A 56,060-nucleotide genomic window follows, 5' to 3' on the forward strand; every position below is an offset into this window, starting at 1 on the left:
GCAGCCTGCTGCAGGTGCTGGAAAGCGCGCGCCTGGCACGCAGCCTGGCAATCCTCAGCGGCAGCGGTGTGGCCCTGCTCGAAGCCCTGCAAGTGGCCACCGAAACCGTCGGCAACCGGCGTATCCGCCTGGCCATGGAGCAGGTGCGCCAGCAGGTGCAGGGCGGCACCAGCCTGCATCGCGCGCTGGATGCCAGCCAGCAGTTCCCGCCGCTGCTGGTGAACATGGTCGGCAGCGGCGAAGCCAGCGGCACTTTGGCCGACATGCTCGAGCGCGTGGCCGACGACCAGGAGCGCGGCTTCGCCCGCCAGGTCGATACTGCCATGGCGCTGTTCGAACCCCTGATGATCCTGGTGATGGGCGCCGTGGTGCTGTTCATCGTGCTGGCGGTGCTGTTGCCGATCATGCAACTCAACCAGGGCCTGCAACTGTGACGACAAGGAGTACTGCCATGCAGCATCGACGTAACCGCCAGCGCGGTTTCACCCTCATGGAAATCATGGTGGTGATCTTCATCATCGGCCTGCTGATCGCCGTGGTCGCGCCCAGCGTGCTGGGCAACCAGGACAAGGCCATGAAGCAGAAAGTGATGGCCGACCTGGCCACCCTGGAGCAGGCGCTGGACATGTACCGCCTGGACAACCTGCGCTTCCCCAGTAGCGAGCAGGGCCTGGCCGCGCTGGTGAAAAAGCCGGCCCAGGAACCGCTGCCACGGGCCTGGCGCAGCGACGGCTACGTGCGCCGCCTGCCGGAAGACCCGTGGGGCACCCCGTACCAGTACCGCATGCCCGGCGAACATGGCCGGGTCGACGTGTACTCGCTGGGCGCCGACGGCCTGCCGGGCGGCGAAGGCCAGGATGCCGACCTGGGTAACTGGGAGCTGTAACGGGTGCGCCGTCAGCGGGGCTTCAGCCTGATCGAATTGCTGGTGGTGCTGGCCATCGCCGGGCTGATGACCGGATTGGCGGTGGCCGGGTTCGGCAACAGCCAGGCCAGTGTCGACCAGGCGCTGCAACGGCTGGCGAGCGAGACCCGGGCGCAGGCTGCGCTGGCCCGGCATGCCGGGCAGTTGCGCGGGCTGCGCTGGAATGGCCAGCACCCGGAGTTCGTCCGGCGCGAGGGTAATGGCTGGGTGGTCGAAGCTGTCGCCCTTGGTGACTGGCCCAAGGGCCTGCGCCCGGCCTGGCCGGCCAGCCCACAGCCGCGCCTGTTGTTCACCCCGCATGGCTGGGCGCAACCGGGCAACGTGCGCTGGCGCTGGGCCGATGGCAGCCAGCAATGGGCCTGGAGCCGCGATGGCCGCTTGCAGGTGGTGGTCGCCCCATGAAGCGGCATCAGCGTGGTTTCACCCTGCTTGAGGTGACCGTGGCCCTGGCGATTGCCGCGGTGCTGGCGGTGATCACCAGCCAGGTTTTGCGCCAGCGCCTGGCGGTGCAGGACAACCTGCAGCAACACCGCCTTGGCCTGCTATGCGCGCGAGAACTGCAAACCCGCTTTGCCGTCGAGCAGTACTGGCCGGCGGAAAACCAGGTTGGCGGTGAACTGAGCCAGGGTGGCCAGCGCTGCCACTGGCAACTGCAGCTGCGCCGCACCGGCGTACGCGACCTGCGCCGCGGCGAGCTGCTGTTGTTCGCCGACCGCGACCAGCGCCTGCCGCTTGGCCAGTACACCGTGTTCCTGGAGCAGCCATGAGTTACAGAAACCGTGAAGCTTGCGCGGCCCCTGTGGGAGCGGGCATGCCCGCGAAGCAGGCGACTCGGTGTATGGCACCGGCTGCGCCGGTGTTCGCGGGTGAACCCGCTCCCACAGGGAGGGGGTATACCCGTCAGCCCTGTATCCAGCCTGTGAAGCAGCGCCAGGCCGGCCTGCCCCTGGAGCGGCCATGAGTTACAGAGATTGTGAAGCTTGCGCGGTTCCTGTGGGAGCGGGTTTACCCGCGAAGCAGGCGACTCGGTGTATGGCACCGGCTTCGCCGGTGTTCGCGGGCGCGCCCGCTCCCACAGGGAGGGCGTATACCCGTCAGCTTTGTATCCAGCCTGTGAAGCAGCGCCAGGCCGGCCTGCCCCTGGAGGGGCCATGAGTTACAAAGATCGTGAAGCTTGCGCGGTCCCTGTGGGAGCGGGTTTACCCGCGAAGCAGGCGACTCGGTGCATGGCACCGGCTTTGCCGGTGTTCGCGGGCGCGCCCGCTCCCACAGGGAGGGCGTATACCCGTCAGCTTTGTATCCAGCCTGTGAAGCAGCGCCAGGCCGGCCTGCCCCTGGAGGGGCCATGAGTTACAAAGATCGTGAAGCTTGCGCGGTCCCTGTGGGAGCGGGTTTACCCGCGAAGCAGGCGACTCGGTGCATGGCACCGGCTTTGCCGGTGTTCGCGGGCGCGCCCGCTCCCACAGGGAGGGCGCATACTCGTCAGCCTTGGACCCTGCCGAGCAAGCACCGCCAGGCCGGCCTTACCCTGATCGAGCTTATGGTCGCCCTGGCACTTACTGCTGTGCTCGGCATCATGCTCGCCGCCCTGGTCAACGGCTGGCTCAAGGTTCGCGAGCGCCTGCAGGTCACCACGCAGGAAACCTCGGTGCTGGACTTCTGCCTGGCCTTGGAGCGTCGCTTCGACAGCCCGGTAATGCGCCGTGTCTACGACCAGCGCCTGCCCTTGGCCAGCCGCTGGCTGGACTGGCAACCGGCAAGCAAACAGTTGCTCTGGGTCGCCATCACCGGCATGCCGGAAGCCGAGGGCGGCTCGCGCCTGCAGCGCCAGCGCCTGCGCTTCGAGGCCCGCGAGCAGCGCCTGCTGCTGGAAAGCTCGGCCGATCTCTATGCCGCCGCCGCCCCACGCTGGGTCCAGCGCGAGCGGCTCGACCGGGTCAGCGCCATGAATGTTCTTTATTACCAGGGCGGCCGCTGGCTGGCCTGGCCTTCCGACCAACCTGCGCACCCCGGCCGTGGCGTGCGTCTGGAATTGCAGCGTGACGGAGCACCCTATGTCTGCACCTTCGCCCTCCCGTGGGGGCGCTCATGAAGTTTGAATGGCGGCGGCGCAGCCCGGCCCAGTCGTGGCTGTTGCTGCGACCGGGCGTTGTCTGGCACTGGGCGCTGGCCGAGGGCGGCCTTGTGCAACGCCATGGGCAGGGCGAGCCCCCGGCGAACCTGCAGGCCCGTGTGGCGTTGATCCTGCCTGCCGAGGCCTGCAGCTACTTCCGCGTGCCGGCACCGCCGGGGCTCAAGCGTGAAGAGTGGCCGCTGTTGCTCGAAGACCGCTTGCTGCAGGCCATCGACGAGGTGACATGCGCCTGCCTGGCCCGCGAGCGCGGCCATCTTCGGTTACTGGTAGTGGCCCGTCAGCAACTGGAGGACTGGCGCGGGCAGTGCGCCGAATGGGGCTTGCAGGTGGCACGTTGCTGGGCAGAACTACAGCTGCTGCCGCCGCCCGATGCGGGACATGCCTGGCAATGGCAGCGCACACCCGGCATGTATTTGTACAAAGGGCTGGCCGAAGACAGACAGGAGCACTGGCTGGCCTGGCCGGATGCACTGGGCGAGGTGCCACGGCAACCGTGGGCGGAGCTGCAAAAGGTTCCGCTGAGCGGTGACTGGCCCAGTACGCTGGCACCGCTCGATACATTGCCGGGCCTGTTCGAGCGTACCCGCAAGGTGCGCTCGCTGCCGGTGGTTTCCCGGCCGCAGCAACGGCTGCTAGCTGCCTGCCTGGTACTGGCTGCCGTCTGGGGCGGGCTGTGGTTGAGCAAGCAGTGGGCCCAGGCGCAATTCTGGCGCAGCCAGGTTATCGCCGTGACCGGTGAGCAGGCCAGCCCCCGGCACGCCGCGCAGGCCCTCAAGCGCCTGCGCGAAAGTGAATTGCAACAGCAGCTGCGCACGCGCCAGCTCGAAGGCCTGCAGACGGCGTTGCAGGCCTGGCTGCGTGACCACCCCGGCTGGCGCCTGCAAGCGGTGCGTTTCGATGGCCAGCGTTGGCACCTGCGTCTGGAGGGTGAAGGCAGTGCGCCGCCATGGAGCGAGATGGCAACAGCTGCCGGGGCCTCGGTCCAGATGCAGGACGGCCAAGTGGTGTTCGACCTGGGAGCAGCCTCATGAACCGGGACTGGGTACAGCGCCATCGCTTGAAGTTCGCCTGGACACTGATTGCCCTGTTGCTGGCCTTCCTGGCACTGCGCGCAGGCCTTGCGCAATGGCGCGAGCTCAGCCAGTGGCGCGGGCTGGCCGAACAGGCCGCCAGCCTGCAAGGCGGCCCGGGCTTGAACCTGGAGCGGCTCCGACAGTCGGCCCAGGCGCGGCAGATCGAACTGGCCGAGGTCGATGCGCAGGGCAAGACCTGGCAACTGCGTGGGCAGGTGGCCGACGAGCGAGTGCTGCAAGGCTGGTTGCAGGCCCTGCGTGCAGAGGGCGTACAGCCATTGCAGTGGGGGCTGGAGCAGCATGAAAAGAGATTGCGCTTCGACCTGGTGGTGCGGCCATGAGCCGAAGAAGTGTGGCGTGGGTGCTGCTGGTTTTCGCCGTGACATTGCTGGTGGAACTGCCGGCCAGCTGGGTGGTGCGCGGGATAGGCCTGCCAGCGCGTGAGGTCAGCGGCAGCCTGTGGCAAGGCCAGGCGCAGCAACTGGGGCCGGTCGGGCCATTGCGTTGGGCGGTGCAGCCCTGGCGCATGCAGGCGAACGCGCAGCTCGGCTTCCAGGGCCAGGCCTGGCAGTTGCGCGCCGATGGCTGGCCATGGCGCTGGCGGCTGGAGGCGACGGCCATGGGGGCCCAGGCGACGGTGGCGACGGATTACCGTTTGGCCGGCCAGTGGCAGGGCGCGTTGCGGGTGAAGGGAGCAGGACGGCAATGCCGTGCCAGCGAAGGCCGCATGACGGTAACCGACCTTGCCCTGAGCGAGCCCTGGTCACTGGGCCTGGGGCAGGGCTGGCTGGAAATGGACTGCCGCAGCGGCTGGCATCTGCGCGGGCAGTTGGCGCAGCAGGGGCAGCATCAGTTGGCCGTGGATGCCGACCTGCCCGCGCGCCGGGCGCAGGTGGTGGTCGAGTTGCAGCCGGAGGCGGCGCTGACGCCTTTGCTGCGTGGGGTGCAGTGGCTTGGACCGCAGGCGCTGGCAGGGCAGCGGGATTTGCGCTGGTAGACAGGTGTTATCGCCGGCAAGCTGGCTTGCCGCTCCTACAACCAATCAACTGTCTGGCCCAAATGCTAAAAGAGGGCACGAAGCCCGTGCCCTCCAGCGCGGCGCCTGCTTCAGTTTTTCTTGCCCTGCACACTCGAAGCCCACTGCTCACTGCGATTGTGCCCACTGGTCCTCAACAACCCCAGGTCGAGTGCATTTTCCCCATCCGCCGCCCCCTTGCCCTTGGCTAGCTCGGCCACCGCCGTGCCCAGGTCCACCGGTGAGTTGGACGCATCGATCGACACATCCCGGCGATAGTCGTTACCGCTCAGTGTTTCCCGGGTAACCGAGTTGGCGTCGAGCACCACATCGCCTTTGGCCGACTGCAAGCGTGCCCCCACCAGGTGAGCGTTGCCACCAACCTGCAGGTCGATACCGTCGCTGCCTTTGAGCGTGGTCTGCTGGCCTACGCTGTCGCGCTGCGCGTGCGACACGTCGAGGCTGAAGGTGGGCGAGAGCCCCGGGTCTGCCTTGCTCAGGGCGGAGCCAGCTTTTTCATTCACCTTGCTCCCCAGCGGCCCTGCCACCGAAGTGGCCGCGTTGACGTAGCCTCGCGGGTTTTTCTCCTGGCTCAGCCGGGCATCGCCTTTCACGCTCAGGGTATTGACGTTGTCCTTGCGGCTGGCGATGCGCAGGTCGCCGTCGATCACTCCATCGATACGCCCCGTCTCCAGGGTGACGCCTTCGAGGCGGGTATCGCCACGGCTTTGCAGGTCGATGCGCTCGGCGCGCAGGTCGCTGGCGTTCCAGGTGAGGTTGTCGCGCTTGTCGAGCTCCACCTTGAGGCGTCCATGCAGGCCGCGGGTGTCGACCGCGCCCTTGGCCATGTCGAAGCCGGCCCCGGCGGTGATGTCGAGGTTGTCACGTCGCTCCTGGCTGGAGGACGCTTCCACCAGCATGCCGCCATTCGATGCGTCGAGGGTTATCTGTTCGGCCGAGGCCTGCAGGCCCTCAAGGTGCAGGGCGATATCCTCGCGGGCGCTGCTGCCCAGGGTCACTGTGCCGTTGCTGGCGAACAGGGCATTCACCGCCTGGCGTGCCTCCTCGTCCTGCTTGCCGTGGCTGAAGTGGCCGCCGATGGCACCGCCCTTGGTGTTGCCAGCCTTGACCGCCAGCTCCACGCCGCCGCCCATCTTGGCACCGGTAGCGTTCTGGGTGTCGCTGGCCGCCTTGACCTGCAGCCGACCGCCGCTTTGCAGTTGAATGTCGCCGGTCTTTGCCTCACGGCTGCCAATGCGGGTGCCTTCGAGCAACAGGTCGCCGTCACTGCTCAGCTGTACCTGGCCCTTGGCGTCGATCTGCGCCACCTGGGCCTTGCGCTGTGTGCTCTGGTTCTGGCCGTGGTCGAGGTAGCCCCGGCCATCGACGCCGGTGCTGCCCGGGCGGTTGCCGACCTTGGCCCAGGCATTGCCGTCGAGCTGGCGTGACTGCTGTTCGGTCTGGTCGTTTACCTGTGGCAATGTCAGCGAACCGGCACTGCTGATGACCACGCTGCCTTCACCGCCATCGATGCGCGTCCCTTCATAATGGCCAGAGCTGCCCAGTTGCACCTGGATGCCCTGTTGCCCATACAGGCTGCCGGGTACGGCGCTGCTGGTGCTGTCCTTCTTGTCCAGCGAGCCGCCTTTGCCGGCGGCGCGTGCATTCAGGTCTTCACCGGTGCTGGTGTCCAGGCGCACATCGCCGCCGTAGGCCAGGCGTTGCACGGTATTTTCCTGGGTGTTCTCGGCCGCCTGCATCTGGTGTTGTCGGGCCTCGATCTGCAGCTTGCCGGCGTTGGCGCGCCAGGCGGTGCCCTGGTCAGTGATGTTGTCGGCCTTGACTTCGACCTTGGCCCCGGACAACTCGCTCACCTGGGCAAAGCCGCGGCGCTGGTTTTCCAGGCGCTTGAGGTGTTCCACGGTCATGTCGGCGCCAACGCTGGGCGGCGCCATGGCGTCTTCGGGGGAGGCTTGCTGGAAGCGCGCGGCTTCTTCGCCCAGCACCAGGCGTTCGATGGGGCGGGTAAGGTCGCGGTACTCGACACTGGCGCCGAGGCTGCCCGACCAGTCGTCACGGCTTTGTTCACGTTCCTCGGTATCCTGCACCGCGCGGTTGTCGATGCGTTTTGCCGTCACCTGCAGGGGGTTGCCGGCCTTGACGCGTGCGGCCTCTGTGACCAGTTCATCGCCATTCAGCTTCAGGTCGCCGCTGGCCTGCAATGTGCTGCGTTGCACCTTGCTGTCGCGTTCGGTCTGCACCTGGCGGTTGTGATGGCCTTCGAACAAGCTGCCCAGCCGGTCGATGCCGCCGGTCACCGTCAGGCCGCCGCCACTGTTGGTGGTGCTGGTGGTTTTGTCGCGGTCGTTGCGGGTTGCCCCCAGGGTCACCTTTTGGGCCTGCACATCGAGGTCGCCTGCGGCAGCCTTCACCGTGGAACCGTTGACTTGCAGGTGAGCCCCGCTGCCAAGGCTCACCGAAGCGCCCTCCAGCTCACTGGCGACCTGGCTGGTGGTGTGCTGCTTGCTGCTGGTGGTGGCGACGTCATAGGCAATGCCGGCCGAATACTGGCGGGACTCGGGCTTGCCATCCTCGGCCTCCTGGGTCTGCTTGGCGCTGGCGGTGAAACCACGTTGCTGGTTGCGGGTTTCGCGCTCGTCAACCGCTTGCGCGCTGGTAATCAGCAGGTCGCCCTTGGCCTCTACCTGCAGGTGCCCGCCCGCTGCGACCTTGGCGCCCTGAATGCGCATTTCCTCGGCGCTGGCCAGGCGCAGATTGGTGGCCGAGCTGACGTCGCTGGTAAGTACCTGTTGCGTACGCTCGGTGTTCTCGCGGTCGCTGCCAATCAGGCCGAACAGCTTGCTGTCGCTGGTCCGGTCGGTGGAGGTGGTGCGGCCATGGTCGGCTTCGATGGCCAGTGCACCTTTTGTGCTGTAGAGCACCGCGTCCTCCTTGCCGTGCACGGTACTGCCCTTGATGGCCACCTGGTCAGCTACCACGGCCAGCTTGCCATCCGCCGTGACACTGCTGCCGGCAACGGCCTGGCCTTCGCTGTCGTTACCCTTGCGGTCGCCAAAGAAGGTGCCGGATACCAGGTCGCCGCGATAGTCGCGCCGGGTACCGCGCTCCTGCAGGGCGGTGGTACCGATGGTTGCCTCCTTGGCTTCGATCGCCATGTCGCCGCGGCTGTGCAGGCTGCTGCCCTTCACATCGACGGTATTCTTGGCCTTCAGCGTCATGCGCTGGGCCTGGAGCGCACTGCCTTGCGCGGTTTCCTTGTACTGGTCGGTATCGCTGTCACCGCGCCACAAGTCCTTGCGGTGGCGAACCTGCTCTTCGGTGTGCTGGCTGTCGATGCCGGCAGCGATGGCCAGGTTGGCGCCGCTGTCGAGGGTCAGCTCATTGCCAGCATCCACCTTGGCAGCCACCAGGCGCATGTCGTCAGCGGATTGCAGCAGCACGCCGTCCTTGCCTTGCAAGCTGCTGCCCTGTTGCTGCTGCTGGGTGGTGGTGGTTTCGCGGTTGTAGGTTTCGCGGGTGACGAACAGGAACTTCTTGTTCCAGCTGTCGCTGTCGCGCTCGATGTTCTCGCGGGTCGTGGCGTCCAGCGTGAGCTTCTTGCCGGCCTTGGCCTCGATTCGTCGAGCTTGCCCATCGACGGTTTCGAGTGTCAGGTCATCGGCAGCAGTCAGCCGCAGATCGCCCTGTTCGCTGTGCAGTTCGACGGGGTTGTCGGCCTTGCCGCTGACTTGCAGGGCGCCGGCCGACTGGATGTCGACCCCGTCGATACCCAGCAGCTGCGATGCCCCCACACGCACACCGGCACCTTCTGCGGTGCTCACCACGCGAATGCGCCCGGCGCGCATGGCGCCGAACAGGCTGGCATCGATGCTGGACGGGGTGCCGGGCAGGTGTTCGACAATTTCGCCGCTGGTGCTGTCGATGCGGTTGCGACCGACGGTGATATCGATGGAGTTGCGCGCCATCAGCAGACCTTTGCCGTCCACGCGCGGGGCGATCAGATCGAGGGCGCCGTTGGGGTTGCGCTGGCCGCCCTCAAGCACTTGCAGGGTACCGCTGGCGTTCAGCGTGTCGAGGTACTTGAGTTGCTGGCCTTCGAACTCAGGAGTACCCACCACGAAGCCGGCGCGTGTGGTGTTGATGAAACTGCCGCCGTTGAGGGTGATGCCGTTGGGGTTGGCCAGGATGTAGTCGGCCGGGCGGCCGAAGATTTCCTGCGGCCCTTCGATCAGCGAGGCGTTGCGGCTGACCACTTCGTTGAGGATGGTCGAGGCGGCCTGGCCCTGGAATTGCGGGTTGGCCGCCAGGGCACCGGCCAGCTCCGACTGCCCGGCCTGGGTGGCATTGTTCAGCACCACCCCGGAGCGGTCGACGTTGTAGTCGAGGAACTGGTTGTGCGACAGCCCTTTGCCGTTTGGCGCGACAATATCGATGACCGGGACGCCGTGGCCGTCGTTGATGACCGGTGTGCCGCCGGGGCCGCTGGTTGCTGTCAGGCCGCCCTGGGCCAGTGCGGCGCCGGGCCCGAGCAGGGCGAGGAAGATGGCCCAGCGCAAGGTATCTGGGCGGGAAGACGACTGCGAGAGTGTTTGCATGTTCTCGTTCTCTTTGTTGTGGGTGAATCAGATGTTCAGGGCCAGTTCCACTACCCAGAAGCCGGGTTCCAGCAGCGGACGGGGCAGGTCGCTGGCGTACAGCGCGCGTTGGTAGCCCAGGCGCAGGAGGCTGCCGGGCAGGCTCAGTTCGGCACCGGCGGTGGCCCCGGCAAGGCGTTGTGAAGGCTTGCCTTCGGCAGTGCGGGTCCAGCCGAGGTCCAGGCCGATGTAGGGGCGTACTTGCAGGGGAGCGGTCCAGCCCTCCGGCAGCGGCTGACTGACGGTGTTGCGCCAGGCGGCGCTGCTGGCACCGGAGTAGGTACGCAGGCGAAACCCGCGCACGGCCGAATCGTCGCTGACCAGCAACTGCTCGACGGCGGGTAGTGGGTCACTGCTGAATTGCAGAGCCAGCTCGCTCTGCCAGCGCCATGGGTGGCTGGCCGGGCCCTGGCGCAGATGCAGCAGGTTGGAGCGGTACTTGCGAAAATCCGGGCGCAGGCGTTCCGCTCCCAGCGGTGAGCGGTCAGCGCCGAAGGCGTCGATACCCTGGGCGACACCGAGGTAGCCATTCCACAGGCCTCCCTGGAGCCAAAGCAGGTTGATACCCGCCTCCACGGAGACCAGGGTGGGGCTCTGCTGGACGATCACCGCGCCAGCGCTGCGGTTGACCATTTGCTTGCGGTCCAGCCGGGCGCTGGCGCTGAGCATGCCTTGCTGGTTGCGCCACAGTACCCGCTCGACGCTCACGCCCTGGTAGCTGCTGCTGCCGTCGGTTACCTGGCGGCTGTGTGGGAGCGGCGCCTCGTAACGCAGTTCGCTGGCGCTGAGCGCAAAGGTCCAGGCACCGTAGGGGATGCTGTAGTACAGCGAGATGCCTTGGCTTTGCCCGGGCGCATCGAGCACCGTGCCGTTCAGCGACAGGCGCAGGTCATCATTGAGGCCCAGTGGGCTGTCCAGGCCGAAGCCGAGGTTCAGGCGATGACGCCCGGTCAGGTCGCTGCCGCGGTTGTCGAAGCGGCTGTCCAGGTGCCCGCGCGAGGCCACCTTGCGCGGCTGCACGACAACCCGGGTGCCGCCCTGCAGTTCGCCGGGCAGCAATTCTGCGGACAGGTCATAAGCGCGCAGGCGATTGAGCTGGTCGAGGCCTTGCTCCAGGGCTGGCAGGTACAGTGGCTGCCCGAGCAGGCCGGGAAAGGCGCCGGGGAGGGACAGGGGCAATTCGGGGCCGGCCATTTCGATGGACTCGACGAACCCCTCGACGATGACCAGGTTCAGCGGTGCGCCGTCTTGTGGCGGTTGCTGCAGGTAAGGCCGGCTGGTGGGGTATCCGGCTTGTACATAGCGCTGGGTGATGGCTTTCAGCAGCCCGTTGATTTCCGCAATGCCCATGCACGGGGTAATGAACCTGCGAAGGGTTGGCGTTAGCGCCGAGTCGGAAAGCTTGCGGTTGCCGGCCACGCGTACGCCGGTGATGGCCCAGCAGCGCTGGTCGTGCGGGAGGGGGGCGGTGGTGTCGTGGCTTTCAGCCGGGGCGGGCTGGCGCTGCCAGCGTTCCAGCCGCTGTTGCTGTTCCAGCTGTTGCAGCCCGCGCTGCTGATCGCGCAGTTGCTGGCTGGCGGGGTCGTCGGCCAGCGCCTGGGGCGCGGCCAGCAAACCGGACAGGCAGCAGGTGAGCGCCCAGCAGGTGGCGCGGTGAATGTGGAACGGCATTGAAGCACCCCGCAAATGATGTACGGATTTCGTACTCGTCTGCGTGGATGCTAAAAACTAAGGGGTTCGCCTGGATGCAGTACCCGGCCTAAGCGCTTGTAAGGCGCGTTCTTGCCTGGAGGTGGGAAGCTTCCTACAGCATCAGTTGAAAGGCCCGCTATCAGGGCCGAATTTCGATCAACGTGCCATCCCGCACCAGGTCCCACACTTCCTGCATGTCGCGGTTACGCATGGCAATACAGCCGTCCGTCCAGTCCAGGGTGTGGAAGTACCACTCCGGATACTCGTCGTTGATCGGCGTGCCATGGATCATGATCATGCTGCCGGCGCTCACCCCTTCGCGGGTGGCACGGGCGGCATCGGTGATGTTCGGGTAATTGATGTGCATGGCCAGGTTGAAGCGGTCGCTCTGCTTGCGCCAGTCCAGCCAGTACAGGCCCTCGGGGGTTTTCTTGTCGCCTTCGCGCTCCTTGGCGCCTTTTGGCTGCTTGCCCAGCGAGATACGGTAGGTTTTCAGCGGTTCGCCACGGCTGATCAGCTGCAGGCGGCGCTCGGACTTGATCACCAGTACCTTGTCGATCAGCGGTTGCATGGCCTGCTGCGAAGGCGATGGGGTTTGCGCTGCCGGCTGGGGCTTGCGGATGATGGTCTCGGTGAAGGCCGCCTGGGACACCGAGGTAACGCAAAGGCAGAAAAGGGCAAGCAACCAGCGCATGTAACGGTATCCCTGAAGGCTTCTAGGTAATGGGCGAGACGTTCATCGGCGGCAGGTATTCATGGCCTATGGGGTAGTGCTGCCCGATGCGATCGCGATAGTAGCATTCTAGTGTGCGAGTGACGGTGCGGAAAGCCAGCTCGCCCCACGGTATCTCATGTTCCTCGAACAGCCGCACCTCCAGGCTTTCGACACCGACCGCGAAATCAAGGTCCGCCAGTTCGGCGCGGAAGAACACGTGCACCTGGTTGATGTGTGGCAAGTCGAACAGCTGGTACAGGTTCATGCTGCCGACCCGGGCGCAGGCCTCCTCGACGGTTTCGCGACGGGCGGCCTGGTCCAGGGTTTCGCCGTTTTCCATGAAACCGGCAGGCAAGGTCCAGAAACCGCGGCGTGGCTCGATGGCGCGCCGGCACAGCAGCACCTGGCTGCCCCAGGTCGGCAACACGCCGGCGACGATGTTGGGGTTCTGGTAGTGGATGGCCTGGCAAGACTCGCAGACATACCGCAGGCGGCTGTCGCCCTCGGGGATCCGCTGAGTGACCGGCTGGCCGCACGCGCTGCAGAATTTCATGTGTTGTTCCTTTTGCTCTGGGCTATCTTGGCGCGCCGGCCGTGCTGCCGCAAGCGCACGGGGCTTGGGTGCTTCGCGCCTTTGGTGCATCATGCAAGGCAGGCCTTGGATACGAGCGTGCGCAATGCTGGACGAGCTACTTCGCCGAATGAGCAACCACCAACCCGCATCACTGGAAACCGACCGGCGGTTCCCCGAAGCGGCGGTCCTCTTGCCCATTACCCGCAGCGAAGCGCCCGAACTGGTCCTGACCCTGCGCGCCAAGGGCCTGTCCACCCACGGCGGCGAAGTGGCTTTTCCTGGTGGCCGCCGCGACCCGGAAGACCCGGACCTGGTGTTCACCGCGCTGCGTGAAGCCGAAGAAGAAATCGGCCTGCCGCCAGGCCTGGTGGAAGTGATCGGCCCACTCAGCCCGCTGATTTCGCTGCACGGCCTGAAAGTGACGCCATTCGTCGGGCTTATCCCCGATTTTGTCGAATACCGTGCCAATGATGCCGAGATCGCGGCAGTATTCACCGTGCCGCTGGAATTCTTCCGCCAGGACCCGCGCGACCATACCCACCGTATCGATTACCAGGGGCGCAGCTGGTATGTGCCCAGCTATCGCTATGGCGAATACAAGATCTGGGGGTTGTCGGCGATCATGATCGTCGAACTGGTCAACCTGCTGTTCGATGCCGGCATCAGCCTGCACCAACCCCCTGAGCGTTACATCGAAAACTGAGCGGGGCCAACCCCGTCGTCTGCGTTGCAGCCTGAGGAGCAAGCATGAAATACCGCCTGGGCGACCTGCGGGTCGAGAGCCACCCTACCAGTTGGGCCGCACCCAACGCCACGCTGATCGGCAATGTTCGCCTGCAGGCCGATGCCAGCGTGTGGTTTGGCGCGGTGCTGCGCGGGGACAACGAGCTGATCGACATTGGTGAGGGCAGCAATGTGCAGGATGGCACGGTGATGCACACCGACATGGGCTCGCCGCTGACCTTGGGCAAGGGCGTGACCGTTGGCCACAACGCCATGCTGCATGGTTGCACGGTGGGCGACTACAGCCTGGTAGGTATCAATGCAGTGATCCTCAATGGAGCGCGCATCGGCAAGCATTGCATCATCGGCGCCAATGCGCTGATTGCAGAGGGCAAGGAGATCCCTGACGGTTCGCTGGTGATGGGCTCGCCGGGCAAGGTGGTGCGCGAGCTGACCGAACAGCAGAAGCGCATGCTCGAAGCCAGTGCCGCGCATTACGTGCACAATGCCCAGCGTTATGCACGGGAGTTGGTGGTTGACGATGAGTGATGTGGTGGAGCGGCCGGTGGCCTCGCCGTGCGTGAGTATCTGTGCGCTGGACGAGCAGGATATCTGCACCGGTTGCCAGCGTACCGTGGCGGAAATCAGCCGCTGGGGGCGGATGGACAACGACGAGCGCCGGGCGGTGCTCAAACTTTGCCATGAAAGGGCAGTAGAGGCCGGCCTCATCCTGTAGGGCTGACTCGCCCCCCCTGTGGGAGCGGGTTCACCCGCGAACACCGGCGCAGCCGGTGCCATCCACCGTGTTGGATTCTTCGCGGGTGAACCCGCTCCCACAGGCTGCGCGTAGCCCTCGAACCTGATGCTGTACCTTTGAGAGCGGGTTTACCCGCGAACCAGCCAGCGGTAATCTGTGCGGCTTGCCCACAGACTACCCGCCATGTTCTATCTGATTGCCTACATCAGCAGCGTAGTGCTGATCAACTACGCCTTCTCCAGCGCGCCACACCTGGACATCATCTGGTCCGCCTGGGGCGGCCTGGTGTTCATCCTGCGCGACATGGTGCAGACCCGCTTCGGCCATGGCGCCCTGGTCGCCATGCTGGCAGCACTGGTGCTGTCCTATGTCACCTCGGAGCCGGCCATCGCCCTGGCCAGCGCCACCGCGTTCTTCATTTCCGAACTGATCGACTGGCTGGTGTTCAGCATCACCCGCCGGCCGCTGCGCGACCGCTTGTGGCTGAGTTCGGCGCTGAGCATCCCGGTGGATACCTTCATCTTCTTCGGCATGATCGGCGCCCTGACCCCAGCCGTGATCGGCACCGCCATGGCCTCGAAATTCGCCGGTGTCACCGCCGTGTGGCTGGCCATGGCATTTCGCGCCCGGCGGGCCGCCGTGGCGGGTTGATGGTGTAGAATAGCGGTCCTTTTTCAGCGGGCGGCGCCAAGCCTGGTGCGGCCCCGGACGCCTTCGAGGACCTGAAATGACCCGTATCGGAACCCCCTTGTCGCCCACCGCGACCCGTGTACTGCTCTGCGGCTGTGGCGAGCTGGGCAAGGAAGTGGTGATCGAGCTGCAGCGCCTGGGCGTCGAAGTGATCGCCGTCGATCGCTACGCCAATGCCCCGGCAATGCAGGTGGCGCACCGCAGCCACGTGGTCAACATGCTCGATGGCGTGGCCCTGCGCGCGGTGATCGAGGCCGAGAAGCCGCACTACATCGTCCCTGAAATCGAAGCCATCGCCACCGCCACCTTGGTCGAGCTGGAAAACGAAGGCTTCAACGTGGTGCCGACCGCCCGCGCCACCCAGCTCACCATGAACCGTGAAGGCATCCGCCGCCTGGCCGCCGAAGAACTGGACCTGCCAACCTCGCCGTACCACTTCGCCGACACCTACGAAGACTACGCCAAGGCCGTGGCCGATGTTGGCTACCCATGCGTGGTCAAACCGGTGATGAGCTCGTCGGGCAAGGGCCAGAGCCTGCTGCGCAGCGATGCCGACCTGCAGAAGTCGTGGGACTACGCCCAGGAAGGCGGCCGCGCCGGCAAAGGCCGGGTCATCGTCGAAGGCTTCATCGACTTCGAATACGAAATTACCCTGCTGACCGTGCGCCATGTCGGCGGCACCACCTTCCTCGAGCCTGTCGGCCACCGCCAGGAGAAGGGCGACTACCAGGAATCGTGGCAGCCGCAGGCCATGAGCCCGAAGGCGCTGGCCGAGTCGCAGCGGGTGGCCAAGGCAGTCACCGATGCCCTGGGCGGTCGTGGCCTGTTTGGCGTGGAACTGTTCGTGAAGGGCGACCAGGTGTGGTTCAGCGAAGTCTCGCCACGCCCGCATGACACCGGCCTGGTGACCCTGATTTCCCAGGACCTGTCGCAGTTTGCCCTGCATGCCCGGGCCATTCTTGGCCTGCCGATTCCGGTAGTGCGCCAGTTCGGCCCTTCGGCTTCGGCGGTGATCTTGCCCGAGGGGCAGTCGCAGCAGACCAGCTTTGCCAACCTGGGTGCGGCGCTGAGCGAGCCGGATACTGCCATTCGCCTGTTCGGCAAGCCGGAAATCAACGGTACCCGCCGCATGGGCGTGTGCCTGGCGCGTGACGAGTCGGTCGAAGCGGCGCGCGCCAAGGCGACCCGTGCTTCGCAGGCGGTCAAGGTCGAGTTCTGATCCGGGATCGTAAGGGGCCGCGTTGCGGCCCTTTCGCCGGCAAGCCAGCTCCCACAGGAACTCCACAAGGCTTGAGGGCTGTGGAGGCTTTGTGGGAGCTGGCTTGCCGGCGATGGGCTGCAAAGCAGCCCCTGCTTTCTCAAAGTTCGGTATTGCGGGTCTCTTTCAAGCACAGCACGGCAATCAAGCTGATCACCGCCGCCACCGACACATAACCCCCCACCCAGCTCAACCCACCCATGCTCACCAGCTTCTGGGCAAAGAACGGTGCCGCCGAGGCGCCGACGATGCCGCCCAGGTTATACGCCGCCGAAGCGCCGGTATAACGCACGTGGGTCGGGAACAGTTCAGGCAGCAGTGCCCCCATCGGCGCAAAGGTCACGCCCATCAGGAACAGTTCGATGGCCAGGAACAGCGCCACACCTGCGGTCGACCCCGAAGTCAGCAGCGGCTCCATGGTAAAGCCCGAGGCCACTGCCAGCAGGCCGCCGACGATCAGCACCGGTTTGCGCCCGTAGCGGTCGCTGAGCCAGGCCGACAGTGGTGTGGCCAGGGCCATGAACACCACCGCGAAGCACAGCAGGCCAAGGAACGTCTCGCGGCTGTAGCCCAGCGTGGTCACGCCATAGCTCAACGAGAACACGGTGGAGATGTAGAACAGCGCGTAGCACACCACCATCGCCGCTGCGCCCAGCAGGGTCGGCAGCCAGTATCTGGAAAACAGGTCGACCACCGGCATTTTCACCCGCTCGTGGCGGGCGACGGCCTTGGCGAACACCGGGCTTTCTTCAAGCTTCAGGCGCACATACAGGCCCACCAGTACCAGCGCGGCGCTGAGCAGGAACGGAATGCGCCAGCCCCACTCGCGGAACTGCTCGTCGCTGAGCACCAGGGCCAGGGTCAGGAACAGGCCGTTGGCAGCCAAAAAGCCGATCGACGGGCCCAGCTGCGGGAACATGCCGAACCAGGCGCGCTTGCCTTCGGGCGCGTTCTCGGTGGCCAGCAAGGCCGCGCCACCCCATTCGCCACCCAGGCCCAGGCCTTGGCCAAAGCGCAGCAGGCAGAGAATGATCGGCGCCCATACACCAATGCTGTCGTAGCCCGGCAGCACGCCGATGGCCGTGGTGGACACGCCCATCAGTAGCAGCGAGGCGACCAGGGTCGACTTGCGGCCGATACGGTCGCCAAAGTGGCCGAACAGTGCCGAGCCCAGCGGGCGCGCCAGGAAGGCGATACCGAAGGTGAGGAAGGCCGCCAGCATCTGCGCGGTGCCTGACCCGGACGGGAAGAACACCGGGCCGATCACCAGGGCGGCGGCAGTGGCGTAGACGTAGAAATCGTAGAACTCGATGGCGGTGCCGATGAAGCTGGCGGTGGCTACCCGCGCGGGCGAGTTGACCGGTGCGGCAGGCGCTTCGGCATAGGTGCTGCTGGTTGTCATTGAATAGGTCCCTGACAGTCTGGTCCGGCTCCATTGGGATAAGCCCCGCGGCGTGCAATGCAAAAGGGCAGGCACGGTGGCGCGGGCGCCGGAGCGTTTTGTTGTTGTGTGCGCCCGACTGACGATAGCCCAAGGGGGATAGGGGCGGGGCGGGCACTGTTCGGGGTGTTGAAGCAGGACCGCAGGGCGTGTCAGTGGAGCGGACTGGCCGTGGAGCGCCGGGTGCGGGTAGCAGGCGGGACGGCGGGGCTGGGTAAGCGTGACCCGAGTATAGCTATCGGGTCACGGTCCACACCAGTACCTTGCTGGCACAATTGTCCTCTGTTTCGAGGATTTCCAGGCGATAGCGGCCGATCTTCAGGCAAACGGCGCTTTCCGGGATGCTTTCCAGCGCTTCGGTGACCAGCCCGTTGAGGGTCTTCGGCCCGCCGTCGCAGGGCAGGTGCCAGCCCAGGCTGCGGTTGATCTCGCGCAGCGAAGCGGTGCCGTCGATGACGAAGGTGCCATCGGGCTGCGGGTGCACGTGAGGGTTGTCCAGGCTGTGTTCATCCTCGAACTCGCCAACGATCTCCTCGAGGATGTCTTCCAGGGTGACGATGCCCAGCACTTCGCCGTACTCGTCCACCACCACGCCCATGCGGCGCTGCTGTTTGTGGAAGTTCAGCAGCTGCATTTGCAGGGGCGTGCTCTCGGGCACGAAATAGGGCTCGTAGCAGGCGCCGAGCAGCATCTCCAAGGTCAGCTCGGCCTTGGGCAGCAGGTGGCTGATCAGCTTGGTATTGAGGATTGCTTCAACCTGGTTGATGTCGCTGTGGTACACCGGCAGGCGGGTGTGGCGGCTGACGATCAGTTGCTCGATGATGCGCTCGATCGGCTCGTCGAGGCTGATGCCGTCCACTTCGTTGCGCGGTACCAGGATGTCGTTGACGGTCATCTTGTCCAGTGACTGCAGGCCGTCGAGCAGGCCGTGGCGCGGTGCTTCGTGTTCCTCATCCTCGTCGAACTCATCGGCTTCCTGCGGGTGCAGGGCCACGGCCGTGGGTTGCACGCGGAACGGACGCAGGATCAGCTTGGCAATGCCATCCAGCAGGTAGGCCAGCGGTTGCAGCAGGGCGAGGGGGACCTTCAGCAGGCTGGTGCCGAGGCTGACGAACGCCTGCGGGTTGCGCCGGGCCAGGCGCCGCGGCAGGTAATCGGCAAACACCAGCAGGACGAGGGTGGCGGCCAACCCGGCCAGCCAGAAGCCGTGCTCGCCGCTATGGCGCTGGCCAACCAGGCAGGCCAGGCCCAGCACCAGCAGCTTGCCCAGGCTGGCGCACAGCACCAGGGCCTGGGCCGGCAGCACGGGCTGGCCGTCCTCGCCGGTGCGCAGTGCGCCATTGAGTTGCAGGCGGGCGGCATCCACCGCGGTGAACAGCGCCGACCACAACAGCGCCAGTGCCAGGGTGCCGAATAGCGGTGCGTACGGCAGGGTATCCATGGGCGGCCGTCAGATATGCAGGATGAATTCGCGAACCAGCTTGCTGCCGAAATAGGCCAGCATCAGCAGGCAGAAACCGGCCAGCGTCCAGCGGATGGCCTTGTGGCCACGCCAGCCCAGGCGGGTGCGGCCCCACAGCAGCACGCTGAACACCACCCAGGCGACACAGGCCAGCAGGGTCTTGTGTGCCAGGTGCTGGGCGAACAGGTTGTCGAGGAACAGCCAGCCGGAGATCAGCGACAGCGACAGCAGGCACCAGCCGGCCCAGAGGAAGCCGAACAGCAGGCTTTCCATGGTTTGCAGCGGCGGGAAGTTGCGGATCAGCCCGGACGGGTGCTTGTTCTTCAGCTGGCGGTCCTGCAGCAGCAACAGCAGTGCCTGGAACACCGCGATGGTGAACAGCCCGTAGGCCAGGATCGACAGCAGGATATGCGCGAGGATGCCCGGCTCTTCGTTGACCAGCGGCACCGTGCCGGGGGGCGCGAACTGGGCCAGCAGCGCGGTCACCGCGCCCAGCGGGAACAGCAGCACCAGCAGGTTTTCCACGGGTATGCGCAAGCAGGCCAGCAGAGTCAGGGCGATGACCGCCACGGCGATCAGGCTGGCGGCACTGAAGAAGTCCAGGCTCAGGCCCAGCGGGGTGATCAGCTGGAAGAACAGCGCACCGGCCTGGGCGAGTACCGCGAAGGCACCCAGCAGGGCAAGCAGGCGCTTGTCGGCCTTGCGGTTCTGGGCAAGGTAAGAGCCCTGGTAGATTGCCGCAGCTATATATAGGCCGGCGGCGATCAGGTTGGGGATGAGGCTGGGTGAGGAGAACATAAGTCCTGGTTGGCGAGCCTTAAAGAGACGGAGTTTGGCATAGATCGCGCTGGTCTAGGAAGACTGGCAGACCGCGGTGCGGCATTCGCGGGTGAACCCGCTCCCACAGGTACGGCGCCGGTTTCGAATGTGGTGCAGACCCTGTGGGAGCGGGTTCACCCGCGAAGAGGCCGGCACAGCCACCGAATATCTACCAGGCCGCCAGCAAGGTGTGCGCCGCCGCCGCACTTCGCTATAATCGCCGCCTTGCTGTGCCCGGCGGGTATGCATTCCCCCCTGGGCGCCTGACAAACCTCGGCTTTTACTGGGCCTGAAAGGATCACCATGTTCGAAAACCTGACCGACCGCCTGTCACAGACGCTGCGCCATGTCACCGGCAAGGCCAAGCTGACCGAAGACAACATCAAGGACACGCTGCGCGAAGTGCGCATGGCCCTGCTCGAGGCCGACGTTGCCCTGCCGGTGGTCAAGGATTTCGTCAACAGCGTCAAGGACCGTGCAGTCGGCACCGAAGTATCGCGCAGCCTGACCCCGGGCCAGGCGTTCGTGAAGATCGTCCAGGCCGAACTGGAAAGCCTGATGGGCGCGGCCAACGAAGACCTCGCGCTGAACGCCGCCCCGCCCGCCGTGGTGCTGATGGCCGGCCTGCAGGGCGCCGGTAAGACCACCACCGCCGGCAAGCTGGCGCGCTTCCTCAAGGAGCGCAAGAAAAAGAGCGTGATGGTGGTGTCCGCCGACGTCTACCGCCCGGCAGCGATCAAGCAGCTGGAAACCCTGGCCAACGACATCGGCGTCACCTTCTTCCCGTCCGACATCAGCCAGAAGCCGGTGGCCATCGCCGAAGCGGCCATCCGCGAAGCCAAGCTGAAGTTCATCGACGTGGTCATCGTCGACACCGCCGGCCGTCTGCACATCGACGCCGACATGATGGACGAGATCAAGGCGCTGCATGCCGCGGTCAAGCCGATCGAGACCCTGTTCGTGGTCGACGCCATGACCGGTCAGGACGCCGCCAACACCGCCAAGGCCTTTGGCGAGGCGCTGCCGCTGACCGGCGTGGTGCTGACCAAGGTCGACGGTGACGCCCGTGGCGGTGCCGCGCTGTCGGTGCGTGCCATCACCGGCAAGCCGATCAAGTTCATCGGTATGGGCGAGAAGACCGAAGCCCTCGAACCGTTCCACCCCGACCGCGTCGCCTCGCGCATCCTCGGCATGGGTGACGTGCTCAGCCTGATCGAGCAGGCCGAGCAGAACATCGACAAGGCCAAGGCCGACAAGCTGGCCAAGAAGCTGAAGAAGGGCAAGGGCTTCGACCTCGAAGACTTCCGCGACCAGCTGCAGCAGATGAAGAACATGGGCGGCCTCGGTGGCCTGATGGACAAGCTGCCGAGCATCGGCGGGGTCAACCTGTCGCAGATGGGCAACGCCCAGGGCGCCGCCGAGAAGCAGTTCAAGCAGATGGAAGCGATCATCAACTCCATGACCCCGGCCGAGCGCCGTGATCCGGAGCTGATCAGCGGCTCGCGCAAGCGCCGTATCGCCATCGGTTCCGGCACCCAGGTGCAGGACGTCGGCCGCCTGATCAAGCAGCACAAGCAAATGCAGAAGATGATGAAGAAATTCTCCGCCAAGGGCGGCATGGCCAAGATGATGCGCGGCCTTGGCGGGATGCTGCCGGGCGGCGGCATGCCGAAGCTGTAACCCCTATTCCGGGGGCCTGCCGTTTGTCCGGCAGGCGCCCAGAACCCCCGCTGTGGCGGGGCAATGGCCGCGGATTTCGCGGCTCAACCGGCAGATCTGGACGGCAGGGCAGGGCCTTGCCGAAAAAGTCATTTGCAAATGTCCGTGTATTCCCCGAGAATATGCGGCCTTTTGGGCACCCGTGTGCCTATTTGGCATTCAGATTTGCAGTACCAGCTGCTGTATCAACTGCAGCACCGACTATAGGAACGATGTTCACATGGTAACCATTCGTCTGGCCCGTGGCGGCTCGAAAAAGCGCCCATTCTACCACCTGACCGTGACCAACTCGCGTAACGCCCGTGACGGCCGTTTCGTTGAGCGCGTAGGTTTCTTCAACCCGATCGCTGCTGGCGCCGAAGTCAAGCTGTCGGTCAACCAAGAGCGCGTCAACTACTGGCTGAGCCAGGGTGCACAGCCGTCTGAGCGCGTTGCTCAGCTGCTGAAGGACGCTGCCAAGGCTGCTGCCTGAGTAGTATGAACGCGACGCCAGAAAAGGCTGACGACCTCATCGTCGTTGGCAAGATTTTTTCGGTTCACGGCGTTCGCGGCGAGGTGAAGGTGTATTCCTTTACCGATCCGATTGAAAACCTGTTGGATTATCCGCGCTGGACGCTTCGGCACGAAGGCAAGGTAAAGCAGGTCGAGCTGGTCAACGGTCGTGGCTCCCAGAAGGGCCTGGTCGTGAAACTGAAAGGCCTCGATGATCGTGATGAAGCCCGTCTTCTGAGCGGTTACGAAATCTGCATTCCGCGGAGCCTTTTGCCCAACCTGGCTGCTGACGAGTACTACTGGTACCAGTTGGTGGGCCTGAAGGTCATCAACCAGGACGAACAACTGTTCGGCAAGGTCGATCACCTGTTGGAGACCGGTGCGAACGATGTAATGGTGGTCAAGCCCTGCGCAGGCAGCCTGGATGATCGCGAGCGTCTGTTGCCCTATACGGCGCAATGCGTGCTCGACATCGACCTGGAAGCAGGCGTGATGCGGGTTGAATGGGACGCGGACTTCTAAACGATGGGTAACCTTCGCGTAGACGTCATCACGTTGTTCCCCGAGATGTTCTCGGCCATCACGGAGTACGGCATTACCAGCCGCGCGGTGAAACAGGGGTTGCTTCAGGTGACTTGCTGGAACCCGCGGGACTACACCACAGATCGTCACCACACGGTGGATGATCGGCCGTTTGGCGGTGGTCCGGGCATGGTGATGAAAATCAAGCCTCTGGAAGACGCCCTGGTTAGCGCCAGGCAAGCGACCGGAGCAGCGGCGAAGGTGATCTACCTTTCGCCACAAGGCCGCAAGCTGACTCAGCAGGCGGTCAAGGGCCTGGCCGAACAGGAATCGTTGATCCTGATCGCCGGTCGTTATGAAGGCATCGACGAGCGCTTTATCGAGGCTCATGTCGATGAGGAGTGGTCGATTGGCGACTATGTGCTTTCCGGTGGCGAGCTGCCGGCCATGGTACTGATCGATGCGGTTACACGGCTGCTGCCCGGAGCTTTAGGGCATGTGGATTCGGCGGAAGAAGATTCCTTCACCGACGGTCTGCTCGATTGCCCGCACTACACCCGGCCTGAGGTGTATGCGGATCAGCGTGTTCCCGACGTGTTGCTAAGTGGCAACCATGCACACATCCGGCGTTGGAGAATGAAGCAGTCCCTTGGTAGGACCTTCGAACGACGCGCCGATCTTCTGGAAAGTCGCTCGCTTTCTGGAGAAGAGAAGAAGCTGCTCGAGGAATATCTCCGCGAGCGGGACGATAGTTAAACGTATCGATGGTGGATCACGTATCCATCTTAGGAGCACAGCATGACCAACAAGATCATCCAGCAGCTCGAAGCCGAGCAGATGAGCAAGGAAATCCCGACCTTCGCACCAGGCGACACCGTTGTCGTTCAGGTTAAAGTGAAGGAAGGTGAGCGTTCCCGTCTGCAGGCGTTCGAAGGCGTCGTTATCGCCAAGCGTAACCGCGGTCTGAACAGCGCCTTCACCGTGCGCAAGATCTCCAGCGGCGTTGGCGTAGAGCGTACCTTCCAGACCTACAGCCCGCAAATCGACAGCCTGGCCGTGAAACGTCGTGGTGACGTGCGTAAAGCCAAGCTGTACTACCTGCGCGACCTGTCCGGCAAAGCCGCTCGCATCAAGGAAAAACTGTCCTGAGTGCAGTTTGCCCGGTGGCCAAGGCCGCCTAGCGAGAAAAAAGCAGCCTTCGGGCTGCTTTTTTGCGTTTTGAACCCCCGAAGATGTGATTGCCATGACTACCCGAGACCAGGAAATCCTGCGCCGCACCGAGCTGTCGGTGACCCGCGTGACCAAGGCGGTGTTCCCCAACACCACCAACCACCACAACACCCTGTTCGGCGGCACCGCCCTGGCCTGGATGGACGAAGTGTCGTTCATCGCCGCCACGCGCTTCTGCCGCCTGCCGCTGGTGACCGTGTCCACTGACCGTATCGACTTCAAGCACCCGATCCCGGCGGGCTCGATCGTCGAGTTGGTGGGGTCGGTCATCAAGGTGGGTAATACCAGCTTGCAGGTGCAGGTGGATGTGTTCGTCGAGAACATGTACCTGGATGGGCGCGAGCGAGCGATTCACGGGGTGTTCAGCTTCGTCGCCATCGACGAGGACAAGCGGCCGGTGCCGGTTTTGCCCCAGGCCTGAGTTCTCCTGCACTGGCCCTTTCGCGGCTAAAGCCGCTCCCACAGGGGTCGCACATACCTCGAGGGCGGTGATATTCCTGTGGGAGCGGCTTTAGCCGCGAAGAGGCCAGTACAGACAACAATTATGCTGCTGTGAAACACTAAGCCATCTCCAACACCCAGCAGCCCCGAATGCCCGCCCTAGACCACCCCCTGATCGACCAGTTCCTCGACGCCCTGTGGCTTGAAAAGGGCCTGTCCGACAACACCCGCATGTCCTACCGCAGCGACCTGGCTCTGTTCAACGGCTGGCTGCAGGAGCACAGCGTCAGCTTGCCCGACGCCGGCCGCGACCTGATTCTCGACCACCTGGCCTGGCGCCTCGACCAGGGCTACAAGCCGCGCTCCACGGCACGCTTCCTGTCCGGCCTGCGCGGCTTCTTCCGCTACCTGCTGCGGGAAAAGCTGGTGGCCATCGACCCGACCCTGCAAGTCGACATGCCGCAACTGGGCAAGCCACTGCCCAAGTCGTTGTCCGAAGCCGACGTCGAAGCCTTGCTGCAGGCCCCGGACCTGGGCGAAGCCATCGGCCAGCGTGACCGCGCCATGCTCGAAGTGCTTTACGCCTGCGGCCTGCGGGTCACCGAACTGGTCAGCCTGGCCCTCGACCAGGTCAACCTGCGCCAGGGCGTGCTGCGGGTGATGGGCAAGGGCAGCAAGGAGCGCCTGGTGCCCATGGGCGAAGAGGCGGTGGTGTGGCTGCAACGCTACCTGCGCGATGGCCGCGCCGAACTGCTCAATGGCCGCCCCAGCGATGTCTTGTTCCCCAGCCAGCGTGGCGAGCAGATGACCCGCCAGACCTTCTGGCATCGCATCAAGCACCATGCCCGGGTCGCCGGCATCGACAAACCGCTGTCGCCGCACACCCTGCGCCATGCCTTCGCTACTCATCTGCTCAACCATGGCGCCGACCTGCGCGTGGTACAGATGCTGCTGGGCCACAGTGACCTGTCGACCACGCAGATCTATACCCATGTCGCCAAGGCCCGCCTGCAGCAATTGCACGCCCAGCACCACCCGCGTGGATGAATGTTTTTCATGTTCCGCCGACCGGTCCTTGCAAGGCCCTTCACCGGCGGTGTGATGTGGTAGGCTTGGGCGGTTTGCACCAAGGGCCGCACGGTCACCGCGTATTTTCCGCAGGTGGCGCCCTCCGGCCCCTGTCCGCCTTCAGGAGTTCCCATGCGCGTGACCCAGTTTTTCGCCGCCGCCGCGTTGGCGCTGGCCAGTACCTTTGCCGTTGCTGCGGCAACCGACAGCAATGCCACTGCCGAGCAGGCCATCCGTAAGTCGTTGCAGAACCTCGAGCTGGAAGTGCCCGTCGAAAGCGTGGCCAGCAGCCCGGTCAGTGGCCTGTATGAAGTCAAGCTGCAGGGCGGCCGCGTGCTGTATGCCAGCGGCGACGGCCAGTTCGTGATGCAGGGCTACCTGTTCCAGATCCAGGACGGCAAGCCGGTCAACCTCACCGAGAAGACCGAGCGCCTGGGCATTGCCAAGCTCATCAACGGCATTCCAGCCGCCGAGATGGTGGTTTATCCTGCCAAGGGCGAGACCAAGTCGCACATCACCGTGTTCACCGACACCACCTGCCCGTACTGCCACAAGCTGCACGCCGAGGTGCCCGAACTCAATCGCCGCGGTATCGAAGTGCGCTATGTCGCCTTCCCGCGTCAGGGTCTCGGTTCGCCGGGTGACCAGCAGTTGCAGGCCGTCTGGTGTTCAAGCGACCGCCGTGCGGCGATGGACAAGATGGTCGAGGGTGAGGAAATCAAGGCCGCCAAGTGCGCCAACCCGGTCAGCAAGCAGTTCCAGCTGGGCCAGTCGATCGGCGTCAACGGCACGCCGGCGATCGTCCTTGAAAGCGGCCAGGTCATTCCGGGCTACCAGCCGGCACCGCAGGTCGCCAAGCTGGCACTGGCCAAGTAATCCAATTCAGTACGCCGTCGTCATGGGGTGACGGCATGTTTCACGGTCGGCATAGGTGTCGGCCGTTCAATGGGGAGTTCACAGTGAAACCGGTCAAAGTAGGCATCTGTGGGTTGGGGACCGTCGGTGGCGGAACCTTCAATGTACTTCAGCGCAACGCCGAGGAGATCGCCCGCCGTGCCGGGCGCGGTATTGAAGTGGCACAGATTGCCATGCGCTCGCAGAACCCGAACTGCCAGATTACCGGTACCCCCATTACCGCTGATGTGTTCGAAGTTGCGAGCAACCCGGAGATCGACATTGTCATCGAGCTGATCGGTGGCTACACCGTGGCCCGCGAACTGGTGCTCAAGGCCATCGAAAACGGCAAGCACGTGGTCACCGCCAACAAGGCGCTGATTGCCGTGCACGGCAATGAAATCTTCGCCAAGGCCCGCGAGAAAGGCGTGATCGTCGCCTTCGAAGCGGCCGTGGCCGGTGGCATCCCGGTGATCAAGGCCATCCGCGAAGGCCTGTCGGCCAACCACATCAACTGGCTGGCCGGCATCATCAACGGCACCGGCAACTTCATCCTCACCGAAATGCGTGAGAAGGGCCGTGCCTTCCCGGATGTGCTGGCCGAAGCCCAGGCGCTGGGTTACGCCGAAGCCGACCCGACCTTCGACGTTGAAGGCATCGATGCCGCGCACAAGCTGACCATCCTGGCCTCGATCGCTTTCGGCATCCCGCTGCAATTCGACAAGGCCTACACCGAAGGCATCACCCAGCTGACCACTGCTGACGTGAATTATGCCGAGGCCCTGGGCTACCGCATCAAGCACCTGGGTGTGGCCCGCCGCACTGCCGAAGGTATCGAGCTGCGCGTACACCCGACGCTGATCCCGGCCGACCGCCTGATCGCCAACGTCAACGGCGTGATGAACGCCGTCATGGTCAACGGCGACGCCGCCGGTTCCACCCTGTACTACGGCGCCGGTGCCGGCATGGAGCCTACCGCTTCGTCGGTGGTCGGCGATCTGGTCGATGTGGTCCGTGCCATGACCTCCGACCCGGAAAACCGCGTGCCGCACCTGGCCTTCCAGCCGGATTCGCTGTCGGCCCACCCGATCCTGCCGATCGAGGCCTGTGAAAGCGCCTACTACCTGCGCATCCAGGCCAAGGATCACCCGGGCGTACTGGCCCAGGTGGCCAGCATCCTCTCGGAGCGTGGCATCAACATCGAGTCGATCATGCAGAAGGAAGCCGAGGAACAGGACGGCCTGGTGCCGATGATCCTGCTGACCCATCGCGTGGTCGAGCAGCGTATCAACGACGCCATCGTCGCCCTGGAAGCCCTGCAGGACGTGGTCGGCAAGGTCGTGCGCATTCGCGTCGAGCAGCTCAACTAACAATAGTGCCGGCGGGCCGCCAGTGCGGCCCCGGCCCCAGCATCGAAGGTTTGCACCCATGCGCTATATCAGTACCCGCGGCCAGGCTCCGGCCCTCAATTTCGAAGACGTCCTGCTGGCTGGCCTGGCCAGCGACGGCGGCCTGTACGTCCCGGAAAACCTGCCACGCTTCACCCAGGAAGAAATCGCCTCGTGGGCCGGCCTGCCGTACCACGAACTTGCCTTCCGGGTGATGCGCCCGTTCGTCGAAGGCAGCATCGCCGACGCCGACTTCAAGAAGATCCTCGAAGAAACCTACGGCGAGTTCGCCCACGCCGCGGTTGCCCCGCTGCGTCAGCTGAACAGCAACGAGTGGGTGCTGGAGCTGTTCCACGGCCCGACCCTGGCGTTCAAGGACTTCGCCCTGCAACTGCTCGGCCGCCTGCTGGACCACGTGCTGGCCAAGCGCAACGAGCGCGTGGTGATCATTGGCGCTACCAGCGGTGACACCGGTTCCGCCGCCATCGAAGGTTGCCGCCGTTGCGACAACGTCGACATCTTCATCCTGCACCCGCACCAGCGCGTGTCGGAAGTGCAGCGCCGGCAGATGACCACCATCTTCGGCGACAACATCCACAACATCGCCATCGAAGGCAACTTCGACGACTGCCAGGAAATGGTCAAGGCCAGCTTCGCCGACCAGTCGTTCCTCAAGGGCACCCGCCTGGTTGCGGTCAACTCGATCAACTGGGCGCGGATCATGGCCCAGATCGTCTACTACTTCCACGCGGCCCTGCAGCTGGGTGGCCCGGCGCGTTCCGTGGCGTTCTCGGTGCCGACCGGCAACTTCGGTGACATCTTCGCCGGTTACCTGGCACGTAACATGGGGCTGCCGGTCAGCCAGCTGATCGTCGCCACCAACCGCAACGACATCCTGCACCGCTTCATGAGCGGCAACCAGTACGTCAAGGAAACCCTGCACGCGACCCTGTCGCCGTCGATGGACATCATGGTCTCGTCCAACTTCGAGCGCCTGCTGTTCGACCTGCACGGCCGCAACGGCGGCGCCATTGCCGAACTGATGGCCAACTTCAAGCAAGGTGGCGGCTTCAGTGTCGAGCAAGACCGCTGGACCGAAGCGCGCAAGCTGTTCGACTCGCTGGCTGTAAGCGACGAGCAGACCTGCGAAACCATCGCCGAAGTGTTCGCCGCCACCGGCGAAGTGCTTGACCCGCACACCGCAATCGGCGTCAAGGCCGCCCGCGAGTGCCGCCGCAGCCTGGACACGCCGATGGTGGTGCTGGGTACCGCGCACCCGGTCAAGTTCCCGGAAGCGGTGGAGAAGGCCGGTGTTGGCAAGGCGCTGGAGCTGCCGGCGCACCTCAGCGACCTGTTCAGCCGTGAAGAGCGTTGCACGGTGCTGGCCAATGACCTGAAGGCTGTGCAGGGCTTTGTCAGCCAGCATGGCAACCGCGGCAAGCCGCTGTAAACATCGGGGCCGCACTGCGGCCCATCGCCGGCAAGCCAGCTCCCACCCCGACCGCATAGGCCCAAGGTCATGTGCAATCCCTGTGGGAGCTGGCTTGCCGGCGATGGGCTGCGGAGCAGCCCTAATTCTCCGAATCTTCCCACTGCTCCATCAGAAACATCCTATTCAGGCCGCCCAGCGCAAAGCCTAAATTAGCCGGTCCTCCCATCAGGAGCGGCTCATGCACCAGCCCTACGTGTTGATCCACCAGGCTCGCCCATCCCATCAGATCCTCCTGCACCAGGCCCTCAATGCCCAAGGCATGTTCCATGTGCGCATCAGCGAAACCAGCGCAGACCTCGACGCCTGCCTGAACGCCGATCACCGCCCCGATCTGTTGATCCTTGACCACGCCATGCCTACCCGGGCTGGCCTTGCCTTGCTCGAACAGCAGCACCGAACCCGCGCTTTGCTGTTCGTCGGCCAGGCTATCCCCAAGCGCCACAATCTTGCCCAAGAGGCCAGAAACCGGGGCCTCTGGGTGCTCGCCGAACTGCCCTGGCCGCTGTCGATGCCAAGCCTGCAGCGTGCCCTGCAAGCACTGCAGGCGCGCCCGTGGCGGCGTATTCAAACTGTCACGTCCGCCCCGCATGCTCACTGAAGCAGCCGCGGTGTAACGAACTTTCCGCTGCGTCTGTTGGTCAGTTCCTCTATATCCCACCACGCAGCGAGTGATCCGGATGGAAAGAATCTGCAGACTGCTCAACGAAGCCCTGACCCCCTATCAAACCCAGCTCGGCGTCGCCGATGCCGAGGGTAATCGCCAATTGACCATTCACGACCGCCTCGCCGGCATCACCCTGCGGCGCACGGTCAGCGAGCGCCAGTTGCAGGAACAAAGCCTGTTGATCGACCTGGTGGATGGCTTGCACCGCGACCTGCAGATCGCCGAAGGGCGTTTGCAGCCCTGTGTGATCGCGGCATTGCAGCAGCGCCAGCAACCCCATGGAACCTTTGCCTGAGTGATTTATCAGACACTGTAGGGGCAGCCGGGCCAGTGCTTTGCTCCGGCGCTGGCAAGGCTGTCACGGGAAGCCCCAGGGGCTTTCGCTTGGCCCCGGGCGTGTTTCCCCAGCGCCCGGGGTTTCTTTTTGAGTTGCCTGCACCGGCCCTATCGCCGGCAAGCCAGCTCCCACAGTTACTGCACATGGCTTGAGGTTGATGCGGTCGAGGTGGGAGCTGGCTTGCCGGCGATAGGGCCGGTGCAGGCAATCAGTGGCCTTCGAAGAAGCGCTTGCTCTCTTCCAGGTAATCTTCCTGCAACGCCGGGTCCAGCCAGCGTGCATACAACCCCGGCAACACATCCCGGCGCAAGGCAGGCAGCAGTTGGTCGATGTGCGCAATCGCTTCACGCCCCAGCTCGCTGTTCGAACAACCTACATGCAGAAACTGGTAGCGATTCACCCCTTGCACAGGATGAAACCGGTAGTCAGCCAGTGCCCCGCCTTGCTGCTCCACCAGGTAGCGCACTTCGGGCCAGTAACCGAGCACCATGCGCAGGCGCCCGAGCTGTTGCATCTGTAGCAGGTTGGCGGTGGCGTCGTTGCCGTAGTGGCGGCTGAACGCGGTGTCGGGCAACTGGCGCAGGATGGCGTCGATCTGCGTGCCATAGCTGCGCTCGGCGACGACCCCCAGCTTCAGCGGGGTCTTACTCAGCAGGGCATGCAGGTCTACCTCCTGGCCGTCGAGGTAAGGCACCACCAGCGCCTCGCTGTCCTTGCGCAGCACCAGGCCACCACTGAGCACGCCCAGGGAGGGCACGGAAAACCGCACATATTCGGCGCGCTCCGGCGTCCACAGCAGGGTAGGGTCGCAGGTGAAGCTCTTCAGGTCCTGCAGCATCTGGATGCCGCGGGCGCGGTTGACCCGCACGATGCTGTGGTCGTATTCGGGCATCTGCCTGATCAGCAGGGGCAACAGCTGGTCGATCACCCCTTGGCCTTTCTCCGGCCCTTCCAGAATGGTGAACGGCGGCAGGTCGCGCACCAGCCAGAAGATGCGCTCCTTGGCACTGGCAGGCTGCAACAGCAATGCGGGCAGCAGCCCGCACAGCAGGGCCAGGTGGCGTAGGCAACGGGCAGCGCGCATGGACCAGGGCCGCGCCAGGGTCAGACCGTGCCTGCTGCGCGCAGGCTGGCGATGGCCGCCGCGTCGTAGCCCAGGTTGCCGAGCAGTGCCTCGGTGTGTTCGCCCAGCGCCGGGCCTACCCACTCGGTGGAGCCGGGGGTGTCCGACAGCTTGGGCACGATGCCCGGCATGCGGAATGGCTTGCCGTCCGGCAGCTTGGCCTGCAGGAACATTTCGCGTGCCAGGTACTGCGGGTCGTTGAACATGTCCTCGGCCGAATAGATGCGGCTGGCCGGCACTTCGGCGGTGTTCAGCACTTGTATCAGTTGCTCCAGCGGCAGGCTGTTGGCCCAGCGGTCGATTACCCCGTACAGCTCGTCACGGCGCAGGTCGCGGCCATCGTTGGTGGCCAGGGTCGGGTCGTCGGCCAGGTCGGTGCGGCCAATGGCCTGCATGAAGCGCTTGAAGATCGCATCGCCGTTGGCGCCGATCTGCACATGCTTGCCGTCGGCGCTGGTGTGAATGGAGGAGGGCGTGATGCCGGGCATGATGTTGCCGGTGCGTTCGCGGATAAAGCCGAACACATCGAACTCCGGGACCATGCTTTCCATCATGGCGAAGATCGCTTCGTACAGGGCCACATCCACCACCTGGCCCTGGCCGCCGTTGACTTCACGGTGTCGCAGCGCCATCAGTGCGCCGATCACCCCCCACAGGGCAGCAATCGAGTCACCGATGGAAATGCCCGTGCGCACCGGTGGGCGGTCGTCGAAGCCGGTGATATAGCGCAGGCCGCCCATCGACTCGCCCACGGCGCCGAAGCCCGGCTGGTCCTTCATCGGCCCGGTCTGGCCGAAGCCCGACAGGCGCACCATTACCAGGCGCGGGTTGAGCGCGTGCAGCACGTCCCAGCCCAGGCCGAGTTTTTCCAGCACGCCCGGGCGGAAGTTCTCGATCAGGATGTCGGCCTCGGCCAGCAGGCGCTTGAGAATCTCGCGGCCCTCTGGGTGCTTGAGGTTGAGGGTGAGCGACTGCTTGTTGCGAGCCTGCACGAACCACCACAGCGAAGTGCCCTCGTACAGCTTGCGCCATTTGCGCAACGGGTCGCCGCCATCGGGCGATTCGACCTTGACCACCTCGGCGCCGAATTCGGCACAGATGCGCGAGGCGAACGGGCCAGCGATAAGGGTGCCGAGTTCGACAACTTTGAGACCGGCGAGGGGTTTGCTGGGCGTAGTCATGGGGCATCCGTGGCAGCTGGGCAGATGCGTGGTTTTATCATAGGTCCGAAGCGGCAGATACTGCTGCGGGGCAACGAAGGGCAGTATCGGTTAGACTGTGTCACTTTTTCTCTGCGCAAGAAGCCCGTCGACCATGGCCCAGCCGTCCACCACCTACAAATTCGAACTGAACCTGACCGACCTCGACCGCGGCGTGTACGAAAACGTCCGTCAGACCATCGCCCGCCACCCTTCGGAAACCGAAGAGCGCATGGCCGTACGCCTGCTGGCCTACGCCCTGTGGTACAACGAGAACCTGTCGTTCGGCCGTGGCCTGTCCGATGTGGACGAAGCGGCGCTGTGGGAAAAGAGCCTGGACGATCGCATCCTGCACTGGATCGAAGTGGGCCAGCCGGACGCCGACCGACTGACCTGGTGCTCGCGCCGCACCGAGCGTACCAGCCTGCTGGCCTACGGCAGCCTGCGCGTATGGCAGAACAAGGTGGTGGACGCGGTCAAGGGCCTGAAGAACCTGAGCATTGCCGCCGTGCCGCAGGAGGTGCTGGAAACCCTCGCCACCGACATGCCCCGCACCATCAAGTGGGACGTGATGATCAGCGAAGGCACCTTGTTCGTCACCGACGACCGTGGCCAGCACGAAGTGCAGCTGGAGTGGCTGCTTGGTGAGCGCGGCTGAAGCCCCCCATGCGTATCGAACCTCGCCCGCTGCCGCCGACCCTGCCATTCCTGGGTAACCTGCCACCCTTGCTGACCCGCCTGTACGCCGCGCGCGGCGTGCAGAGCGAGGCCGAGCTGGACAAAAGCCTCGCGCGCCTGCTGCCGTACCAGCAGCTCAAGGGCATCGAGGCCGGCGTGGACCTGCTGGTCGAGGCTATCGACCAGCGCCAGCGCATCCTCATCGTCGGCGACTTCGATGCCGACGGCGCCACTGCCAGTACTGTCGGCGTGCTGGGCCTGCGCCTGCTGGGCGCGGCCCACGTCGACTACCTCGTGCCCAACCGCTTCGAATACGGTTACGGCCTGACCCCGGAAATCGTCGAGGTGGCGCTGCAACGCCAGCCGCAGCTGCTGATCACCGTGGACAACGGCATTTCCAGCGTCGACGGTGTGGCAGCCGCCAAGGCCGCCGGGCTCAAGGTGCTGGTCACCGACCACCACCTGCCGGGCGCGGAGTTGCCCGGCGCCGACGCCATCATCAACCCCAACCAGCCGGGCTGCAGTTTCCCGAGCAAGGCGCTGGCCGGGGTAGGGGTGATCTTCTACGTGCTGATGGCCCTGCGTGCGCGCCTGCGCAGCCTGGGGCGCTACGAAACGCAGCCGCAGCCGAACATCGGCGAATTGCTCGACCTGGTTGCCCTGGGCAGCGTCGCCGACGTGGTGCCATTGGATGCCAACAACCGCATCCTGGTGCACCAGGGCCTCGAGCGCATTCGCGCCGGCCGTGCCCGGCCGGGGCTCAAGGCCATTCTTGAAGTGGCCCGGCGCGATCACCGGCGTATCACCTCGACCGACCTTGGCTTCATCCTGGGACCGCGGCTGAACGCTGCCGGGCGCCTGGACGACATGAGCCTGGGCATCGAATGCCTGCTGTGTGAAGACGCGGCCCTGGCCCAGGACATGGCCCAGCAGCTGGACGACCTGAACCAGGACCGCAAGTCCATCGAACAGGGCATGCAGCGCGAGGCCCTGGCCCAGCTCAAGGACCTGCCTGTCGAGTCGATGCCATATGGCCTGTGCCTGTTCGATGCCGACTGGCACCAGGGGGTTATCGGTATTCTGGCTTCGCGCCTGAAGGAGCGTTACCACCGGCCGACCATCGCTTTCGCCGACGCTGGCGAGGGCATGCTCAAAGGGTCGGCGCGTTCGGTGCCGGGGTTCCATATTCGCGATGCGCTGGATGCCGTGGCGGCGCGCCACCCGCAGTTGATCAGCAAGTTCGGCGGCCACGCGATGGCGGCGGGGTTGTCGTTGCCCGAGGCCAATTTCCCGGCATTTGCCGAGGCGTTCGACGAAGAAGTGCGCCGCCAGCTGCGCGAAGAGGACCTGACCGGTCGGCTGTTGTCCGACGGCAGCCTGGCGGTGGAGGAGTTCCACCTCGACCTGGCCAAGGCCCTGCGCCTTGCCGGGCCCTGGGGGCAGCACTTCCCCGAGCCGCTGTTCCATGGCGTGTTCCAGCTGGTGGAGCAGCGCGTGGTGGGCGAGCGGCACCTGAAGGTGGTGCTCAAGAGCGAGTGCGGCTCGGTGCGGCTGGACGGCATTGCCTTTGGCATTGACCGCGAAGTGTGGCCGAACCCGACGGTGCGTTGGGTCGAGTTGGCGTACAAGCTGGATGTGAACGAGTTTCGTGGCAATGAAAGTGTGCAGTTGATGATTGCCCACATGGAGCCGCGCTGAGGGTAGATACCGCCGCTGCTGACGGCCTGGCGTTGGCCCGTTGTGGGAGCGGGTTCACCCGCGAACACCGGCGAAGCCGGTGCCATACACCGCGTCGCCTGCTTCGCGGGTAAACCCGCTCCCACAGGGCCTGCGGCGGGCTTGAGACTTGCGCTGTACCTGTGCAAGCTGGCTTGCCGGCGAACACCGGCGAAGCCGGTGCCATCCACTGAGTCGCCTGCTTCGCGGGCATGCCCGCTCCCACAGAGCCTGCACCGGGCTCAAGGCTTGCGCTGTACCTGTGGGAGCGGGTTCACCCGCGAACACCGGCGAAGCCGGTGCCATGCACCAAGTCGCATTCTTCGCGGGTAAACCCGCCCACAAGGCTCTGCGGCGGGCTGGCTAATGTGCTCCATGTGCGATCGATGATCACATCAAACTCAGCGCGCCATACCTAACTCGGCATCATCCATCAGCGCCTTGGCCATTGCACTGAGATAGTGCGCAGCCCAGATCATCATGGGTTTCTCATCCATCAGCCCGACGATGGTCAACTCCCGCACATAGCCCATCAATTCCGAAGCCTGATCACGGGCGTCTCGGCACGGAATGCCCGCTTCGATGCGAAATAATGGGTGGGTCTGGTTCTCACCCTGAAAGAAAGTGGTCTTGCCGACGGTGAATTGGGTGTCGTCTGTCTTCATTGATTCCTCTCCTGATCATTCTGAGCGCTTTGTCGAAGGAGAAGAAATGAGGGGGGATCAGGGACTGTCATTTTCATATCAATCACTCGTATGGTTGCTGATTGACCGCCTCTCCGATTCCACACGAAGGGTGGCAGTTGTACGCGGTGTGGAATCCAGGCTACGAGTAAACCCGGTAGGCTTTGCGGCCTTCCGCGCACAACTGCCATGACGACAGCTACTCGGTAATTGATCGGGATTCCACCCCCGGCCGCTGAATGCCAGCGACCAGCAAAGGCTAGAGAGTCAGGATTCCAGTAACAATCAGACGCGAGTCGACAGGACTTGTAGGTTATTTCCTCAGCCTAGGCTTCACTAGATCTGGGCCGTAAGGGATATCTGAAACTCTGATCAGACATGGCGCTGGTAACGCAGAGCCGTTCAACCTCTACCAAATCCCATGGAACCTCCCCCCCAACCATTCTGGTCTAGTCTGAAGTTATGACCGGACCTGGGCCAGGGACGTGCAATTGAGTGTCCGGGCCGGATCACCATTGGAGTCCTTGGGAGGTGCCCTCATGAGCCTGCTGCTCGAGCCTTACACCCTGCGTCAGCTGACCCTGCCCAACCGCATCGCCGTTTCGCCGATGTGCCAGTATTCCGCCGTCGATGGCCTGGCCAACGATTGGCACCTCGTCCATTTAGGCAGCCGCGCCGTGGGTGGCGCTGGCCTGGTAATCACTGAAGCCGTGGCGGTGACCGCCGATGGCCGCATCACCGCTGAAGACCTCGGCCTGTGGGACGACGCTCAGATCGCCCCGCTGCAACGCATCACCCGTTTCATCACCGCCCAGGGGGGCGTGCCCGGTATCCAACTGGCTCACGCCGGGCGCAAGGCCAGCACCTATCGCCCGTGGCTGGGCAAGCAAGGCAGCGTCAAGCTCGAAGAGGGCGGCTGGCAGCCGGTAGGGCCGTCGAAAATCGCCTTCGACCCGCAGCACACCGCGCCGCGGGAATTGAACAAGGATGAGATCGATCAGGTGATCACCGCCTTCGTCGCCTCCACCGAGCGTGCCCTGAAGGCCGGTTTCAAAGTGGTCGAGATCCACGCCGCCCACGGCTACCTGTTGCACCAGTTCCTGTCGCCGCTGAGCAACCAGCGTCGCGACGAGTACGGCAGTTGCTTCGAAAACCGCATCCGCCTGACCCTGCAGGTGGTCGAGGCCGTGCGCAAAGTCTGGCCTGCCGAGTTACCGCTGTTCGTGCGGGTATCGGCGACCGACTGGGTCGAGGACGGCTGGAACCCGGATGAAACCGTCGAACTGGCCCGCCGCCTGCGTGGCTTGGGCGTCGACCTGATCGATGTGTCCTCCGGCGGCACCTCGGTCAACGCCGAAATCCCCACCGGCCCCGGCTACCAGACGCGCTTCGCCGAGCGTGTGCGCAAGGAATCGGAAATCGCCACCGGCACCGTGGGCATGATCACCGAACCGGCCCAGGCCGAGCACATTCTGCGCACCGGCCAGGCCGACATCATCTTCCTCGCCCGCGAACTGCTGCGCGACCCGTACTGGCCGCTGCATGCCGACGACGACCTGGGCGGCAACAAAGCTACCTGGCCTGCGCAATACCAGCGTGCCACCAGTCGGGCCAACCCGATTCACGAGTCGGACCTGCGGGATTGACCTGACCCAAGCATTACGCGGTCGTTGTAGGAGCGGCCTTGTGTCGCGAAAGGGCTGCGAAGCGGCCCCAGGTTTCCAGCTCCGCCGCTGATATTGCCGGGGCCGCTTTGCGGCCCTTTCGCGACACAAGGCCGCTCCTACAACGACCGCGTCGGCATCTCAATTCAGCTATAGGCAGCCTTGCTGAGAATATCGCTTACCCACTGGTTGATACTTTTCTCGGCCAACTCTGCCTTGGCCGCCACACTGGCATGAAGGGTAGGCTCCAGGCGCAGGCTGAGCTTGCCGGAGTAGGTTTTCTGTGGCTCACGGCCCAGGCGTTGGCAAGTCTCAAGATAATCGTCCACGGCGTCTTCAAATGCCTGGCGCAGCTCACTGATCGATTCGCCATGGAAGCCGATCACATCGCGAATACCTGCGACATGGCCGATCAGTAACTGGTCTTCGTCGCTGTATTCGATACGAGCGGCGTAGCCGCGGTAGGTCATGACATTCATGGTATTACTCCTGCCTGCTCGAGGAACTGGCGGGCGTCTCTTAGTTGATAGGGCTTGGCGTGCCTGTCCGGATGAGGGCGATGGAAGGTTGCTACAGCGCCATTGAGTTCAAAGCGAACCCGTGACCCTCTTCCTTCGATGACCCGGGCACCCAGTGATACCAACATTGACTCCAGTCGCACCCATTCCAGCGTCCTGGGAACCGGCTTTTTCAGTACTGCTTCAAGTGTGGCTTGCTGATGGTTATTCATGGTATCAGATTATGATACCAATGAGAGGGGCTCAATGGATGAGTAGTAGGATGAAGGGGATCGTCCTTGAAGGAAACGTCTGAGATGTTGACCGAGGGGATGCAAAGCCCCTCGATCCAACACGACCGCTCAATGCTTGATCATCACATGCCGCACACAGGTGTAGTCCTCCAGCCCATACATCGACATGTCCTTGCCATACCCCGAATGCTTCTGCCCGCCGTGGGGCATTTCGCTGACCAGCATGAAGTGGGTGTTCACCCACGTGCAGCCATACTGCAGGCGCGCCGCCAGGCGGTGGGCGCGGCCGGTGTCGCGGGTCCATACCGATGAGGCCAGGCCGTAGTTGGAGTCGTTGGCCCATTCCAGTGCCTGCGCTTCGTCGTTGAAGCGGGTCACCGACACTACCGGGCCGAACACTTCGTTGCGCACGATTTCGTCATCCTGCAGGGCATCGGCCAGCACGGTTGGTTCGAAGAAGAAACCGTCGCCATCAATCGCCTTGCCACCGGTCACCAGGCGAATGTGCGGCTGGGCGATGGCCCGTTGCACCAGCCCTGCGACCTTGTCGCGGTGCTGGGCACTGATCAGTGGCCCCAGTTCGGTGTCCTCGGCTTCCTGCAGGCCTGGCTTTAGGCTGGCCACTGCGGCCCCCAGGCGTTCGACGAAACGCTCGTAGATGCCATCCTGCACGTACAGCCGACAGGCGGCGGTGCAGTCCTGGCCGGCGTTGTAGAAGCCGAAGGTACGGATGCCGTCGATGGCGGCATCGATGTCGGCATCGTCGAACACCAGCACCGGGGCCTTGCCGCCCAGTTCCATGTGCATGCGTTTCACGCTGTCGGCAGTGGCGCTGATGATGTGAGCGCCGGTGGGGATCGAGCCGGTCAGCGACACCATGCGCACCTTGGGGTGGTTGACCAGCGGGTTGCCGACCGTCTGGCCACGGCCGAAGAGGATGTTCAGCACCCCCGGTGGCAGCAGGTCCTGGGCCAGTTCGCCGAGGCGCAGGGCGGTCAGCGGGGTCAGCTCGGAGGGCTTGATCACCACCGTGTTGCCGGCAGCCAGGGCCGGGGCGATCTTCCACGCCAGCATCATCAACGGGTAGTTCCACGGTGCGATCGAGGCCACCACGCCCAGCGGGTCGCGGCGGATCATCGAAGTATGCCCCGGCAGGTACTCGCCGGCTGCCGAGCCACCCAGGCAGCGCGCCGCACCGGCGAAGTAGCGGAGCACGTCGGCAATTGCCGGGATCTCGTCATTCAGCGCGGCGCTCAGCGGCTTGCCGCAGTTCTGCGATTCCAGTCGGGCCAGTTCATCGCCATGGGCTTCGATAGCGTCGGCCAGCGCCAGCAAGGCTTGCGAGCGTTCCTTGGGGCTGGTTTGCGACCAGCTGTCGAAGGCCTGGTCGGCGGCGCGCACGGCGCTGTCCACCTGGGCCTCGCTGGCTTCGTTGATCTGCGCCAGGGCACTGCCCAGCGCCGGGTTGAGCACGGTCCAGGCCGGGCCTTCGCCAGCGACCAGCTGGCCATTGATCAGCATCTGCGTTTGCATCGGGGACTCCTCCAGGGTCATTTGCCGCTGCCCGCGACGCTTTCACCGCCACGGGTCAGGTAATAGGCGCCAAGGATCGGCAGCATGGTCACCAGCATCACCAGCATGGCGACCACGTTGGTCACCGGCACGTCGCGCGGGCGGCTGAGCTGGTTTAGCAACCAGATCGGCAGGGTGCGTTCGTGGCCGGCAGTGAAGGTGGTGACGATGATTTCGTCGAACGACAGGGCAAAGGCCAGCATGCCACCGGCCAGCAGAGCCGAGCCGAGGTTGGGCAGGATGATGTAGCGGAAGGTCTGCCAGCCATCGGCGCCCAGGTCCATCGAGGCTTCGATCAGGCTCTGCGAAGTACGCCGCAGGCGGGCGATCACGTTGTTGTAGACGATCACCACGCAGAACGTGGCATGGCCGACCACGATGGTGAACATCCCGGGCTCGATCCCCAAGGTCTTGAACGCCGAGAGCAGGGCGATACCGGTGATGATGCCGGGCAGGGCGATGGGCAGGATCAGCATCAGCGAAATGCTCTCCTTGCCGAAAAAGCTGCGCCGGTACAGCGCCGCCGAGGCCAGCGTGCCGAGCACCAGGGCGATCAGCGTGGCCAGGCAGGCCACTTGCAGTGACAGCTTGATCGCTTCCAGCACATCGGGCCGGGCGAAGGCCACGGCGAACCACTTCAGGGTAAAGCCCTTGGGCGGGAAGCTGAACGCCGCGTCTTCGGTGTTGAAGGCATACAGGAAGATGATCAGGATCGGGAAGTGCAGGAACAGCAACCCGCCCCAGGCCGCCAGGCGTAGCCCGGTCGAGGCTTTTTCAGAGTGCATCGAAGGCCCCCAGTCGCTTGACGATGGACAGGTACACCGCGATCAGCACGATCGGCACCAGGGTGAACGCGGCAGCCATCGGCATGTTGCCGATCGCCCCTTGCTGGGCATAGACCATGCTGCCGATGAAGTAGCCGGGCGGGCCGATCAGCTGCGGCACGATGAAGTCGCCCAGGGTCAGCGAGAAGGTGAAGATCGAGCCGGCGGCAATGCCCGGGATCGACAGCGGCAGTATCACCTGCACGAAGGTTTGCCCGGGCCGGGCGCCGAGGTCTGCCGAGGCTTGCAGCAGCGATGGCGGCAAGCGTTCCAGCGAGGCCTGGATCGGCAGGATCATGAACGGCAGCCAGATGTACACGAACACCATGAAGCGCCCCAGGTGCGAAGTCGACAGCGTGCTGCCGCCCACGCCCGGTACCGCCAGCACCGTTTGCAGCAGGGCATCCAGGTGCAGCTGCTGGACGAACCATTGGGCCACGCCGCCCTTGGCCAGCAGCAGGGTCCAGGCGTAGGTCTTGACGATGTAGCTGGCCCACATCGGCATCATCACCGCGATATAGAAAAACGCCTTGGTCTTGCCGCTGGTATAGCGCGCCATGTAGTAGGCGATGGGGAAGGCCAGCACCGCGCTGGCCAGCGACACCGCCAGCGCCATGCCCAGGGTGCGCAGGATGATGTCGAAGTTCGACGGGTTGAACAGCGCGGCGAAATTGCCCAGGGTCAGGTCCGGTGTCACCGCCATGGTGAAGTCGTCGAAGGTATAGAAGCCCTGCCACAGCAGGTTCAGCAGCGAGCCCAGGTAGATAGCGCCGAACCAGGTCAGCGGTGGGACCAGCAGCAGGGCCAGGTACAGGTTGGGGCGCCGGTACAGCAGGTTGGACAGGCCGCGCAGTGTGCTCATTTCAGCGGCCCTCGGTTTCCTGCAGCACCGTCATGGCTTCGCGGGGCCAGTGCGCCTGTACCCGTTGCCCGGGTTGCCAGGCCTGTGCCTGCGCCTGCCAGCGGTCGTTGGCCTGGCTCACCGCCAGCAACTGGCCGCTGTCCAGTTGCAGCTCGTAGCGGGTGGCACTGCCCTGGTACTGGATATCGCGCAGCTGGCCGCTGACCTGGACGTGCTGGCCGGCTGTGGCCGGGTCGCCGAGGCGGATGTGTTCGGGGCGGATGGAGAAGGGCGCCGGGCTGCCATTGAGCAACGTGGCCAGTTCGCCGCGCACAACGTTGGAGGTGCCGACAAATTCGGCGACGAAGGTGGTTGCCGGTTGCATGTACAGGTTGCGCGGGGTGTCGACCTGCTCGATACGGCCGCGGTTGAACACTGCGACGCGATCGGACATCGACAGCGCCTCGGTCTGGTCGTGGGTGACGAAGATGAAGGTGATGCCCAGCTGGCGCTGCAGCTTTTTCAGCTCGCCCTGCATCTGTTCGCGCAACTTAAGGTCCAGCGCGCCAAGCGGCTCGTCCAGCAGCAGTACCCGTGGCCGGTTGACCAGCGCGCGGGCCAGGGCCACGCGTTGGCGCTGGCCCCCGGACAACTGCGCCGGCTTGCGTGCGCCGTAGCCGGCCAGGGCCACCATTGCCAGGGCTTCTTCGGCGCGGCTGTGGCGTTCGGCCTTGGCCACGCCTTTTACCTTCAGGCCGTAGGCGATGTTGTCCAGTACGTTCATGTGCGGGAACAGGGCGTAGTCCTGGAATACGGTGTTGACGTCGCGCTGGTAGGGCGGTACGCCCGCAGCCTCGACACCGTGGATGCGGATCGAACCGCTGGTGGGTTGCTCGAAGCCTGCGATCAGGCGCAGGCAGGTGGTCTTGCCCGAGCCAGAGGGGCCGAGCATGGAGAAGAATTCGCCATCGATGATGTCGATGCTGACCTGGTCGACGGCCTTGACCTCGCCGAAGGTGCGGGAAACCTGGGTGAACTGGACGGCTAGGGGCATGCATAGGCTCCGGACAACTGGCTTTCTCCTGTGCTGGCCTCTTCGCGGGCATGCCCGCTCCCACAGGTAAAGCACCACCCTTACAGGTGGTGATGAACCTGTGGGAGCGGGTTCACCCGCGAAGAGGCCGGCACAGGCATTCAGGTAACCTCAGCGCCCGCCCATGATCGCAATGTAATCCTGGGTCCAGCGGCTATACGGCACGAACTTGCCGCCCTGGGCCTGCGGGGTTTTCCAGAAGGCGATCTTGTCGAAGTTGTCGAAACCGTTGGTCTTGCAGCCCTCGGCCCCTAGCAGCTCGCTGCCGGTGCAGGCCGCCGGCACTGCCGGCAACGAACCGAACCAGGCCGCCACGTCCCCCTGTACTTTCGGCTGAAGCGACCAGTCCATCCATTTGTAGGCACAGTTGGGGTGCTTGGCCTCGCTGTGCAGCATGGTGGTGTCGGCCCAGCCGGTCGCGCCCTCCTTGGGAATGGTCGAGGCCACGGGCTGCTTTTCGGCCTTGAGGCCATTGACCATGTAGCCCCAGGAGCTGGAGGCAACCACGCCTTCGTTCTTCACGTCGCTCATCTGCACCGTGGCGTCATGCCAGTAGCGGTGGATCAGCGGTTGCTGCTGGCGCAGCAGCTCCAGCACGGCCTTGTACTGCGCTTCGCTCAGCTCGTACGGGTCCTGGATGCCCAGCTCCGGCTTGGCCGCCTTCAGGTACAACGCCGCATCGGCGATGTAGATCGGCCCATCGTAGGCCTGCACGCGGCCCTTGTTCGGCTTGCCGTCGGGCAGGTTCTGCGGCTCGAACAGCACGCCCCAGCTGGTGGGCGCCTGCTTGAACACGTCGGTGTTGTACAGCAGCACGTTCGGCCCCCACTGGTAGGGGGTGCCATAGACCTGCTTGTCGACCACGTACCAGCCACCGTTCTGCAGCCGTGGGTCGATGTTCTTCCAGTTGGGGATCAAGGCGGTGTTGATCGGCTGTACCCGCTTGCCCGCGATCAGCCGCAGCGAGGCATCGCCCGAGGCGGTGACCAGGTCGTAGCCGCCCTTGGTCATCAGGCTGACCATCTCGTCCGAGGTGGCGGCGGTCTTGACGCTGACCTTGCAGCCGGTTTCCTTCTCGAAGCCGGTCACCCAGTCGTAGGCCTTGTCGCTTTCACCGCGCTCGATGTAGCCGGGCCAGGCGACGATGTCCAGGCGGCCCTCGCCGGGCCCCAGGGCCTTGGGCGGTTCGGCAGCCTGCAGGCTGGCGCTGGCCAGCAGGGCGCAGGCGGTTGCGCCGAGCAATGCGGTCTTGTGCACTGACATGGTGTTCCCTCTTCTTGGAGATTTTGGTCGGGGCAGTCATCAAGCAAGCCGTGAAGCGATCGTCATGAACGTGGTGCGGTTAGCGCGGTATTGGCGATATCGAGTCTAGTTGGCTTTTTGCCAGCCAATGCAACATCCGGAAGCAAATCCCCCCATGGCGATCGGGCGGGCAGGGCTTAACCTGACGGCTCCCTTGGCCAACGTGGAGACCGTTTGATGAATACCCGGGGATTGCTCGACCAGTTGCTCAAGTCCGGCCAGGACTTGCTCGCCAGCCAGGCCGGCAAGGGCAGCTCTGGCAAGCCAGGCACCAGTGCCGGCGGCCTTGGCAGCCTGCTTTCCGGTGCCGGTGGCGGCGCCCTGGCGGCGGGTGCCATGGGCTTGCTGCTGGGCAACAAGAAGGCCCGCAAATATGGCGGCAAGGCCCTTACCTATGGCGGCCTGGCCGCGCTCGGTGTGCTGGCCTACAAGGCCTACGGCAACTGGCAGGCGCGCCAGCAGGTGGCCGCCACCGAGCCACAGACCGTCGACCGCCTGCCGCCGGCCCAGGCCGAGCTGCACAGCCAGGCGGTACTGCGGGCGCTGGTGGCGGCGGCCAAGTCCGATGGCCATATCGACGAACGCGAGCGTGCGCTGATCGAGGGCGAATTCACCCGCCTGGACAACGACCGCGAGTTGCAGCACTGGCTGCATGCCGAGCTGAACAAGCCGCTGGACCCGGCCGAAGTGGCCCGTGCCGCGCAAACGCCGGAAATGGCCGCCGAGATGTACCTGGCCAGCGTGATGATGGTCGACCAGGAAAACTTCATGGAGCGCGCCTACCTGGACGAACTGGCCCGCCAGCTGCGCCTGGACCCGGCCCTGCGGCAGGAACTGGAAAGCCAGGCAAGGCTTGCCGCCGGCCAGTGACGGGGGCTGCGTTGCAGCCCATCGCCGGCAAGCCGGCTCCCACAGGGATCGCACATGGCTTGCCGGCGATTGGCCGCACAGCGGCCCCAATGGCGTTGGGCACAAATGACCGGTCTGTCGGCAAGGTTACCTGGTTACCCCACATTTCAGCCGCATGAGCACTGGGCGCCTGGGCTATACTTCGGCGATTTTTCCCGCTCGTTGTGAATTCCTGAGGGCTGAATGTGAAGAACTGGACCTTGCGCCAACGGATCCTGGCAAGTTTCGCCGTGATCATCGCCATCATGCTGCTGATGATCGTGGCCGCCTACTCGCGGTTGGTGACCATCGCATCCGCCGAGCAGGCAGTGGGGACCGACAGCATTCCCGGCCTCTACTACAGCTCGATGATCCGCAGTGCCTGGGTCGACAGTTACGTCACCAGCCAGCAGCTGGTGGGGCTGTCCAACCACCGCGAATTCACCTCGGCCGACGCGGAGCTGTTCAAGAGCTTCCAGGACCGCCTGAAAGAGCACATGGCCAGCTACCAGGGCACCATTCAGGATGATGACGACCAGGCGCGCTTCGACGCCTTCATCCAGATGGAAGTTGCCTACCTCAAGATCGTCGACCAGGTGCTGGAAGCCTATCGACAGCGCAACTACGCGGAAGCCCAGCGGTTGATCACCGATGTGCTCACCCCAGCCTGGCTCGAAGGCCGCAAGCACCTGAACGAAGTGATCGAGCACAACCGCGCCTCCGCCGACGCCGACACCAACGAGATTGTCGGCGCCGTGAGCACGGCCAAGGGCAGCATGATAGTTTCGCTGCTGCTGGCGATCATCGCCGCCGGTATCTGCGGCCTGTTGCTGATGCGCGCCATCACCGCGCCCATGCAGCGCATTGTCCATGCCCTCGACAAACTGCGCTCCGGCGACCTGAGCATGCGCCTGAGCCTGGACCGCAAGGACGAGTTCGGCGCCATCGAAAGCGGCTTCAACGAAATGGCCGAGGCCCTGGCCAACCTGGTGGCCCAGGCCCAGCGTTCGTCGGTGCAGGTGACCACCTCGGTGACCGAAATCGCCGCAACCTCCAAGCAACAGCAGGCCACCGCCACCGAAACGGCCGCCACCACCACCGAAATCGGCGCCACCTCGCGGGAAATCGCCGCCACTTCGCGTGACCTGGTGCGCACCATGACCGAAGTCACCTCGGCCGCCGACCAGGCCTCCAGCCTGGCCGGTTCCGGCCAGCAGGGCCTGGCACGCATGGAAGAAACCATGCACCAGGTGATGGGCGCCGCCGACCTGGTCAACGCCAAGCTGGGCATCCTCAACGAAAAGGCCAGCAACATCACCCAGATGGTGGTGACCATCGTCAAGGTCGCCGACCAGACCAACCTGCTGTCGCTCAACGCTGCCATCGAAGCGGAAAAGGCCGGCGAGTACGGCCGCGGCTTTGCCGTGGTAGCCACCGAAGTGCGCCGCCTGGCCGACCAGACCGCCGTGGCCACCTACGATATCGAGCAGATGGTGCGCGAGATCCAGTCGGCGGTGTCGGCCGGGGTCATGGGCATGGACAAGTTTTCCGAAGAAGTGCGCCGCGGCATGTTCGAGGTGCAGCAAGTGGGCGAACAGCTCAGCCAGATCATCCACCAGGTGCAGGCCTTGGCCCCACGCGTGCTGATGGTCAACGAAGGCATGCAGGCCCAGGCCACCGGTGCCGAGCAGATCAACCAGGCGCTGGCCCAGCTCAGCGATGCTAGCACCCAGACGGTCGAATCGCTGCGCCAGGCCAGTTTCGCCATCGATGAGCTGAGCCAGGTGGCCGCTGGCCTGCGTGGCGGCGTGTCGCGCTTCAAAGTCTGACTGCGATGAACGACTTGCAACCGCGCGCCGCGCGGGCGGTCAACGCCAAGGGGGCGTTGTACCTGCAGTTTCGCATCCGGGAGCAACGCTTTGCCCTGAGCGTGCACGAGGTGATCGAGGTGCTGCCGCGCCAGCCGCTCAAACCGATCGCCAAGGCGCCTGCCTGGGTCGCAGGCATCCTTGCACACCGGGGCCTGCTGGTACCGGTGGTCGACCTGGCGGCATTGAGCTTCGGCCAGCCGGCGGCGCAGCGCACCAGTACCCGCCTGGTGCTGGTGCACTACCGAGGCGGCCTGCAGCTTGGCCTGATCCTGGAACAGGCCACCGAAACCCTGCGTTGCCACCCCGACGAGTTCCAGCCGTATGGCGTGGATAGCGGTGAAGCCCCGTACCTGGGGCCGGTGCGTCAGGACGAGCAGGGCTTGTTGCAGCGCATCGAAGTCAACGACCTGCTGCCCGATGCCGTGCACGAGTTGCTGTACGCGGATGATCCGACAGGGATGCCGACATGAACGAACAGCATTTTTTCCGCTTCCTGCGTGAACGCATCGGCCTGGACGTGGAGTCGGTGGGCGCGCCCATGGTCGAGCGTGCGCTGCGCCAGCGCTGCGTGGCCGTGAACGCTGCGGACCTGGATGATTACTGGCTGCACCTGCAGCAGTCGATGGATGAGCAACAGGCGCTGATCGAAGCGGTCATCGTCCCGGAAACCTGGTTCTTCCGTTACCCCGAATCCTTCACCGCCTTGGCCAGCCTGGCGCACAAGCGCTTGGCCGAGCTGGCCGGGGCGCGCCCGCTGCGTTTGCTCAGCCTGCCTTGCTCGACCGGCGAGGAACCCTATTCGCTGGCCATGGCCTTGCTCGATGCCGGTATCGCGCCGGGGGCGTTCATGATCGACGGCATGGACATCAGCCCCAGTTCCGTGGCCAAGGCCGGGCAGGCCGTGTACGGGCGCAATGCCTTCCGTGGCAGCGACCTGGGCTTTCGCGAGCGTTACTTCGATGCCCTCGACGAAGGCCACCTCCTGCATGAGCGGGTGCGCGAGCAAGTCAGCCTGCAGGTGGGCAACGTGCTCGACCCGGCGCTGGCCAGCCGCGATGGACTGTACGACTTCGTGTTCTGCCGTAACCTGCTGATCTATTTCGACGTGCCGACCCAACAACGGGTGTTCGAAGTGCTCAAGCGCTTGTTGCACCCACAGGGTGTGCTGTTCATCGGCCCGGCCGAAGGCAGCTTGCTGGCGCGATTGGGCATGCGCCCGCTGGGGATTGCCCAGTCGTTCGCCTACGTACGCCAGGAGGGTGGCGGCGCTGCGCTGGCTGCGCCCCCGGTCCAGCCCTTGCGGCGCACATCGCCAGCACCGGCCAAGCCAGGCTATCCGTTACCGAGCGCAGCGTCGCCGCGCCCACTGCGGGTGCTGCCCGTGGCTGCCAAGCCAGCGCCGGTGCGCGAACACAAGCGCGAGGAGGCAAGCGAGTTGCTGGCCAGCATTGCCCGGCTTGCCAATGCCGGCGCCAGCGAGCAGGCCCGTGCCGAATGCCAGCGCTACCTGGGCCAGTTCGCGCCTTCGGCGCAGGTTTACTACTGGTTGGGGCTGCTCAGCGATACCGAAGGCGATGCGCAGCAGGCACTGACCCACTATCGCAAAGCCCTGTACCTGGAACCGCAGCACCCCGAGGCGCTGGTGCACCTGGCGGCCTTGCTGGCGGCCCAGGGTGACCTGTCCGGTGCCCGGCGCCTGCAGGAGCGCGCCGCACGGGTTGGTCGGGAGTCTGAACGATGAAGGAATCCGCGATGCAATTGCTCGCCGAGGATGACGCGCACATCGACGACTGCTGGAACCGCATTGGCGTGCACGGCGACAAGCAGTGCCCGCTGCTGGAACGTCACGTTCACTGCCGCAACTGCGAGGTATATGCCGCAGCGGCCACACGCCTGCTCGACCGCTACGCGCTGATGCAGGACCACCAGGCTGCCGTGGCGCCACCGGTCGAGGAAAACACCGGCCGCTCCATGCTGCTGTTCCGCCTGGGCGAAGAGTGGCTGGCGCTGGCCACCGCCTGCCTGGCCGAAATTGCCCCGCTGCAGGCGGTGCATTCGCTGCCGCACCAGCGCTCGCGAGTGTTGCAGGGGGTGGCCAACGTGCGCGGTGCGCTGGTGCCGTGCCTGTCACTGGCCGACCTGCTGGGTGTGCAGGCCAGCGCTGCCGAGCAACGTGGCGGCCGGGCGATGCCACGCATGCTGATCCTGGCCGCGGATGGCGGGCCGGTGGTGATGGCGGTCGAGGAAATCGACGGCATTCACCGGCTCGACCCGCTGCTGCTGGGCAGCGGCCAGGACGCCTCCCACTTCACCGCAGCGGTCCTGCAATGGCGTGGCCGCAGCGTGCGGGTGCTGGACGATCAACACTTACTGTCTGCCGTGCAGCGGAGCCTGTCATGACCCCAGAGCAAATGCGCGACGCATCGTTGCTCGAACTGTTCAGCCTGGAGGCCGAGGCGCAGACCCAGGTGCTCAGCGTCGGCCTGATGGCGCTGGAGCGTAATCCCACGCAGGCCGACCAGCTTGAGGCTTGCATGCGCGCGGCCCACTCGCTGAAGGGCGCGGCGCGGATTGTCGGGGTGGACGCTGGCGTCAGCGTCGCCCACGTCATGGAGGACTGCCTGGTGGCCGCCCAGGAGGGCCGCCTGCGCCTGAGCGCCGAGCATATCGATGCCCTGTTGCAGGGCACCGACCTGTTGATGCGCATCGCCACGCCTGGCGATGCCGGGGCGCAGGCGACCCTGCCGGTGTTCCTTGCGCAAATGGCCAACCTGCTCGACCCGGGGGCGGCAGCCGTGCCCCCCGCGCCACCAGCCGTGCCAGCGCTGCCGGAAGCGCCGGTGCAAACCGTGCAAGCCGAACCTTTGCCGCTGCCTGTCGAACCCTTGGAGCCTGAGCCCGAGCCCGAGCTGGCCCCACGTCGCAAGGCCGGCAAGCGCACCGGCGAAGGTACGGAGCGGGTGCTGCGGGTCACCGCCGACCGCCTCAACAGCCTGCTCGACTTGTCCAGCAAGTCGCTGGTGGAAACCCAGCGGCTCAAGCCTTACCTGGCCACCCTGCAGCGCCTCAAGCGCATGCACGGCCAGGGCATGCAGGCGCTTGATGGCCTGCGCATGCAACTGGAGGACAGTGGCCAGAGCAGCGAGGTGCTCGAAGCCCTGGCACAGACCCAGCGCCTGCTGGCGGAAACCCAGCAGATCCTGCAGCAGCAGGCTGCCGACCTGGACGAGTTCGGCTGGCAGGCCAGCCAGCGCGCACAACTGCTGTACGACACCGCGCTGGCCTGCCGGATGCGGCCGTTTGCCGATGTGCTGACCGGCCAGAGCCGCATGGTGCGCGACCTTGGCCGTTCGCTGGGCAAGCCGGTGCGGCTGCTGGTGGAAGGTGACAAGACCCAGGTCGACCGCGATGTGCTGGAAAAGCTCGAAGCACCGCTGACCCACCTGTTGCGCAATGCGGTCGACCACGGCATCGAGCTGCCCGAGCGGCGCCTGCTGGCGGGCAAGGCGGAGGAGGGGGTTATCCGCCTGCGGGCCTCGCACCAGGCCGGAATGCTCAGCCTGGAACTGATCGACGACGGTGCCGGCATCGACCTCGAGCGCCTGCGCAGCAGCATTGTCGGGCGTGCCCTGTCGCCCGCCGACACGGTGGCGCGGATGAGCGAGGCAGAGTTGCTGACGTTCCTGTTCCTGCCCGGTTTCAGCCTGCGCGACAAAGTCACCGAGGTGTCCGGGCGCGGCGTGGGCCTGGATGCGGTGCAGCACATGATCCGTGAACTGCGCGGTTCTATCGAGCTGACCCAGCTGGCCGGGCAGGGCTGCCGTTTCCACCTGCAGGTGCCACTGACCCTGTCGGTGGTGCGCAGCCTGGTGGTCGAGGTGGGCGGCGAGGCCTATGCCTTCCCGCTCGCTCATATCGAACGCACGCTGGAAGTGAGCGCCGAAGAGATCGTGCAGATCGAGGGGCGCCAGCACTTCTGGCACGAAGGCCGGCACATCGGCCTGGTGGCGGCCAGCCAACTGCTCAACCGCCCGGCCGGGCAATCGCAGGAGAGCAGCCTGCGGGTAGTGGTGATCCGCGAGCGCGAGCAACTGTACGGCGTGGCCGTGGAGCGGCTGGTGGGCGAGCGGGTCCTGGTGGTGATGCCGCTCGACCCACGGCTGGGCAAGGTGCAGGACATTTCTTCCGGCGCCTTGCTCGACGATGGCTCGGTGGTGCTGATCGTCGATGTCGAGGACCTGCTGCGCTCGGTGGAGAAACTGCTCAGCACCGGCAGCCTGGAACGCATCGAGCGCGGCAGCAGCGGCGCCCGTGGCGTGGCGCGCCAGCGCATCCTGGTGGTCGACGATTCGCTGACCGTGCGAGAACTGCAGCGCAAGCTGCTTGGCAACCGTGGCTACGACGTGGCCGTGGCGGTGGATGGCATGGACGGCTGGAACGCCTTGCGTGGCGAGGACTTCGACCTGCTGATCACCGACATCGACATGCCGCGCATGGACGGCATCGAGCTGGTCACCCTGGTGCGCCGCGACCAGCGCCTGCAATCGCTGCCGGTGATGGTGGTGTCCTACAAGGACCGTGAGGAAGACCGACGGCGTGGCCTGGATGCCGGCGCCGACTACTATTTGGCAAAGGCCAGTTTCCATGACGATGCGTTGCTGGATGCTGTGGTTGAGCTGATCGGAGGTGCTCAGGGATGAAGATCGCCATCGTCAACGACATGCCCATGGCCGTGGAGGCGCTGCGCCGGGCGGTCGCCCTGGAGCCGGCGCACGAGGTGGTATGGGTGGCCAGCAATGGCGCCGAGGCGGTGCAGCGCTGCACCGAACAGCAGCCAGACCTGATCCTCATGGACCTGATCATGCCGGTCATGGATGGCGTCGAGGCCACCCGGCGGATCATGGCCGAAACCCCATGCGCCATCGTCATCGTCACGGTTGACCGCAAGCAGAACGTGCACCGGGTGTTCGAGGCCATGGGCTACGGCGCCCTCGACGTGGTAGACACGCCGGCGCTGGGCGCGGGCGATCCCCGTGAAGCGGCGGCGCCACTGCTGCGCAAAATCCTCAATATCGGCTGGCTGATCGGCCAGCAACGTGCGCCTGCCGCCCGCCCGGTGGCCACGCCGCTGCGCGAGGCTTCCCAGCGCCGCGGCCTGGTGGCGATCGGCTCGTCGGCAGGTGGCCCGGCGGCGCTGGAAGTGTTGCTGCAGGGCCTGCCGGCGGCGTTTCCGGCGGCCATCGTGCTGGTCCAGCATGTGGACCAGGTGTTTGCCGCGGGCATGGCCGAATGGCTCAGCAGCGCTGCCGGGCTGCCGGTGCGCCTGGCCCGGGAAGGCGAGCCGCCGCAGCCGGGGCAGGTGTTGCTGGCCGGCACCAATCACCACATCCGCCTGCTACAGAACGGCCAACTGGCCTACACTGCCGAACCTGTCAATGAAATTTACCGGCCCTCGATCGATGTGTTCTTCGAGAGTGTGGCGCGCTATTGGACCGGCGATGCGGTGGGCGTGTTGCTTACCGGCATGGGCCGCGATGGTGCCCAGGGCCTGAAGCTGATGCGCCAGCAGGGCTTCCTGACCATTGCCCAGGACCAGGCCAGCAGTGCGGTGTACGGGATGCCCAAGGCCGCTGCGGCCATCGATGCCGCAGTGGAAATCCGCCCGCTGGAACGCATAGCCGGGCGCTTGATGGAATTTTTCGCAAAATGACGAAGTGTATTGAATCACGCCGCCAGGCCGGCAGTGATCGGGTGAACAGGTATGAATGATTTACCGATCGAAGGTTTCACGACCCCCAACGAGAACTCGGCGATGGTGCTGCTGGTCGACGACCAGGCCATGATCGGCGAGGCGGTGCGGCGTGGCCTGGCCCATGAAGAGAACATCGACTTCCACTTCTGCGCCGACCCGCACCAGGCGGTGGCCCAGGCCGTGCGCATCAAGCCCACGGTGATCCTGCAGGACCTGATCATGCCTGGCCTGGACGGGCTGACCCTGGTGCGTGAATACCGCAACAACCCGGCGACCCAGGATATCCCGATCATCGTCCTGTCGACCAAGGAAGACCCGCTGGTCAAGAGCGCGGCCTTTGCTGCCGGGGCCAACGATTACCTGGTCAAGCTGCCGGACACCATCGAGCTGGTGGCGCGCATCCGCTATCACTCGCGTTCCTACCTTACCCTGTTGCAGCGCGACGAGGCCTACCGCGCCCTGCGCGTCAGCCAGCAGCAACTGCTCGATACCAACCTGATGCTGCAGCGGCTGATGAACTCCGATGGCCTGACCGGGTTGTCCAACCGCCGCCACTTCGACGAGTACCTGGAACTGGAATGGCGCCGGGCCATGCGTGAGCAGCAGCAATTGTCGCTGCTGATGATCGACGTGGACTATTTCAAGGCCTACAACGACAGCTTTGGCCACCTGGCCGGTGACGAGGCCTTGCGCCAGGTGGCCGAGGCGATCCGCGGCTCGTGCTCGCGGCCGACCGACCTGCCGGCGCGCTATGGTGGCGAGGAATTCGTCCTGGTATTGCCCAACACCTCGCCGGGCGGGGCACGCCTGGTGGCCGAGAAGCTGCGCCAGACCGTGCTCGGCCTGGGCATCCCGCACACCGCGCCGGTGCCCGACTCGTATCTGACCGTGAGCATTGGCCTGGCCACCCAGACTCCGTCCATCGGCAGCCATAGCCGGCAACTGATCTCGGCTGCGGACAAAGGCCTGTACCAGGCCAAGAATGGCGGGCGCAACCAGGTTGGTATCGCCTGACAGGGCCTCATCGCCGGCAAGCCAGCTCCCACAGGTACAGCGCATGCCTGAGACCTGCGCTGTACCTGTGGGAGCTGGCTTGCCGGCGATAGGCCGGGGCAGGCGTTCACCTCTTTCTGCCGACACCACTTCTACCGCCCGGCGGGTCTGCCGCCCTGCGGCGGACTCGGTTATACTCGCAGGCTTTTCACCGAATTCGTGCGAGTAGCCAGCCCATGGAAATCCAACCGATCCTGAACACCATCAAGGACCTCACCGAGCGTTCCCAGTCCATTCGGGGGTATCTTTGACTACGATCACAAGCATGACCGCCTGATCGAAGTCAACCGCGAGCTGGAAGACCCCAACGTCTGGAACAAGCCTGAGTACGCCCAGGCCCTGGGCCGCGAGCGTGCCATGCTGGCACAGGTCGTCGAGACCCTGGACAAGCTGTCCGGTGGCCTGGCCGACTGCCAGGACCTGCTCGACATGGCCGTCGAGGAAAATGACGAAGGCGCCGTCGGCGACGTCGTGACCGAACTGGAAGGCCTGGAAGAAAAACTGGCCCAGCTCGAGTTCCGTCGCATGTTCAGCGGCGAGATGGACATGAACAACGCCTACCTGGACATCCAGGCCGGCTCCGGTGGTACCGAGGCGCAGGACTGGGCCAACATCCTGCTGCGCATGTACCTGCGCTGGGCCGACAAGCGTGGTTTCGATGCCACCATCATCGAGCTTTCCGAAGGTGAAGTCGCCGGCATCAAGGGCGCTACCGTGCATATCAAGGGCGAGTACGCCTTCGGCTGGCTGCGCACCGAGATCGGCGTGCACCGCCTGGTACGCAAGAGCCCGTTCGACTCCGGTGCCCGTCGCCACACCTCGTTCTCGGCGGTGTTCGTGTCGCCCGAGATCGACGACAAGGTCGAGATCGAGATCAACCCGGCCGACCTGCGTATCGACACCTACCGTTCCTCCGGTGCCGGTGGTCAGCACGTGAACACCACCGACTCGGCGGTGCGTATTACCCACGTACCGACCAACACCGTGGTGGCTTGCCAGAACGAACGCTCCCAGCACGCCAACAAGGACACCGCCATGAAAATGCTGCGGGCCAAGTTGTACGAGCTGGAAATGCAGAAGCGCAATGCCGCCTCGCAGGCGCTGGAAGACAGCAAGTCGGACATCGGCTGGGGCCACCAGATCCGCTCCTACGTGCTGGATGACTCGCGTATCAAGGACCTGCGTACCGGTGTCGAGCGCAGCGACTGCCAGAAGGTGCTGGACGGCGACCTCGACCAGTACCTGGAAGCGAGCCTCAAGCAGGGGCTGTAAACCGCACACAACCGCCGCGGTACCTGGCCTGGGGCCGGTATCGCGTGCCCTGCCCGAAAGGGGCACCGAACACCTGATGGAAAGAATGACGAAATGAGCGACCTCAAGACCGAAGCGCAAGACCTGCAACAGGAAGAAAACGCCCTGATCGCCCTGCGCAAGGAAAAGCTTGCCGCCGAGCGCGCCAAGGGCAATGCCTTCCCCAATGACTTCCGTCGCGACAGCTACTGCAACGACCTGCAGAAGCAGTATGCGGACAAGACCAAGGAAGAACTGGAAGCTGCAGCGATTCCGGTCAAGGTTGCCGGCCGCATCATGCTCAACCGCGGCTCGTTCATGGTCATTCAGGACATGACCGGCCGTATCCAGGTCTATGTCAACCGCAAGACCCTGCCGGAAGAAACCCTGGCCGCGGTCAAGACCTGGGACCTGGGCGACATCATCAGCGCCGAAGGCACCCTGGCCCGTTCCGGCAAGGGCGACCTGTACGTCGAAATGACCAACGTGCGTCTGCTGACCAAGTCGCTGCGCCCGCTGCCCGACAAGCACCACGGCCTGACCGACACCGAGCAGCGCTACCGCCAGCGTTACGTCGACCTGATGGTCAATGAAGAAACCCGCCACACCTTCCGTGTGCGTTCGCAGGTGATCTCGCACATCCGCAAGTTCCTCATCGAGCGCGACTTCCTCGAAGTCGAGACGCCGATGCTGCAAACCATCCCGGGTGGTGCTGCGGCCAAGCCGTTCGAAACCCACCACAACGCCCTGGACATGGCCATGTTCTTGCGTATCGCGCCGGAGCTGTACCTCAAGCGCCTGGTGGTTGGTGGCTTCGAGAAGGTGTTCGAGATCAACCGCAACTTCCGTAACGAAGGCGTTTCGACTCGTCACAACCCTGAATTCACCATGCTCGAGTTCTACCAGGCCTACGCCGACTACCGCGACAACATGGACCTCACCGAGGAACTGTTCCGCGAGCTGGCGCAGCTGGTACTGGGCACTACCGACGTGCCGTACGGCGACAAGGTGTTCCACTTCGGCGAGCCGTTCGCCCGCCTGTCGGTATTCGACTCGATCCTCAAGTACAACCCGGAGCTGACCGCTGCCGACCTGCAGGACGTCGACCGCGCCCGCGACATCGCCAAAAAGGCCGGTGCCAAGGTGCTGGGCCACGAAGGCCTGGGCAAGCTGCAGGTGATGATTTTCGAAGAGCTGGTCGAGCACAAGCTGGAGCAGCCGCACTTCATTACCGAGTACCCGTTCGAAGTGTCGCCGCTGGCCCGTCGCAACGACGACAACCCGGCTGTTACCGACCGTTTCGAGCTGTTCATCGGTGGCCGCGAGATCGCCAACGCCTACTCCGAGCTCAACGATGCCGAAGACCAGGCCGAGCGCTTCCTGGCCCAGGTGGCCGAGAAGGACGCCGGTGACGACGAAGCCATGCACTACGACGCCGACTTCGTTCGCGCCCTGGAGTACGGCATGCCGCCGACTGCAGGTGAAGGCATCGGCATCGACCGCCTGGTGATGCTGCTGACCAACTCGCCGTCGATCCGCGACGTGATCCTGTTCCCGCACATGCGTCCGCAGGCCTGAGT

55 protein-coding genes (1 of these 55 running past the window's edge) are annotated in these 56,060 nt (G+C 64.8%); 38 read left to right on the plus strand and 17 right to left on the minus strand.

All coding sequences use genetic code 11. From position 1 onward, the window contains the following. From gspF to RYH74_RS04605, 8 genes are all read left to right on the plus strand, one after another. Positions 1-434, plus strand: the final stretch of a protein-coding gene (gspF, locus tag RYH74_RS04570) for a type II secretion system inner membrane protein GspF (RefSeq protein ID WP_317409025.1). It extends 769 nt beyond the left edge of the window; only the last 434 of its 1,203 coding nucleotides appear in the window; its start codon lies off the left edge, out of view; its stop codon occupies positions 432-434. Positions 435-451: 17 nt separating this feature from the next. Further along, on the plus strand, positions 452-886 hold the full coding sequence (gene gspG / locus RYH74_RS04575) for a type II secretion system major pseudopilin GspG (RefSeq protein ID WP_013971171.1): 435 nt from the start codon (positions 452-454) through the stop codon (positions 884-886). Positions 887-889: 3 nt separating this feature from the next. Continuing rightward, positions 890-1,327: a type II secretion system minor pseudopilin GspH gene (gene gspH / locus RYH74_RS04580; protein ID WP_317409026.1), complete on the plus strand. Its 438-nt coding sequence runs from the start codon at positions 890-892 to the stop codon at positions 1,325-1,327. Then, positions 1,324-1,692, plus strand: coding sequence for a type II secretion system protein GspI (locus RYH74_RS04585; protein ID WP_047594786.1), 369 nt, complete (start codon positions 1,324-1,326; stop codon positions 1,690-1,692). Before gspH ends, RYH74_RS04585 begins: the two co-directional genes overlap by 4 nt. 653 nt (positions 1,693-2,345) lie before the next feature. Next, complete coding sequence (locus RYH74_RS04590) at positions 2,346-3,017, plus strand: prepilin-type N-terminal cleavage/methylation domain-containing protein (protein WP_317409027.1); 672 nt, start codon at positions 2,346-2,348, stop codon at positions 3,015-3,017. Further along, positions 3,014-4,090, plus strand: a complete 1,077-nt coding sequence (gene gspL / locus RYH74_RS04595; protein ID WP_317409028.1) for a type II secretion system protein GspL — start codon at positions 3,014-3,016, stop codon at positions 4,088-4,090. The genes RYH74_RS04590 and gspL overlap by 4 nt, the downstream gene beginning before the upstream one ends. Further along, complete coding sequence (gene gspM / locus RYH74_RS04600; RefSeq protein ID WP_075043935.1) at positions 4,087-4,473, plus strand: type II secretion system protein GspM; 387 nt, start codon at positions 4,087-4,089, stop codon at positions 4,471-4,473. The genes gspL and gspM overlap by 4 nt, the downstream gene beginning before the upstream one ends. Then, on the plus strand, positions 4,470-5,129 hold the full coding sequence (locus RYH74_RS04605) for a general secretion pathway protein GspN (RefSeq protein WP_084785057.1): 660 nt from the start codon (positions 4,470-4,472) through the stop codon (positions 5,127-5,129). The genes gspM and RYH74_RS04605 overlap by 4 nt, the downstream gene beginning before the upstream one ends. A gap of 110 nt (positions 5,130-5,239) precedes the next feature. On the opposite strand, the gene RYH74_RS04610 is transcribed toward RYH74_RS04605, so the two are convergent. The 4 genes from RYH74_RS04610 to RYH74_RS04625 form a co-directional block, all read right to left on the minus strand. Next, positions 5,240-9,763: a hemagglutinin repeat-containing protein gene (locus RYH74_RS04610; RefSeq protein WP_286101136.1), complete on the minus strand. Its 4,524-nt coding sequence runs from the start codon at positions 9,761-9,763 to the stop codon at positions 5,240-5,242. A 27-nt stretch (positions 9,764-9,790) separates the two neighbouring features. Further along, positions 9,791-11,473: a ShlB/FhaC/HecB family hemolysin secretion/activation protein gene (locus RYH74_RS04615; RefSeq protein WP_084785058.1), complete on the minus strand. Its 1,683-nt coding sequence runs from the start codon at positions 11,471-11,473 to the stop codon at positions 9,791-9,793. Positions 11,474-11,633: 160 nt separating this feature from the next. After that, positions 11,634-12,188 carry a murein L,D-transpeptidase family protein gene (locus RYH74_RS04620; RefSeq protein ID WP_025337906.1) on the minus strand — a complete coding sequence of 185 codons (555 nt, stop codon included), beginning with the start codon at positions 12,186-12,188 and terminating at the stop codon, positions 11,634-11,636. Positions 12,189-12,210: 22 nt separating this feature from the next. Continuing rightward, complete coding sequence (locus tag RYH74_RS04625; RefSeq protein WP_286101137.1) at positions 12,211-12,762, minus strand: NUDIX hydrolase; 552 nt, start codon at positions 12,760-12,762, stop codon at positions 12,211-12,213. Positions 12,763-12,886: 124 nt separating this feature from the next. Here RYH74_RS04625 and RYH74_RS04630 point away from each other — a divergent pair, with 124 nt between their 5' ends. The 5 genes from RYH74_RS04630 to purT all read left to right on the plus strand — a co-directional run bounded on the left by RYH74_RS04630 (position 12,887) and on the right by purT (position 16,172). Further along, entirely contained in the window at positions 12,887-13,486 is a 600-nt protein-coding gene (locus tag RYH74_RS04630) for a CoA pyrophosphatase (protein WP_003252125.1), read from the plus strand. A 44-nt stretch (positions 13,487-13,530) separates the two neighbouring features. Further along, positions 13,531-14,055: a gamma carbonic anhydrase family protein gene (locus RYH74_RS04635; RefSeq protein ID WP_060483639.1), complete on the plus strand. Its 525-nt coding sequence runs from the start codon at positions 13,531-13,533 to the stop codon at positions 14,053-14,055. Beyond that, entirely contained in the window at positions 14,048-14,242 is a 195-nt protein-coding gene (locus RYH74_RS04640) for a DUF1289 domain-containing protein (RefSeq protein WP_084785059.1), read from the plus strand. The genes RYH74_RS04635 and RYH74_RS04640 overlap by 8 nt, the downstream gene beginning before the upstream one ends. Before the next feature lie 204 nt (positions 14,243-14,446). Continuing rightward, the gene (locus RYH74_RS04645; protein ID WP_003252131.1) at positions 14,447-14,914 is read left to right on the plus strand and encodes a VUT family protein; all 468 of its coding nucleotides are present in this window, start codon (positions 14,447-14,449) and stop codon (positions 14,912-14,914) included. 76 nt (positions 14,915-14,990) lie between these two features. After that, positions 14,991-16,172 carry a formate-dependent phosphoribosylglycinamide formyltransferase gene (gene purT, locus RYH74_RS04650; RefSeq protein WP_025337909.1) on the plus strand — a complete coding sequence of 394 codons (1,182 nt, stop codon included), beginning with the start codon at positions 14,991-14,993 and terminating at the stop codon, positions 16,170-16,172. Between the two features lie 139 nt (positions 16,173-16,311). Here purT and RYH74_RS04655 read toward each other — a convergent pair whose 3' ends face one another. The 3 genes from RYH74_RS04655 to RYH74_RS04665 form a co-directional block, all read right to left on the minus strand. Beyond that, the gene (locus RYH74_RS04655; protein WP_025337910.1) at positions 16,312-17,613 is read right to left on the minus strand and encodes an MFS transporter; all 1,302 of its coding nucleotides are present in this window, start codon (positions 17,611-17,613) and stop codon (positions 16,312-16,314) included. Positions 17,614-17,887: 274 nt separating this feature from the next. Then, a complete protein-coding gene (locus RYH74_RS04660) occupies positions 17,888-19,093 on the minus strand; it encodes a transporter associated domain-containing protein (protein ID WP_075043942.1) in 1,206 nt (401 codons plus the stop codon). A 9-nt stretch (positions 19,094-19,102) separates the two neighbouring features. Continuing rightward, on the minus strand, positions 19,103-19,912 hold the full coding sequence (locus tag RYH74_RS04665) for an inner membrane protein YpjD (RefSeq protein WP_025337912.1): 810 nt from the start codon (positions 19,910-19,912) through the stop codon (positions 19,103-19,105). 324 nt (positions 19,913-20,236) lie between these two features. On the opposite strand from RYH74_RS04665, the gene ffh reads away from it, so the two are divergent. The 12 genes from ffh (at position 20,237) to RYH74_RS04725 (ending at position 30,138) form a co-directional block, all read left to right on the plus strand. Continuing rightward, a complete protein-coding gene (gene ffh, locus RYH74_RS04670; protein ID WP_013971189.1) occupies positions 20,237-21,613 on the plus strand; it encodes a signal recognition particle protein in 1,377 nt (458 codons plus the stop codon). Positions 21,614-21,872: 259 nt separating this feature from the next. After that, positions 21,873-22,124, plus strand: coding sequence for a 30S ribosomal protein S16 (rpsP, locus tag RYH74_RS04675; protein ID WP_003259424.1), 252 nt, complete (start codon positions 21,873-21,875; stop codon positions 22,122-22,124). A gap of 5 nt (positions 22,125-22,129) precedes the next feature. Then, positions 22,130-22,666 (plus strand): ribosome maturation factor RimM, encoded by a 537-nt coding sequence (gene rimM, locus RYH74_RS04680; protein ID WP_025337913.1) that lies wholly within the window; start codon positions 22,130-22,132, stop codon positions 22,664-22,666. A 3-nt stretch (positions 22,667-22,669) separates the two neighbouring features. Then, positions 22,670-23,422, plus strand: coding sequence for a tRNA (guanosine(37)-N1)-methyltransferase TrmD (gene trmD / locus RYH74_RS04685; protein ID WP_003252146.1), 753 nt, complete (start codon positions 22,670-22,672; stop codon positions 23,420-23,422). 42 nt (positions 23,423-23,464) lie between these two features. After that, complete coding sequence (gene rplS / locus RYH74_RS04690) at positions 23,465-23,815, plus strand: 50S ribosomal protein L19 (protein ID WP_003252148.1); 351 nt, start codon at positions 23,465-23,467, stop codon at positions 23,813-23,815. A gap of 94 nt (positions 23,816-23,909) precedes the next feature. Then, positions 23,910-24,317, plus strand: coding sequence for an acyl-CoA thioesterase (locus RYH74_RS04695; RefSeq protein WP_025337914.1), 408 nt, complete (start codon positions 23,910-23,912; stop codon positions 24,315-24,317). Positions 24,318-24,487: 170 nt separating this feature from the next. After that, positions 24,488-25,384 (plus strand): site-specific tyrosine recombinase XerD, encoded by an 897-nt coding sequence (gene xerD / locus RYH74_RS04700; protein WP_025337915.1) that lies wholly within the window; start codon positions 24,488-24,490, stop codon positions 25,382-25,384. Between the two features lie 153 nt (positions 25,385-25,537). Further along, positions 25,538-26,281: a thioredoxin fold domain-containing protein gene (locus RYH74_RS04705; RefSeq protein WP_025337916.1), complete on the plus strand. Its 744-nt coding sequence runs from the start codon at positions 25,538-25,540 to the stop codon at positions 26,279-26,281. An 83-nt stretch (positions 26,282-26,364) separates the two neighbouring features. Continuing rightward, complete coding sequence (locus RYH74_RS04710) at positions 26,365-27,669, plus strand: homoserine dehydrogenase (protein WP_046616085.1); 1,305 nt, start codon at positions 26,365-26,367, stop codon at positions 27,667-27,669. A gap of 58 nt (positions 27,670-27,727) precedes the next feature. Then, positions 27,728-29,137 carry a threonine synthase gene (gene thrC, locus RYH74_RS04715; RefSeq protein WP_010952565.1) on the plus strand — a complete coding sequence of 470 codons (1,410 nt, stop codon included), beginning with the start codon at positions 27,728-27,730 and terminating at the stop codon, positions 29,135-29,137. 220 nt (positions 29,138-29,357) lie between these two features. Then, positions 29,358-29,777, plus strand: coding sequence for a histidine kinase (locus RYH74_RS04720; protein WP_286101139.1), 420 nt, complete (start codon positions 29,358-29,360; stop codon positions 29,775-29,777). A gap of 79 nt (positions 29,778-29,856) precedes the next feature. Continuing rightward, positions 29,857-30,138 carry a DUF3509 domain-containing protein gene (locus RYH74_RS04725; protein ID WP_075043944.1) on the plus strand — a complete coding sequence of 94 codons (282 nt, stop codon included), beginning with the start codon at positions 29,857-29,859 and terminating at the stop codon, positions 30,136-30,138. 250 nt (positions 30,139-30,388) lie between these two features. Here RYH74_RS04725 and RYH74_RS04730 read toward each other — a convergent pair whose 3' ends face one another. After that, on the minus strand, positions 30,389-31,264 hold the full coding sequence (locus RYH74_RS04730; protein ID WP_317409029.1) for a TIGR02285 family protein: 876 nt from the start codon (positions 31,262-31,264) through the stop codon (positions 30,389-30,391). Between the two features lie 20 nt (positions 31,265-31,284). Next, the gene (locus RYH74_RS04735) at positions 31,285-32,484 is read right to left on the minus strand and encodes a CaiB/BaiF CoA transferase family protein (protein ID WP_085618237.1); all 1,200 of its coding nucleotides are present in this window, start codon (positions 32,482-32,484) and stop codon (positions 31,285-31,287) included. A gap of 133 nt (positions 32,485-32,617) precedes the next feature. Between RYH74_RS04735 and RYH74_RS04740 the strand changes: the two genes are divergently transcribed. Together RYH74_RS04740 and recJ are read left to right on the plus strand one after the other, a co-directional pair. Continuing rightward, positions 32,618-33,160, plus strand: coding sequence for a YaeQ family protein (locus RYH74_RS04740; RefSeq protein ID WP_013971198.1), 543 nt, complete (start codon positions 32,618-32,620; stop codon positions 33,158-33,160). An 8-nt stretch (positions 33,161-33,168) separates the two neighbouring features. After that, positions 33,169-34,878: a single-stranded-DNA-specific exonuclease RecJ gene (recJ, locus tag RYH74_RS04745; RefSeq protein ID WP_317409031.1), complete on the plus strand. Its 1,710-nt coding sequence runs from the start codon at positions 33,169-33,171 to the stop codon at positions 34,876-34,878. A 419-nt stretch (positions 34,879-35,297) separates the two neighbouring features. Here the strand turns inward: recJ and RYH74_RS04750 are convergent, their stop codons facing one another. After that, positions 35,298-35,561, minus strand: coding sequence for a DUF3077 domain-containing protein (locus RYH74_RS04750; RefSeq protein ID WP_075043948.1), 264 nt, complete (start codon positions 35,559-35,561; stop codon positions 35,298-35,300). Between the two features lie 557 nt (positions 35,562-36,118). Between RYH74_RS04750 and RYH74_RS04755 the strand changes: the two genes are divergently transcribed. Continuing rightward, on the plus strand, positions 36,119-37,225 hold the full coding sequence (locus RYH74_RS04755) for an NADH:flavin oxidoreductase/NADH oxidase (RefSeq protein ID WP_075043949.1): 1,107 nt from the start codon (positions 36,119-36,121) through the stop codon (positions 37,223-37,225). A gap of 164 nt (positions 37,226-37,389) precedes the next feature. On the opposite strand, the gene RYH74_RS04760 is transcribed toward RYH74_RS04755, so the two are convergent. The 7 genes from RYH74_RS04760 to ydcS form a co-directional block, all read right to left on the minus strand. Further along, a complete protein-coding gene (locus RYH74_RS04760; RefSeq protein ID WP_013971202.1) occupies positions 37,390-37,722 on the minus strand; it encodes a type II toxin-antitoxin system HicB family antitoxin in 333 nt (110 codons plus the stop codon). Then, positions 37,719-37,973, minus strand: coding sequence for a type II toxin-antitoxin system HicA family toxin (locus RYH74_RS04765; protein ID WP_075043950.1), 255 nt, complete (start codon positions 37,971-37,973; stop codon positions 37,719-37,721). The genes RYH74_RS04760 and RYH74_RS04765 overlap by 4 nt, the downstream gene beginning before the upstream one ends. Positions 37,974-38,102: 129 nt before the next feature. Beyond that, entirely contained in the window at positions 38,103-39,527 is a 1,425-nt protein-coding gene (locus RYH74_RS04770; RefSeq protein ID WP_286101140.1) for a gamma-aminobutyraldehyde dehydrogenase, read from the minus strand. Between the two features lie 17 nt (positions 39,528-39,544). Beyond that, on the minus strand, positions 39,545-40,351 hold the full coding sequence (locus RYH74_RS04775; protein ID WP_085664572.1) for an ABC transporter permease: 807 nt from the start codon (positions 40,349-40,351) through the stop codon (positions 39,545-39,547). Next, positions 40,341-41,252 (minus strand): ABC transporter permease, encoded by a 912-nt coding sequence (locus RYH74_RS04780; protein WP_075043952.1) that lies wholly within the window; start codon positions 41,250-41,252, stop codon positions 40,341-40,343. Before RYH74_RS04780 ends, RYH74_RS04775 begins: the two co-directional genes overlap by 11 nt. 1 nt (position 41,253) lies before the next feature. Then, positions 41,254-42,285: an ABC transporter ATP-binding protein gene (locus tag RYH74_RS04785; protein WP_286101142.1), complete on the minus strand. Its 1,032-nt coding sequence runs from the start codon at positions 42,283-42,285 to the stop codon at positions 41,254-41,256. 150 nt (positions 42,286-42,435) lie between these two features. Continuing rightward, on the minus strand, positions 42,436-43,587 hold the full coding sequence (gene ydcS / locus RYH74_RS04790; RefSeq protein ID WP_286101143.1) for a putative ABC transporter substrate-binding protein YdcS: 1,152 nt from the start codon (positions 43,585-43,587) through the stop codon (positions 42,436-42,438). A gap of 216 nt (positions 43,588-43,803) precedes the next feature. Between ydcS and RYH74_RS04795 the strand changes: the two genes are divergently transcribed. From RYH74_RS04795 to lysS, 10 genes are all read left to right on the plus strand, one after another. Next, entirely contained in the window at positions 43,804-44,496 is a 693-nt protein-coding gene (locus tag RYH74_RS04795; protein ID WP_075043955.1) for a tellurite resistance TerB family protein, read from the plus strand. Positions 44,497-44,720: 224 nt separating this feature from the next. Beyond that, positions 44,721-46,343, plus strand: coding sequence for a methyl-accepting chemotaxis protein (locus RYH74_RS04800; protein WP_075043956.1), 1,623 nt, complete (start codon positions 44,721-44,723; stop codon positions 46,341-46,343). Positions 46,344-46,348: 5 nt separating this feature from the next. Next, on the plus strand, positions 46,349-46,855 hold the full coding sequence (locus tag RYH74_RS04805; protein WP_025337931.1) for a chemotaxis protein CheW: 507 nt from the start codon (positions 46,349-46,351) through the stop codon (positions 46,853-46,855). Then, positions 46,852-48,126, plus strand: a complete 1,275-nt coding sequence (locus RYH74_RS04810; RefSeq protein WP_075043957.1) for a CheR family methyltransferase — start codon at positions 46,852-46,854, stop codon at positions 48,124-48,126. The genes RYH74_RS04805 and RYH74_RS04810 overlap by 4 nt, the downstream gene beginning before the upstream one ends. Beyond that, the gene (locus RYH74_RS04815) at positions 48,123-48,785 is read left to right on the plus strand and encodes a chemotaxis protein CheW (protein ID WP_084785060.1); all 663 of its coding nucleotides are present in this window, start codon (positions 48,123-48,125) and stop codon (positions 48,783-48,785) included. The genes RYH74_RS04810 and RYH74_RS04815 overlap by 4 nt, the downstream gene beginning before the upstream one ends. Next, positions 48,782-51,085, plus strand: coding sequence for a hybrid sensor histidine kinase/response regulator (locus RYH74_RS04820; RefSeq protein ID WP_286101147.1), 2,304 nt, complete (start codon positions 48,782-48,784; stop codon positions 51,083-51,085). The genes RYH74_RS04815 and RYH74_RS04820 overlap by 4 nt, the downstream gene beginning before the upstream one ends. Then, on the plus strand, positions 51,082-52,095 hold the full coding sequence (gene wspF, locus RYH74_RS04825; protein ID WP_075043960.1) for a Wsp signal transduction system protein-glutamate methylesterase WspF: 1,014 nt from the start codon (positions 51,082-51,084) through the stop codon (positions 52,093-52,095). The genes RYH74_RS04820 and wspF overlap by 4 nt, the downstream gene beginning before the upstream one ends. A 51-nt stretch (positions 52,096-52,146) precedes the next feature. Further along, positions 52,147-53,151, plus strand: coding sequence for a Wsp signal transduction system regulator diguanylate cyclase WspR (gene wspR / locus RYH74_RS04830; RefSeq protein WP_025337936.1), 1,005 nt, complete (start codon positions 52,147-52,149; stop codon positions 53,149-53,151). Between the two features lie 215 nt (positions 53,152-53,366). Further along, positions 53,367-54,462 (plus strand): peptide chain release factor 2 gene (gene prfB / locus RYH74_RS04835; protein WP_108480361.1). Its coding sequence is split into 2 segments (ribosomal slippage): positions 53,367-53,438 and positions 53,440-54,462, totalling 1,095 coding nucleotides; the frame shifts between segments, so codons are not numbered across the junction. 93 nt (positions 54,463-54,555) lie between these two features. Next, positions 54,556-56,058: a lysine--tRNA ligase gene (gene lysS, locus RYH74_RS04840; RefSeq protein WP_013971217.1), complete on the plus strand. Its 1,503-nt coding sequence runs from the start codon at positions 54,556-54,558 to the stop codon at positions 56,056-56,058. Positions 56,059-56,060: the final 2 nt, after the last annotated feature.

The organism is Pseudomonas sp. LSJ-87 (assembly GCF_032971465.1).
Lineage (GTDB): Bacteria > Pseudomonadota > Gammaproteobacteria > Pseudomonadales > Pseudomonadaceae > Aquipseudomonas > Aquipseudomonas putida_Z.

Coding starts and splice junctions, on each gene's coding strand:
- RYH74_RS04735 (WP_085618237.1), bottom strand. CDS start 32,484: ATGACTACGCCCAGCAAACCCCTCGCCGGTCTCAAAGTTGTCGAACTC.
- RYH74_RS04720 (WP_286101139.1), top strand. CDS start 29,358: ATGCACCAGCCCTACGTGTTGATCCACCAGGCTCGCCCATCCCATCAG.
- RYH74_RS04755 (WP_075043949.1), top strand. CDS start 36,119: ATGAGCCTGCTGCTCGAGCCTTACACCCTGCGTCAGCTGACCCTGCCC.
- ydcS (WP_286101143.1), bottom strand. CDS start 43,587: ATGTCAGTGCACAAGACCGCATTGCTCGGCGCAACCGCCTGCGCCCTG.
- RYH74_RS04785 (WP_286101142.1), bottom strand. CDS start 42,285: ATGCCCCTAGCCGTCCAGTTCACCCAGGTTTCCCGCACCTTCGGCGAG.
- rimM (WP_025337913.1), top strand. CDS start 22,130: ATGAACGCGACGCCAGAAAAGGCTGACGACCTCATCGTCGTTGGCAAG.
- gspG (WP_013971171.1), top strand. CDS start 452: ATGCAGCATCGACGTAACCGCCAGCGCGGTTTCACCCTCATGGAAATC.
- thrC (WP_010952565.1), top strand. CDS start 27,728: ATGCGCTATATCAGTACCCGCGGCCAGGCTCCGGCCCTCAATTTCGAA.
- RYH74_RS04590 (WP_317409027.1), top strand. CDS start 2,346: ATGGCACCGGCTTTGCCGGTGTTCGCGGGCGCGCCCGCTCCCACAGGG.
- gspM (WP_075043935.1), top strand. CDS start 4,087: ATGAACCGGGACTGGGTACAGCGCCATCGCTTGAAGTTCGCCTGGACA.
- RYH74_RS04765 (WP_075043950.1), bottom strand. CDS start 37,973: ATGAATAACCATCAGCAAGCCACACTTGAAGCAGTACTGAAAAAGCCG.
- RYH74_RS04640 (WP_084785059.1), top strand. CDS start 14,048: ATGAGTGATGTGGTGGAGCGGCCGGTGGCCTCGCCGTGCGTGAGTATC.
- RYH74_RS04695 (WP_025337914.1), top strand. CDS start 23,910: ATGACTACCCGAGACCAGGAAATCCTGCGCCGCACCGAGCTGTCGGTG.
- RYH74_RS04730 (WP_317409029.1), bottom strand. CDS start 31,264: ATGCGCGCTGCCCGTTGCCTACGCCACCTGGCCCTGCTGTGCGGGCTG.
- xerD (WP_025337915.1), top strand. CDS start 24,488: ATGCCCGCCCTAGACCACCCCCTGATCGACCAGTTCCTCGACGCCCTG.
- RYH74_RS04780 (WP_075043952.1), bottom strand. CDS start 41,252: ATGAGCACACTGCGCGGCCTGTCCAACCTGCTGTACCGGCGCCCCAAC.
- RYH74_RS04655 (WP_025337910.1), bottom strand. CDS start 17,613: ATGACAACCAGCAGCACCTATGCCGAAGCGCCTGCCGCACCGGTCAAC.
- purT (WP_025337909.1), top strand. CDS start 14,991: ATGACCCGTATCGGAACCCCCTTGTCGCCCACCGCGACCCGTGTACTG.
- RYH74_RS04775 (WP_085664572.1), bottom strand. CDS start 40,351: ATGCACTCTGAAAAAGCCTCGACCGGGCTACGCCTGGCGGCCTGGGGC.
- gspL (WP_317409028.1), top strand. CDS start 3,014: ATGAAGTTTGAATGGCGGCGGCGCAGCCCGGCCCAGTCGTGGCTGTTG.
- RYH74_RS04625 (WP_286101137.1), bottom strand. CDS start 12,762: ATGAAATTCTGCAGCGCGTGCGGCCAGCCGGTCACTCAGCGGATCCCC.
- RYH74_RS04820 (WP_286101147.1), top strand. CDS start 48,782: ATGACCCCAGAGCAAATGCGCGACGCATCGTTGCTCGAACTGTTCAGC.
- lysS (WP_013971217.1), top strand. CDS start 54,556: ATGAGCGACCTCAAGACCGAAGCGCAAGACCTGCAACAGGAAGAAAAC.
- wspR (WP_025337936.1), top strand. CDS start 52,147: ATGAATGATTTACCGATCGAAGGTTTCACGACCCCCAACGAGAACTCG.
- RYH74_RS04705 (WP_025337916.1), top strand. CDS start 25,538: ATGCGCGTGACCCAGTTTTTCGCCGCCGCCGCGTTGGCGCTGGCCAGT.
- RYH74_RS04770 (WP_286101140.1), bottom strand. CDS start 39,527: ATGCAAACGCAGATGCTGATCAATGGCCAGCTGGTCGCTGGCGAAGGC.
- RYH74_RS04645 (WP_003252131.1), top strand. CDS start 14,447: ATGTTCTATCTGATTGCCTACATCAGCAGCGTAGTGCTGATCAACTAC.
- rpsP (WP_003259424.1), top strand. CDS start 21,873: ATGGTAACCATTCGTCTGGCCCGTGGCGGCTCGAAAAAGCGCCCATTC.
- RYH74_RS04620 (WP_025337906.1), bottom strand. CDS start 12,188: ATGCGCTGGTTGCTTGCCCTTTTCTGCCTTTGCGTTACCTCGGTGTCC.
- RYH74_RS04660 (WP_075043942.1), bottom strand. CDS start 19,093: ATGGATACCCTGCCGTACGCACCGCTATTCGGCACCCTGGCACTGGCG.
- RYH74_RS04795 (WP_075043955.1), top strand. CDS start 43,804: ATGAATACCCGGGGATTGCTCGACCAGTTGCTCAAGTCCGGCCAGGAC.
- rplS (WP_003252148.1), top strand. CDS start 23,465: ATGACCAACAAGATCATCCAGCAGCTCGAAGCCGAGCAGATGAGCAAG.
- RYH74_RS04760 (WP_013971202.1), bottom strand. CDS start 37,722: ATGAATGTCATGACCTACCGCGGCTACGCCGCTCGTATCGAATACAGC.
- wspF (WP_075043960.1), top strand. CDS start 51,082: ATGAAGATCGCCATCGTCAACGACATGCCCATGGCCGTGGAGGCGCTG.
- RYH74_RS04610 (WP_286101136.1), bottom strand. CDS start 9,763: ATGCAAACACTCTCGCAGTCGTCTTCCCGCCCAGATACCTTGCGCTGG.
- RYH74_RS04725 (WP_075043944.1), top strand. CDS start 29,857: ATGGAAAGAATCTGCAGACTGCTCAACGAAGCCCTGACCCCCTATCAA.
- RYH74_RS04630 (WP_003252125.1), top strand. CDS start 12,887: ATGCTGGACGAGCTACTTCGCCGAATGAGCAACCACCAACCCGCATCA.
- RYH74_RS04585 (WP_047594786.1), top strand. CDS start 1,324: ATGAAGCGGCATCAGCGTGGTTTCACCCTGCTTGAGGTGACCGTGGCC.
- ffh (WP_013971189.1), top strand. CDS start 20,237: ATGTTCGAAAACCTGACCGACCGCCTGTCACAGACGCTGCGCCATGTC.
- RYH74_RS04665 (WP_025337912.1), bottom strand. CDS start 19,912: ATGTTCTCCTCACCCAGCCTCATCCCCAACCTGATCGCCGCCGGCCTA.
- RYH74_RS04615 (WP_084785058.1), bottom strand. CDS start 11,473: ATGCCGTTCCACATTCACCGCGCCACCTGCTGGGCGCTCACCTGCTGC.
- RYH74_RS04810 (WP_075043957.1), top strand. CDS start 46,852: ATGAACGAACAGCATTTTTTCCGCTTCCTGCGTGAACGCATCGGCCTG.
- trmD (WP_003252146.1), top strand. CDS start 22,670: ATGGGTAACCTTCGCGTAGACGTCATCACGTTGTTCCCCGAGATGTTC.
- recJ (WP_317409031.1), top strand. CDS start 33,169: ATGCGTATCGAACCTCGCCCGCTGCCGCCGACCCTGCCATTCCTGGGT.
- RYH74_RS04750 (WP_075043948.1), bottom strand. CDS start 35,561: ATGAAGACAGACGACACCCAATTCACCGTCGGCAAGACCACTTTCTTT.
- RYH74_RS04740 (WP_013971198.1), top strand. CDS start 32,618: ATGGCCCAGCCGTCCACCACCTACAAATTCGAACTGAACCTGACCGAC.
- RYH74_RS04805 (WP_025337931.1), top strand. CDS start 46,349: ATGAACGACTTGCAACCGCGCGCCGCGCGGGCGGTCAACGCCAAGGGG.
- RYH74_RS04635 (WP_060483639.1), top strand. CDS start 13,531: ATGAAATACCGCCTGGGCGACCTGCGGGTCGAGAGCCACCCTACCAGT.
- RYH74_RS04815 (WP_084785060.1), top strand. CDS start 48,123: ATGAAGGAATCCGCGATGCAATTGCTCGCCGAGGATGACGCGCACATC.
- RYH74_RS04605 (WP_084785057.1), top strand. CDS start 4,470: ATGAGCCGAAGAAGTGTGGCGTGGGTGCTGCTGGTTTTCGCCGTGACA.